The 57,671-nt window shown below is 61.2% G+C and carries 48 protein-coding genes and 1 tRNA gene (2 of these 49 cut by a window edge); 23 read left to right on the forward strand and 26 right to left on the reverse strand.

Features of this window, described 5'->3' with window-relative positions:
* The 7 genes from Q7T36_RS17395 to Q7T36_RS17425 all read right to left on the reverse strand — a co-directional run.
* A protein-coding gene (locus Q7T36_RS17395; protein ID WP_304851790.1) for a phosphoethanolamine transferase crosses the window boundary here: on the reverse strand, positions 1-66 show its beginning. Its footprint begins 1,593 nt before the window's first position; the window shows 66 of its 1,659 coding nt (coding positions 1-66); the start codon lies at positions 64-66; its stop codon lies off the left edge, out of view.
* Between the two features lie 91 nt (positions 67-157).
* The gene (locus tag Q7T36_RS17400; RefSeq protein ID WP_304851792.1) at positions 158-385 is read right to left on the reverse strand and encodes a thioredoxin family protein; all 228 of its coding nucleotides are present in this window, start codon (positions 383-385) and stop codon (positions 158-160) included.
* A gap of 26 nt (positions 386-411) precedes the next feature.
* Entirely contained in the window at positions 412-1,407 is a 996-nt protein-coding gene (locus tag Q7T36_RS17405) for a permease (protein WP_304851795.1), read from the reverse strand.
* Complete coding sequence (gene arsJ, locus Q7T36_RS17410) at positions 1,400-2,605, reverse strand: organoarsenical effux MFS transporter ArsJ (protein WP_304851798.1); 1,206 nt, start codon at positions 2,603-2,605, stop codon at positions 1,400-1,402. The genes Q7T36_RS17405 and arsJ overlap by 8 nt, the downstream gene beginning before the upstream one ends.
* The gene (locus Q7T36_RS17415; RefSeq protein ID WP_304851801.1) at positions 2,602-3,603 is read right to left on the reverse strand and encodes an ArsJ-associated glyceraldehyde-3-phosphate dehydrogenase; all 1,002 of its coding nucleotides are present in this window, start codon (positions 3,601-3,603) and stop codon (positions 2,602-2,604) included. Before Q7T36_RS17415 ends, arsJ begins: the two co-directional genes overlap by 4 nt.
* Before the next feature lie 24 nt (positions 3,604-3,627).
* On the reverse strand, positions 3,628-3,951 hold the full coding sequence (locus Q7T36_RS17420; protein ID WP_304852048.1) for a helix-turn-helix transcriptional regulator: 324 nt from the start codon (positions 3,949-3,951) through the stop codon (positions 3,628-3,630).
* Positions 3,952-4,032: 81 nt separating this feature from the next.
* The gene (locus tag Q7T36_RS17425; RefSeq protein ID WP_304851804.1) at positions 4,033-4,728 is read right to left on the reverse strand and encodes a hypothetical protein; all 696 of its coding nucleotides are present in this window, start codon (positions 4,726-4,728) and stop codon (positions 4,033-4,035) included.
* Positions 4,729-4,897: 169 nt separating this feature from the next.
* On the opposite strand from Q7T36_RS17425, the gene Q7T36_RS17430 reads away from it, so the two are divergent.
* The 4 genes from Q7T36_RS17430 to Q7T36_RS17445 all read left to right on the forward strand — a co-directional run bounded on the left by Q7T36_RS17430 (position 4,898) and on the right by Q7T36_RS17445 (position 10,292).
* A complete protein-coding gene (locus Q7T36_RS17430; protein ID WP_304851807.1) occupies positions 4,898-6,307 on the forward strand; it encodes a carotenoid oxygenase family protein in 1,410 nt (469 codons plus the stop codon).
* A gap of 63 nt (positions 6,308-6,370) precedes the next feature.
* Positions 6,371-6,444: transfer RNA gene (locus Q7T36_RS17435), tRNA-Gly, on the forward strand.
* 140 nt (positions 6,445-6,584) lie between these two features.
* Positions 6,585-9,746 (forward strand): DUF1566 domain-containing protein, encoded by a 3,162-nt coding sequence (locus Q7T36_RS17440; protein WP_304851811.1) that lies wholly within the window; start codon positions 6,585-6,587, stop codon positions 9,744-9,746.
* Between the two features lie 42 nt (positions 9,747-9,788).
* A complete protein-coding gene (locus Q7T36_RS17445) occupies positions 9,789-10,292 on the forward strand; it encodes a DUF1566 domain-containing protein (protein WP_304851814.1) in 504 nt (167 codons plus the stop codon).
* 90 nt (positions 10,293-10,382) lie between these two features.
* On the opposite strand, the gene katG is transcribed toward Q7T36_RS17445, so the two are convergent.
* Both katG and Q7T36_RS17455 read right to left on the reverse strand, forming a co-directional pair.
* Positions 10,383-12,593 carry a catalase/peroxidase HPI gene (gene katG / locus Q7T36_RS17450; protein WP_304851817.1) on the reverse strand — a complete coding sequence of 737 codons (2,211 nt, stop codon included), beginning with the start codon at positions 12,591-12,593 and terminating at the stop codon, positions 10,383-10,385.
* A gap of 224 nt (positions 12,594-12,817) precedes the next feature.
* Positions 12,818-13,546 carry an START domain-containing protein gene (locus Q7T36_RS17455; protein ID WP_304851820.1) on the reverse strand — a complete coding sequence of 243 codons (729 nt, stop codon included), beginning with the start codon at positions 13,544-13,546 and terminating at the stop codon, positions 12,818-12,820.
* A 276-nt stretch (positions 13,547-13,822) separates the two neighbouring features.
* On the opposite strand from Q7T36_RS17455, the gene Q7T36_RS17460 reads away from it, so the two are divergent.
* Both Q7T36_RS17460 and feoB read left to right on the forward strand, forming a co-directional pair.
* Positions 13,823-14,068: a FeoA family protein gene (locus Q7T36_RS17460; protein WP_304851825.1), complete on the forward strand. Its 246-nt coding sequence runs from the start codon at positions 13,823-13,825 to the stop codon at positions 14,066-14,068.
* Complete coding sequence (gene feoB, locus Q7T36_RS17465) at positions 14,016-16,067, forward strand: ferrous iron transport protein B (RefSeq protein WP_304851828.1); 2,052 nt, start codon at positions 14,016-14,018, stop codon at positions 16,065-16,067. The genes Q7T36_RS17460 and feoB overlap by 53 nt, the downstream gene beginning before the upstream one ends.
* Here the strand turns inward: feoB and Q7T36_RS17470 are convergent.
* Positions 15,992-17,338 (reverse strand): cytochrome P450, encoded by a 1,347-nt coding sequence (locus Q7T36_RS17470; RefSeq protein ID WP_304851831.1) that lies wholly within the window; start codon positions 17,336-17,338, stop codon positions 15,992-15,994. The genes feoB and Q7T36_RS17470 overlap by 76 nt on opposite strands.
* Before the next feature lie 215 nt (positions 17,339-17,553).
* Between Q7T36_RS17470 and Q7T36_RS17475 the strand changes: the two genes are divergently transcribed.
* Positions 17,554-18,321, forward strand: coding sequence for a 3-hydroxyacyl-CoA dehydrogenase (locus Q7T36_RS17475; RefSeq protein ID WP_304851834.1), 768 nt, complete (start codon positions 17,554-17,556; stop codon positions 18,319-18,321).
* Positions 18,322-18,329: 8 nt separating this feature from the next.
* Here the strand turns inward: Q7T36_RS17475 and Q7T36_RS17480 are convergent, their stop codons facing one another.
* Positions 18,330-19,355, reverse strand: coding sequence for an AraC family transcriptional regulator (locus Q7T36_RS17480; protein WP_304851837.1), 1,026 nt, complete (start codon positions 19,353-19,355; stop codon positions 18,330-18,332).
* A 110-nt stretch (positions 19,356-19,465) separates the two neighbouring features.
* On the opposite strand from Q7T36_RS17480, the gene Q7T36_RS17485 reads away from it, so the two are divergent.
* From Q7T36_RS17485 to Q7T36_RS17505, 5 genes are all read left to right on the forward strand, one after another.
* Complete coding sequence (locus tag Q7T36_RS17485; protein ID WP_304851840.1) at positions 19,466-20,101, forward strand: hypothetical protein; 636 nt, start codon at positions 19,466-19,468, stop codon at positions 20,099-20,101.
* Positions 20,102-20,318: 217 nt separating this feature from the next.
* Positions 20,319-20,750 (forward strand): hypothetical protein, encoded by a 432-nt coding sequence (locus Q7T36_RS17490; protein ID WP_304851843.1) that lies wholly within the window; start codon positions 20,319-20,321, stop codon positions 20,748-20,750.
* A 169-nt stretch (positions 20,751-20,919) separates the two neighbouring features.
* Positions 20,920-21,192: a hypothetical protein gene (locus Q7T36_RS17495; RefSeq protein WP_304851846.1), complete on the forward strand. Its 273-nt coding sequence runs from the start codon at positions 20,920-20,922 to the stop codon at positions 21,190-21,192.
* Between the two features lie 15 nt (positions 21,193-21,207).
* The gene (locus tag Q7T36_RS17500; RefSeq protein ID WP_304851849.1) at positions 21,208-22,074 is read left to right on the forward strand and encodes an alpha/beta fold hydrolase; all 867 of its coding nucleotides are present in this window, start codon (positions 21,208-21,210) and stop codon (positions 22,072-22,074) included.
* Between the two features lie 100 nt (positions 22,075-22,174).
* Positions 22,175-22,579 (forward strand): hypothetical protein, encoded by a 405-nt coding sequence (locus Q7T36_RS17505; RefSeq protein ID WP_304851852.1) that lies wholly within the window; start codon positions 22,175-22,177, stop codon positions 22,577-22,579.
* Here the strand turns inward: Q7T36_RS17505 and Q7T36_RS17510 are convergent.
* The 3 genes from Q7T36_RS17510 to Q7T36_RS17520 all read right to left on the reverse strand — a co-directional run bounded on the left by Q7T36_RS17510 (position 22,576) and on the right by Q7T36_RS17520 (position 26,692).
* Entirely contained in the window at positions 22,576-23,391 is an 816-nt protein-coding gene (locus Q7T36_RS17510) for a DUF4349 domain-containing protein (protein ID WP_304851855.1), read from the reverse strand. The genes Q7T36_RS17505 and Q7T36_RS17510 overlap by 4 nt on opposite strands.
* A 114-nt stretch (positions 23,392-23,505) precedes the next feature.
* Positions 23,506-24,024 carry a hypothetical protein gene (locus Q7T36_RS17515; protein ID WP_304851858.1) on the reverse strand — a complete coding sequence of 173 codons (519 nt, stop codon included), beginning with the start codon at positions 24,022-24,024 and terminating at the stop codon, positions 23,506-23,508.
* Between the two features lie 4 nt (positions 24,025-24,028).
* Positions 24,029-26,692: a LuxR C-terminal-related transcriptional regulator gene (locus Q7T36_RS17520; RefSeq protein WP_304851861.1), complete on the reverse strand. Its 2,664-nt coding sequence runs from the start codon at positions 26,690-26,692 to the stop codon at positions 24,029-24,031.
* Positions 26,693-26,894: 202 nt separating this feature from the next.
* Between Q7T36_RS17520 and Q7T36_RS17525 the strand changes: the two genes are divergently transcribed.
* Positions 26,895-29,207, forward strand: coding sequence for a hypothetical protein (locus Q7T36_RS17525; RefSeq protein ID WP_304851863.1), 2,313 nt, complete (start codon positions 26,895-26,897; stop codon positions 29,205-29,207).
* A gap of 702 nt (positions 29,208-29,909) precedes the next feature.
* Positions 29,910-32,687 (forward strand): AsmA family protein, encoded by a 2,778-nt coding sequence (locus tag Q7T36_RS17530; RefSeq protein WP_304851865.1) that lies wholly within the window; start codon positions 29,910-29,912, stop codon positions 32,685-32,687.
* Between the two features lie 23 nt (positions 32,688-32,710).
* Here the strand turns inward: Q7T36_RS17530 and rtcA are convergent, their stop codons facing one another.
* From rtcA to Q7T36_RS17545, 3 genes are all read right to left on the reverse strand, one after another.
* Complete coding sequence (rtcA, locus tag Q7T36_RS17535) at positions 32,711-33,727, reverse strand: RNA 3'-terminal phosphate cyclase (protein ID WP_304851868.1); 1,017 nt, start codon at positions 33,725-33,727, stop codon at positions 32,711-32,713.
* An 8-nt stretch (positions 33,728-33,735) separates the two neighbouring features.
* Positions 33,736-34,959, reverse strand: coding sequence for an RtcB family protein (locus tag Q7T36_RS17540; protein ID WP_304851871.1), 1,224 nt, complete (start codon positions 34,957-34,959; stop codon positions 33,736-33,738).
* 574 nt (positions 34,960-35,533) lie between these two features.
* Positions 35,534-37,084, reverse strand: a complete 1,551-nt coding sequence (locus Q7T36_RS17545) for an RNA-binding protein (RefSeq protein WP_304851873.1) — start codon at positions 37,082-37,084, stop codon at positions 35,534-35,536.
* Positions 37,085-37,320: 236 nt separating this feature from the next.
* Here Q7T36_RS17545 and rtcR point away from each other — a divergent pair, with 236 nt between their 5' ends.
* Positions 37,321-38,907, forward strand: coding sequence for an RNA repair transcriptional activator RtcR (gene rtcR / locus Q7T36_RS17550; RefSeq protein ID WP_304851876.1), 1,587 nt, complete (start codon positions 37,321-37,323; stop codon positions 38,905-38,907).
* Positions 38,908-38,929: 22 nt separating this feature from the next.
* Here rtcR and Q7T36_RS17555 read toward each other — a convergent pair whose 3' ends face one another.
* The gene (locus Q7T36_RS17555; RefSeq protein WP_304851879.1) at positions 38,930-39,520 is read right to left on the reverse strand and encodes a TetR/AcrR family transcriptional regulator; all 591 of its coding nucleotides are present in this window, start codon (positions 39,518-39,520) and stop codon (positions 38,930-38,932) included.
* Between the two features lie 99 nt (positions 39,521-39,619).
* Here Q7T36_RS17555 and Q7T36_RS17560 point away from each other — a divergent pair, with 99 nt between their 5' ends.
* On the forward strand, positions 39,620-40,465 hold the full coding sequence (locus tag Q7T36_RS17560; RefSeq protein ID WP_304851882.1) for an oxygenase MpaB family protein: 846 nt from the start codon (positions 39,620-39,622) through the stop codon (positions 40,463-40,465).
* A 165-nt stretch (positions 40,466-40,630) separates the two neighbouring features.
* Positions 40,631-41,674 (forward strand): A/G-specific adenine glycosylase, encoded by a 1,044-nt coding sequence (mutY, locus tag Q7T36_RS17565; RefSeq protein WP_304851885.1) that lies wholly within the window; start codon positions 40,631-40,633, stop codon positions 41,672-41,674.
* Here the strand turns inward: mutY and Q7T36_RS17570 are convergent.
* The 3 genes from Q7T36_RS17570 to Q7T36_RS17580 form a co-directional block, all read right to left on the reverse strand.
* On the reverse strand, positions 41,654-42,910 hold the full coding sequence (locus Q7T36_RS17570; RefSeq protein WP_304851888.1) for a diguanylate cyclase: 1,257 nt from the start codon (positions 42,908-42,910) through the stop codon (positions 41,654-41,656). The two genes, mutY and Q7T36_RS17570, sit on opposite strands and share 21 nt — an antisense overlap.
* A 64-nt stretch (positions 42,911-42,974) precedes the next feature.
* The gene (locus Q7T36_RS17575) at positions 42,975-44,315 is read right to left on the reverse strand and encodes a diguanylate cyclase (RefSeq protein ID WP_304851891.1); all 1,341 of its coding nucleotides are present in this window, start codon (positions 44,313-44,315) and stop codon (positions 42,975-42,977) included.
* Positions 44,316-44,330: 15 nt separating this feature from the next.
* Positions 44,331-45,590: a diguanylate cyclase gene (locus tag Q7T36_RS17580; RefSeq protein ID WP_304851894.1), complete on the reverse strand. Its 1,260-nt coding sequence runs from the start codon at positions 45,588-45,590 to the stop codon at positions 44,331-44,333.
* Between the two features lie 218 nt (positions 45,591-45,808).
* Between Q7T36_RS17580 and Q7T36_RS17585 the strand changes: the two genes are divergently transcribed.
* Positions 45,809-48,091 (forward strand): YgiQ family radical SAM protein, encoded by a 2,283-nt coding sequence (locus Q7T36_RS17585; RefSeq protein ID WP_304851897.1) that lies wholly within the window; start codon positions 45,809-45,811, stop codon positions 48,089-48,091.
* Between the two features lie 53 nt (positions 48,092-48,144).
* Here the strand turns inward: Q7T36_RS17585 and Q7T36_RS17590 are convergent, their stop codons facing one another.
* Entirely contained in the window at positions 48,145-48,345 is a 201-nt protein-coding gene (locus tag Q7T36_RS17590) for a hypothetical protein (protein ID WP_304851900.1), read from the reverse strand.
* 54 nt (positions 48,346-48,399) lie between these two features.
* Here Q7T36_RS17590 and Q7T36_RS17595 point away from each other — a divergent pair, with 54 nt between their 5' ends.
* A complete protein-coding gene (locus Q7T36_RS17595) occupies positions 48,400-49,356 on the forward strand; it encodes a TerC family protein (protein WP_304851903.1) in 957 nt (318 codons plus the stop codon).
* A gap of 128 nt (positions 49,357-49,484) precedes the next feature.
* Here Q7T36_RS17595 and Q7T36_RS17600 read toward each other — a convergent pair whose 3' ends face one another.
* A complete protein-coding gene (locus Q7T36_RS17600) occupies positions 49,485-50,354 on the reverse strand; it encodes an NAD(P)-dependent oxidoreductase (protein ID WP_304851906.1) in 870 nt (289 codons plus the stop codon).
* A gap of 107 nt (positions 50,355-50,461) precedes the next feature.
* Between Q7T36_RS17600 and Q7T36_RS17605 the strand changes: the two genes are divergently transcribed.
* Positions 50,462-51,334 carry an MBL fold metallo-hydrolase gene (locus Q7T36_RS17605; protein ID WP_304852051.1) on the forward strand — a complete coding sequence of 291 codons (873 nt, stop codon included), beginning with the start codon at positions 50,462-50,464 and terminating at the stop codon, positions 51,332-51,334.
* A gap of 345 nt (positions 51,335-51,679) precedes the next feature.
* Here the strand turns inward: Q7T36_RS17605 and Q7T36_RS17610 are convergent, their stop codons facing one another.
* Both Q7T36_RS17610 and ettA read right to left on the reverse strand, forming a co-directional pair.
* Positions 51,680-52,477, reverse strand: a complete 798-nt coding sequence (locus tag Q7T36_RS17610; protein ID WP_304851909.1) for a crotonase/enoyl-CoA hydratase family protein — start codon at positions 52,475-52,477, stop codon at positions 51,680-51,682.
* A 158-nt stretch (positions 52,478-52,635) separates the two neighbouring features.
* Positions 52,636-54,297 (reverse strand): energy-dependent translational throttle protein EttA, encoded by a 1,662-nt coding sequence (gene ettA / locus Q7T36_RS17615; protein WP_304851911.1) that lies wholly within the window; start codon positions 54,295-54,297, stop codon positions 52,636-52,638.
* 211 nt (positions 54,298-54,508) lie between these two features.
* Here ettA and Q7T36_RS17620 point away from each other — a divergent pair, with 211 nt between their 5' ends.
* A complete protein-coding gene (locus tag Q7T36_RS17620; RefSeq protein ID WP_304851914.1) occupies positions 54,509-54,994 on the forward strand; it encodes a C40 family peptidase in 486 nt (161 codons plus the stop codon).
* Between the two features lie 3 nt (positions 54,995-54,997).
* Here Q7T36_RS17620 and Q7T36_RS17625 read toward each other — a convergent pair whose 3' ends face one another.
* Positions 54,998-55,813, reverse strand: coding sequence for an ABC transporter substrate-binding protein (locus Q7T36_RS17625; protein ID WP_304851917.1), 816 nt, complete (start codon positions 55,811-55,813; stop codon positions 54,998-55,000).
* A gap of 185 nt (positions 55,814-55,998) precedes the next feature.
* Between Q7T36_RS17625 and glyA the strand changes: the two genes are divergently transcribed.
* Together glyA and Q7T36_RS17635 are read left to right on the forward strand one after the other, a co-directional pair.
* Positions 55,999-57,252, forward strand: coding sequence for a serine hydroxymethyltransferase (gene glyA, locus Q7T36_RS17630; protein WP_304851920.1), 1,254 nt, complete (start codon positions 55,999-56,001; stop codon positions 57,250-57,252).
* 85 nt (positions 57,253-57,337) lie between these two features.
* A protein-coding gene (locus tag Q7T36_RS17635; protein ID WP_304851923.1) for a hypothetical protein crosses the window boundary here: on the forward strand, positions 57,338-57,671 show its 5' portion. It continues 224 nt past the right edge of the window; 334 of the gene's 558 nt are visible here — the first part of the coding sequence; the start codon lies at positions 57,338-57,340; the stop codon falls past the right edge of the window.

The raw sequence follows: 57,671 nt of genomic DNA on the forward strand, positions 1-57,671 counted from the left end.
AATCTCGGGCCTGCGGGTGAGCAGGGCTCGGAGCCGGGTGCGGACGGTGGAATTCGGCTGGTCCATTCAGTGTCATCGGGGGCTGGCGGCGGACCGGTGATTATAGGGTATTGCCGCCCGTCTTGCTTAACGAGGGCTTAAGCCCCGCCTGTCCGGGTTACAGGAACTTTCCGATTTCGCCCGGCATCAGCACTTTTCCCACTGACACCACCTTACCGTCCACCACCAGCGCCGGGGTCGACATGACGCCGTGCGCCGCGATTTCAGCAAAGTCTGTCACCTTGACGATTTCCGCCTCGCGTCCGTTGTCTGCCAGCGCCTTGCGCGTGTTTTCGGTCAGGGCCTGACACTTGCTGCAACCCGAACCCAGTATCTTGATGATCATGTTGATATCTCCCCGGAGTGTGTTTTTCAGAGTAAATAGCCGCTGAAGGCGTTGAAGGCATAGCCGATGATGAGGATGCCGCTAATGACGATGCCGAGGAAAGTGGCCAGCAGCCGCGTCTTCACCACTTTCTTCAGCATGATCAGCGACGGCAGCGACAGCGCCGTCACCGCCATCATGAAGGCCAGCGCCGTGCCCAGCCCCACGCCCTTGGCCACCAGCGCCTCCGCAATCGGCAGCGTGCCGAAGATGTCGGCATACATCGGCGCGCCCACCAGCACCGCCAGCGGCACCGACCACGGCTTGTCGTGTCCCAGCACCGCCAGTATCCAGTCGCGGGGAATCACATTGTGGATCAGCGAACCGATGCCGACGCCGATCAGGATGTAGGGCCACACCCGGTGCACAATGTCCCGCACCTGGTCAGTGCTGAAGCGCAGGCGGTCGCGGCGGGTCAGCTCGTCCTGCGGAATGTCCACCACCGGGCTGTGGAAGACAAAGCCCTCCACCTGGCTTTCCAGTTTCAGGCGGCCGATGATCGTGCCGCCGATCACCGCCAGCACCACGCCGGTGGCGACATACGCAATGGCAATCGGCCAGTTGAAGATGCTGGCCAGTAGGATCACCGACGCCAGGTCCACCAGAGGTGAGGAAATCAGGAAGGAAAAGGTGACGCCCAGTGGCAGCCCGGCGCTGGTGAAGCCGATGAACAGCGGGATCGACGAACAGGAGCAGAAGGGCGTCAGCGTGCCCAGCAGCGCCCCGGCGATGTTGGCCGGCAGGCCGGTGAGGCCGCCAAGGATGCGGCGGGTGCGTTCCGGCGGGAAGTAGCTCTGGATCCATGAGACGCTGAAGATCAGCACCCCCAGCAGGATGAAGATCTTGATTACGTCGTAGATGAAGAAATGCAGGCTGCCGCCCAGCCGGGTCGTGGTGTCGAGGCCGCCGCTTTCCAGCAGGAAGCGCACCAGTGCGGCCAGCCAGTCCATGCGCAGCAGTTGGTTGTTCAGCCATTCAAACATGGGCAGGCTCCTGCCTGGGCAATCCGGCCGAAATGGCGGCCGCCAACAGCACGAACAGGCTCGACACCCACAGACAGGCCTCCAGCCCCCACTGCTGAAACACCCAGCCCGACAGGATAGTCCCGATCAGCCGCCCCAGCGCGTTCGACATGTAATAAAAGCCGACGTCCAGCGAGACCCCGTCGGCCTTGGCCCAGGACACGATCAGGAAACTGTGCAGCGAGGAATTCACCGCAAACAGCGCCCCGAACACCAGCAGACCGCCCGGCACCATCAGCCACGGCGACAGGCCCGACGTCAGCCCCAGCGCGATCAGCGCCGGAATGCCCGCCAGCGCCGCCGCCCAGCCGAAGGCGGTTTTTCCGTCCGGCACCCGGCCCTGACGCTTGCCGGTCAGGTAAGGCGCGAAGGACTGCACCACGCCGTAACCGATCACCCAAGCCGCCAGAAACGCCCCCACCTGCTGCACATTCCAGCCGAATACCGTGCTCAGGTACACCGGCAGCGCCACCACGAACCAGACATCGCGTGCCCCGAACAGGAACAACCGTGCGCCGGACAGCCGGTTGATGGCCGGACTTTTCGACAGCAGCTCGCGGAATTTCGGCTTGGCCGCCTTCTTGCCCAGATCCTGCTTCAGCCCGATCAGGCTGCCCATCCACACCAGCGCCAGCACCGCCGCCATCGCCAGCACGGAACCGCTGAAGCCCAGCCCGGCCAGCAGCAGGCCGCCCAGAAAGAAACCCGCGCCCTTCAGCGCGTTCTTCGAGCCGGTCAGCACCGCCACCCAGTAATAGAGTTTGCCTTGCTCACCGGCCGGCACCAGCAGCTTGATGGCGCTTTTCGCGCTCATCTTGTTCAGGTCCTTGGCGATGCCGGACAAGGCCTGCGCCGCCATCACCCACGGCACCGTCAGCAGTGCGGCGGGCACGGTCAGCATCAGCAGCGCGCCGACCTGCAATCCCAGCCCGATATTCATGGTCCGGTTCAGTCCCAGCCGTGCCCCCAGATATCCTCCCAGCAGGTTGGTGACCACGCCGAAGAATTCGTAGAACAGGAACAGTGCCGCAATCTGCAACGGCGAGTAACCCAGCGCATGAAAGTGCAGCACCACCAGCATGCGCAACGCGCCGTCGGTAAGGGTGAAGGCCCAGTAATTGCCGGTAACCAGCAGGTACTGGCGAACCGCCGGTGTCATGCCGCGCCCACCAGCTTCACCAGTTCGACAGTGCGGTTGGCGTAGCCCCATTCATTGTCGTACCAGGCGTAGATCTTCACCTGCGAGCCGTTCACCACCATCGTTGACAGGGCGTCAATGATCGATGAGCGCGGGTCGGTGCGGTAATCAATTGACACCAGCGGCCGTTCTTCATAGCCGAGGATGTCCTTCAATTCGTTTTCCGAGGCGGCTTTCAGCAGGGCGTTCACTTCCGCCGCCGTGGTCGGGCGTTCTACTTCAAACACGCAGTCGGTCAGCGAGGCGTTGGCCAGCGGCACGCGCACGGCGTGGCCGTTCAACCGACCTTTCAGTTCCGGAAAGATTTCCGCGATGGCCGTGGCCGAGCCGGTGGTGGTGGGAATCAGGCTCATGCCGCTGGCGCGGGCGCGGCGCAGATCCTTGTGCGGCTGGTCCAGCAGGCTCTGGGTGTTGGTCAGGTCATGGATGGTGGTGATGGAGCCGTGGCGGATGCCCAGATGCTCGTGGATCACCTTCACCACCGGCGCCAGGCAGTTGGTGGTGCAGGAGGCGGCGGTGACAATGCGGTGCAGGGCCGGGTTGAACAGATGCTGGTTGACGCCCATCACCACGTTCAGAGCACCCGCTTCCTTAACCGGCGCGGAGACAACGACGCGCTTCACGCCCTGTTTCAGGTAGTCCTGCAACACGGCGACGGTCTTCATTTTGCCGCTGGCCTCGATCACCACATCGCAGCCGGACCAGTCGGTGTCGGTAATGGCTTTGTTAGCCGTCACCGCCAGCCGGCGGCCGTTGACGACGAGATCGTTGTCCTCGGCGTGCGCCTCATGGCGCCAGCGCCCGTGTATCGAGTCGAAATTCAGCAGGTGGGCGTAAGTGGCGGCGTCAGCGGCTGGGTCGTTGATCTGCACGAATTCCAGTTCCGGCCAGTCCCAGGCGGCGCGCAGCGCCAGGCGTCCGATGCGGCCGAAACCGTTGATGCCGACTTTGATGGTCATGGTGATTCTCCTTGAAGGGGTGGCTTAGCAGCAGGCGGCTGCGGGGTTGAGTTCACAGGCTTCGCCATTGCAGCAGTTGGCGGTCAGGAAGCCGATCAGTTCGTTCATGGCCGGATAATGAGCAGTGTAGATCACAAAGCGGCCTTCCTGCCGCGATTGCACCAGTCCGGCGTACTGCAATTCCTTGAGGTGGAAGGACAAGGTCGATCCCGGCAGTCCGTCCAGCCCTTCACTGATGCGGCTGACCGGCAGTCCTTCCGGACCCTGTTGTACCAGCAGGCGGAAAATGGCGAGACGGGTTTCCTGGGCCAGTGCGGCCAGCCGGGTCACGGCGTCGGGTGAAGTCAGCGGCATGTTGGCAACCTTCGTTTTGATATTTCCGGAATTATAGAAATATAGCATGACAGGCCGATGACAGTTGGCCCGCCTCTAGAATTTCCAGCCCAGGCCGACCACGGTCTGCTTGCCCGCCAGTTTCAGGTCGCCGCTGTCGCCCAGATAGTTGAATTTCAAGCGTGACGAGAGGTTCCGTATTTCCGCCATGATGACCAGTTGACCATAACTGAGCGATACACCAGACATAACCCCCGAGCTGCTGCCTTCCGCCGGACCACCGGCCGTGCCGCCGAATTCCGGGAATTTCACCCGTACTTCGCCGTCACGTACGGTGCCCAGCAGCAGGCCGCCGTAGCCATGCACCCGCAGGTCGGGCAACCGTTCAGAATGCAGCAACAGCGCCCGCAGCATCGGCGTGATGTTGAATGCGGTGTAGTTGGCCTCGGCCAGATCACCTTCCGCTTTGCCGCGCATCAGCTCGAAGCCTATGCCGCCCTGCACCCTCTTTTCACCCAGCCACAGGCCGGTGCGCAAGCCTTCCGTTTTGCCGCTGTCGTAGCTGACGGTGTGGGTGGCGGTGACTGGTGCACAGAAAAAGCACTGGCTGGTGGCGGTGACTGCATTGCTGTCCGCCGGGGCGTTGCCGGCAAACAGGCCGATATAGCCTTCAACAATCACCGTCCGCCAAGGCCGGGGGGCTGCCGGAACGGACCCGCCGTCTTCCTCGTCGGCATGGAGGGTCAAGGGTGACAAGGCCGTCAAAACCAGCAGCAGGGGGGCGAGGCGCATGGACATCTCCCGGTAGGATATTCCTTGAATTCTAGCTAAATTCCCGGGATTTGGCCTGGTTATTTAGAAGATGAATCCCACACATCCGGTCGTCCCCTTTTGAACTTGACGTTGTCAATATCAGGCCGCATGATGCATAAACAATAGTCAGAAAATCCGAGGGAATCCCATGTCCACAGCCGAAGCCCTGGCCGAACGCGGCACCGCCTGGTTGATCAAACGCTTGCAGCAGCGCGTGCCCTACGACGCCGAAAATCCCTTCCTGCGCGGTGCGCTGGCCCCGGTCAACGTGGAAAGCACCGTCACCGACCTCAAGGTCACCGGCAAGATTCCCAAGGAGCTGAACGGTCTGCTGGCGCGCATCGGACCCAATCCGCTGAACGTGCCCAACCCCGCCTCCTACCACTGGTTCCTGGGCGACGGCATGGTGCACGGCCTGCGCCTGCGCGACGGCAAGGCGCAGTGGTACCGCAACCGCTGGGTGGGCGTGGACGGCGTCAACAAGGCGCTGGGACGGCCGAAAGCTCCCGGTTCGCGTCGCGGGGCCATTGAGGTGGTCAACACCAACATCGTCGGCCATGCCGGTCGGTTGTGGGCGCTGGTGGAGGCGGGCGCACTTCCGGTGGAAATGGATGGCGAGCTGAACACCGTCAAGCACGGCCTGTTCGACAGCAGCATCCGCGCCGCCTTTTCCGCCCACCCGCATCTGGATCCGGACACCGGCCATCTGCATGCCGTCTGCTATGACCCGCTGTACCAGAACCGGGTGCAGCACGTTGTCATTGACCCGGCCGGGCAGGTGGCGCGGCAGGTCAACGTGCCGGTCAGCCACGGCCCCATGATCCACGACTGCGCTATCACCCAGAGTCAGGTGGTGATTCTTGACCTGCCGGTCACATTCTCGGTGAGGTCGATGCTGCAGGGCTCCGGCCTGCCTTATGCTTGGAATCCGAAGCACGAGGCGCGCGTCGGCTTGCTGCCGAAGCAGGGCGGGGCGGAGGAAGTGCGCTGGTTCAGCGTTGATCCCTGTTATGTCTTCCACCCCTGCAACGCCTACGATCTGCCGGACGGCAGCGCCATTCTCGATGTGGTGGTGCATGAGCGCATGTTCGACCGTTCGCTGCACGGCCCGGAAAGCCAGAAAGTCACCTTCGAGCGCTGGAAACTGGACAACGCCACGCGGCGGGTGCAGCGCACGGTGTTGTCGGAGCGGGGACAGGAATTCCCGCGTTTTGACGAGCGCCTGACTGGCAAGCCTTACCGCTATGCCTATTCGGCAGGTATTGATATCGACAACCAGCAGCCGCAGCCGCTGATCCGTCATGACCTGCAGACCGGCGCGGTCGATTTTCACCATTACGGTCCCAGCCATGCCACTGGCGAGGTGGTGTTTGTGCCGCGCTCCGCTGGCAGCGCCGAGAATGACGGCTGGCTGTTGTCCTATGTCTATGACCTGGCGCGGGCGCGCAGCCAGGTGGTGATTGTCAACGCCGGGGATCTGGGCGGGGAGCCGCAGGCGGTGATCGAGTTGGGGGTGCGGGTGCCGATGGGCTTTCACGGCAACTGGATTCCCGACTGAGCCGTGGAAGGGGAAGGCAGTGCTTGCCTTCCCCCGTGCCGCCTTCTACAATCGTCGCTCGTTGCGGGCGTCGTATAGTGGTAATACCCTAGCTTCCCAAGCTAGAGCTGAGGGTTCGATTCCCTTCGCCCGCTCCATATTTTACCGTTCCGGTGTGCCGGAACGGGGGAAAGCCTCAGGCCGGACCGGTTTGGGGCTTTTTGGTTTTTGGGGAAAGGGCCGCTTTGGATGCCCTGCGCCGCCATAAGATATTCATAATAAAATCCCGAGGAAAACCATGCATCCGGACAACATGGTCAAGCTGATAATGGCTTTATTGACGGCTTGGATGCTGCAAGCCTGCGGCGGAGGCGGCGGTGACAGCAGCGGCAGCACTGCCCCAACGCCGCTGGCCAACAGCGCGGCAGCCAGCCTGAACGCCAATACCGTGGTCATCACCGCTCAGGATGCCGGCAAATTGTCTGCCGTCACCCGCCAGGCAGCCGGTAAAAAGACCCTGACCCTGGCCGCCGATGCACCGCTGCTCAAGGATCTGGCGGTTGGAAAAGTGGTCTACCTGCCGGGCGGCCGCGACAGCCGTTACCCCTTCGGCCTGTCCGGCAAGGTGACAGCCCTGACGCCCCGTGGCGGACAGGTTGATGTGGTCCTGACCCCGGTGCTGCTGACGGAAGTCTTCGATAAAATCAATGAGCACACGGTTGAAACGGTATCGCCCGCCAATGTGCTGGGCGTGATCGCCGCCCCCGGCGCCGAAGTCAGCATGAGCTTTGCCCCGGCCGCTCCCGTTGCGGCCGTCCAGTCCACCGGTTTCTGGCCGGAGGACCCGGACGCCAATCCCCGTATTACCGGAACAGACGGAGCCAACGGCGCTTCCTTCAAGTTGAATTATGACCGTGTCATCTATGACCGCGATGACAACCTGGCCACCAAGGGTGATCAGGTGGTGCTGAGCGTGACGTATGAAGCCCGGAACCTGGTGGTGGAAAAGGATCTGGACTATGACGTTAAGCGCAGCGGCGAGCCGTTGAAGTCCTTCAAGATGCGCACGCGCGGCATCACCTCGTTTTCGGCGACCCTCAAGGGCAACATGAAATTACCGGCCTCAGACGGTTCGGCTGCCCTGGCCAACGCCAAGGCCTGGGATGCGCTGGAAAAGGCGGCCTTCAATCAGTTGGGCATAGACTTTACCGCCGCCGGGCTGGATGGCGTCGACAAGCAAGGGCGTTTGCCGCTGGTCGGCATTCCCATCAATGCCCGGACACCTGTTGCCCCTGGTGCCGGTGCCAATGACAGCAAGCTGGCGGAAACCCGGCCGGGCGGATTCATTCTCTGGGTCAGCCTGGCTTCGGACGGGACGGTGGAGCTGGGCGGTGAAGACCCGGCTGACAGCGCTGAGCTGGCTGTGCGGCAGAATCCGGGAAACCTGGATTTTGGCGTGGAAAGCATGTTCAACACGGCCGTCAAACGCTTCGAACTCAGCGGATTCAACCGCCTGGAAGGGCTTAATCCTCAGGAAAACCTGCTGGAGGCCCCGATTCTCAAAGGCAAGGTGCGGCTGGAGCAGCGCTTCGGGGTGACGACGGAGGTGGATGCGTTCCTGGGCGGCGCACGCTTTGCCAATACGGCAGCTTTTGTCGGGGAGAGTTCCCGGCTGAGCGGATTGGTGGAGGGAGGAATGGCCTGGAAAAGCCTGGACAGCCCGCTGGTCACCGGCAAAGGCTGCTGGAATGCCGAGATCGGCGCCGGCTTGATTGCCACGGCGCAGCTCAGGATGGGTGACGGCGATACGCACGGGTTCCGGCAGCAATTCCCGGCGGAAACCGGCCGGGAGGGCTTGAATGGTTCGACGTGGTATAGAACCCAGACACCGCTGTCGGAGGAGCCGGTCTGTTTCAATGTGCCGGTGTTGAGTCCGGGTTTTGACTACGCCGTGACGGCGCTGGACAACAATCAGGTGACGGTGGTGTTCAATATTCAGCCGACGTTCAGCTTGACGGCTCCCGAGGACATCCGCCGCTGGGAGTTCCTGGTGGACGGCGTCAGCTATACCCCTGCCCTTGACCGGGACCATGTCCAGTTTGTGCATGATTTTCCGGTCAGCAGTCCTGCCGCACATGTGGTGGTGCTCCGGGTGACCGACAAGCACGGACAGATCCGAAGCATCAAGAAAACACTGGCCCTGGCGGATATTCCGCCCCTGGTTGATTTCAGTTGGGATGCCGTCAAATGCCGCACGGTGACGTTCAGGGCGACGGCCCAGGTCATGTCGTACCCGGACGTCAATTCAGTCCGGATGCATCAATGGGACTTTGGTGACGGTACTCCGCCGGTATCTGCGGGCGGGACGGTCAGCCACACCTATGCGGGCTGCGGCAGTTATCAGGTTTCCTTGCAGGTGACGGATGCGCTGCAGTTGCAGTCCTCACGCAGCAAAACCATCGATACGTCGAATATCGGGGTGGTGGTGAACCGTATTTCCCTGCAACCGGCTTCCCCCCGGTTTGGCCAGCCGGTCAGGGTGGAGCTGGAAGGCAAGGATCTGCCCCCGGATCTGAAACTGGCTTGCCAAAGCTGCCTGGACGGTGTTTCGCAATTGTTGTCTGAAAGTACCGCCTCGCGGCGTATCTATGTGTTTACGCCCCGAACCCTGTCCATGGATATGTCTTTGAATGACATGCTGTCCATTGCGGAAAGTGATGACAATCTGCTGGCCCGGCAGGCTTTTGTCGTTTATGCAGCGGGTATTGATCCGGTGGAGGGCGGCCTGCTCAATGACACCGGTATCACCGATTGTTATGACAGCAGTTCCCTGCTGGGCGATTGCGCCACGGCCGGACTTGGCTTGTGGGGCGGCCTGAATCAGGACGGGGAAGCCGGTCGGGATGCGCTGGCGGCCCAGGGCCGGTTGGCCAAGACCGGAGGCGGCCGCGGCGGCTTTGACTTCACCAAGGTGGGAGTAAACGGCGAAATATTGCCGGAATCCGCCGCCAGCTGGCATTGCGTGCGCGACAACCACACCGGTCTGATGTGGGAAGTTAAAACAGACGATGGCGGCTACCGTGACAAGGATAACGTCTATACATGGTTTAACGCCGACTCCGACACCAACGGCGGCTTCTCCGGGGTGGAAAACGGAGGGGGAAATACGCAGGCGTTCGTGGAGAAGATCAACCTTCAGGGGCTTTGCGGCTTTCAGGACTGGCGTTTGCCCAGCCGAAGCGAACTGGTCGGTCTGGTCGATTACGGCAAGCCGGTAACGACAGCGGCCGCGATAGAGGCGTTTTATTTTCCGAACACGATGGCCGGCGCATATGCGAGTTCATCACCGGTGGCGGGTAATGGCCAAGAGGCGTGGATAGTCTCCTTTGATTTCGGCTATGCCGGCAATTTCAGTAAAAGAGGGCTGTTCCATGTCCGGGTAGTGCGTTCGCTTCGCTAACCGGTTCTGGCTGCGCTGTATGGCATTGAGAGGAGTAAGATCATGATTTACCGGCTAATGGCGGTGGCATCCGCCTGGCTCTTGCTGGCGGTGACCGCCAGGGCGCAAACCTGTAATCCCCATATTCCGGTTGTGGCGGCCGACAGTCGCTATGAGGTGTTGGCCAGTGAAGCCGAAGTCAGGGACAGCCGAACGGGTCTGGTCTGGCAGCGCTGCAGTCTGGGCCAGAACTGGAGTGCAGGCCGTTGCAACGGCACGGCCTCCGCTCTGAACTGGCAGGGCGCGCTGCAAGCCGCGCGGGTGGCCGGGAATGATTGGCGTCTGCCGGACATCAAGGAGCTGCAAAGTCTGGTGGAGGATGCTTGTCAGTCGCCGGCCATTAACACCGCACTGTTTCCTGGAACGGTCAATGACTGGTATTGGAGCTCTTCGCCCGTGGTGACGTACCCCGCCTTTGCCTGGTATGTGCATTTCGGATCGGGGAATTCCTATGGTGACGCCAAGTCCGGTGAGCGATTGGTGCGGATGGTGCGTTCCGGCCTGTAGCTTCGGGCGCAAGGCCCATTGACCTGGGTTTGATATGCCTGAAAAAGCCTCATGCCTTCGCTGGCATGAGGCTTTTTTGTCGGCCCGCTGTTACTTTTGCTCAAACCGGTCCAGTTCCATCACCTTCCCCCACGCAGCCGCAAAGTCGCTCACGAATTTCGCTTCTGCATCCCGCTGCGCATAAACCTCTGCCAGCGCCCGCAGTTGCGAGTTCGATCCGAACACCAGGTCCACCCGCGTGCCGGTCCACTTTAGCTCCCCGGTCTGGCGGTCGCGGCCCTCGAACACCTCTGCCGTGTCGGACACCGGCTTCCACACCGTGCCCATGTCCAGCAAGTTGACGAAGAAGTCGTTGCTCAGCTGTCCCGGACGCGCTGTGAAAACGCCGTGTTGCGTGTCATCTGCATTCGCCCCCAGCACCCGCAAGCCGCCCACCAGCACCGTCATCTCCGGAGCGCTCAGTGTCAGCAGTTGCGCCTTGTCCACCAGCAGCGTTTCCGCCGGAACCCGGTAGGCTTGTTGCTGGTAGTTGCGGAAGCCGTCGGCCTGCGGTTCCAGCACTGCAAAGGATTCGGCATCGGTCTGCTCCGCCGTGGCGTCGGTGCAGCCGGGGGTGAAGGACACCTCCACCGCCTGTCCGGCTGCCTTGGCTGCCGCTTCGACCGCCGCATTGCCGCCCAGTACGATCAAGTCGGCCAGCGACACGCGCTTGCCGTCGCTCTGTGCGGCGTTGAAGTCGCGTTGAATGCCTTCCAGCACCGCCAGCACCTTCGCCAGTTGCGCAGGCTGGTTCACTTCCCAATCCTTCTGCGGGGCAAGGCGGATACGCGCACCGTTGGCGCCGCCGCGCTTGTCCGATCCCCGGAAAGTCGATGCCGAGGCCCAGGCTGTCGATACCAGTTCGGCAATGCTCAGTCCGGATGCCAGAATTCTCACTTTCAAGGCGGCGATGTCGGCGGCATCCACGACCGGATGGTCAATGGCAGGCACCGGGTCCTGCCAGATCAATTCTTCCGCCGGGACTTCCGGGCCCAGATAGCGCGCTTTCGGCCCCAGATCGCGGTGGGTCAGCTTGAACCAGGCGCGGGCGAAGGCGTCAGCGAAAGCCTGCGGGTCCTGGTGGAAACGCCGCGAAATCTTCTCGTAAGCCGGGTCGAAGCGCAGCGACAGGTCGGCGGTGGTCATCATTGGCGGATGTTTCTGCGACGGGTCGTGCGCATCCGGGATCAGATGTTCCGGCTTGCAATGCTTTGCCACCCACTGATGCGCGCCCGCCGGGCTCTTGGTCAGTTCCCATTCATAACTGAACAGCATGTCGAAATAGCCGTTGTCCCACGTGGTGGGGTTGGGCTTCCATGCGCCTTCAATGCCGCTGGTGGTGGTATGCACACCCTTGCCGCTGCCGAGTCTGTTGATCCAGCCCAGACCCTGTGCCTCGATCGGGGCGGCTTCCGGTTCCGGCCCCACCAGCGCCGGGTCGCCAGCGCCGTGCGCCTTGCCGAAGGTATGGCCGCCAGCGACCAGCGCCACGGTTTCCTCGTCGTTCATCGCCATGCGGGCAAAAGTCTCGCGCACATCGCGGCCGGAGGCGACGGGGTCGGGGTTACCGTCGGGGCCTTCCGGGTTGACATAGATCAGGCCCATCTGCACGGCGGCCAGGGGGTTGTCGAGTTGGCGGTCGCCGGAATAACGGCTGTCGGCCTTGTCGCTGGTGGCCAGCCATTGCTTTTCGTTGCCCCAATAGATGTCTTCTTCCGGCTGCCAGATGTCGGCGCGGCCGCCGCCAAAGCCGAAGGTCTTGAAGCCCATACTTTCCAGCGCCACGTTACCGGCCAGAATCATCAGGTCGGCCCAGGAGATGCGGTTGCCGTATTTCTGCTTGAGCGGCCACAGCAGGCGGCGGGCCTTGTCGAGGTTGCCGTTGTCCGGCCAGCTGTTGAGCGGGGCGAAGCGCTGGTTGCCCGCGCCGGCACCGCCGCGCCCGTCAGCCGTGCGGTAGGTGCCGGCGCTGTGCCAGGCCATGCGGATGAACAGGCCGCCGTAGTGGCCCCAGTCGGCGGGCCACCAGTCCTGCGAGTCGGTCATCAGGGTGGCGAGATCCTTCTTCAGGGCGGCGTAATCCAGCTTCCGGAATTCGTCAGCGTAATCAAAGCCGTAACCCAGGGGGCTGGAGGCGGGGGCATGTTGGTGCAGGATGGCCAGATTCAGTTGATTGGGCCACCAGTTGCGGTTACCGCGCGAGCCTGCGGTGGCGTTCTTGCCCTGCACGGCGGCAAAGGGGCATTTCGATTCGGTGCTCATGATACTTTGACCTTCCATTGGGAGAAGCGCGGGGATGTAGCAAGCGTAGACAGGAGGCTGGTTTCTTACCAATGAATAAAAATCAAGATTTTGATAGTGGCAGGCTATTGATCGTGGTGTGAGGCAGAGACTTCAGTGGGGCTGACAGCACATACGGCCGGGGTTTGAGGGAGATGTGACAGGACCGGCGCGGCCTCATGGCTGCGCCGGTAGCGCGGGGAGCCTCAGTTTTCCTGTATCAGGTTGAACGGTAACGGCCCCTTGGCGTCTTTGTACTTGGGCAACTGCACCATGCGCTGCAGGCCCAGCACGGTGTAATAGGGGGCCTGCCGCTGCACCGCGTTGATCGCCCAGGACGGCGCCAGTCCGCCCGGATCAATGAAGCCTTCCACTTCCACCCGCACCTGGTCGTCGCTGATCGGCGTGAATTTAACCACCATATCCTCGGCGTCCATGCGCACCAGCGGCGGCTTGGGCGGCAGGAAGTTGGGCTCGGCCTTCAGGCGCAAGGCGCCATAACCCTTGCGTTCCGTATATGGCTCCACCGTGACCCGGATAATGGCGTCACGGTCCGGCAGGGTGACAGGGGCGTCATGCTGCACGTAATAATAGAATTCGGTGGGGGAAACCTTCTTTAGCACTCGGGCTTCACGCACGGTCCAGAACCAGCGGGTATAACTTTCAATATCCAGATAGACCCGCGCCAGCGTCATGAACGGCGCATCCACCAGATAGTCCAGCTTGAAGGACCGAACGCCCTTGCCGTCTTCGCGCTTGGTGTAGGCCTTGATGTTTCGGCGGGTGTCGTGTTTCACCAACTGCCAGTCGCTGAAGGAGTTGGTGCCGCGCAATTCATCCAGGTCGTCATCGACATCGGCGTGGGAGATGGCGGGCAGGCCGACGGCCAGGGCCATCACGGTCAGCGCCATGCGCAGGGATTTTCTTCTAATCATGAAACCCTCTTCTTGTGGCCAGTTTCGGGGCTCCGGCAGGTGTTGTTATGCTGCTCCGGAGTTGATTCGATCAAAACAGATGAGGCCTCTTGCAAGCAAGCGTCCAAGTCACAATTTTTCTGTTACAGATTGAAATAACCTTTAAATTTGTGCGGACAATGGGTATTATTGTTTCTAAGTGAGCATCATTGCCAAAAAGCAATCGTTCTCACTTGCAATCCATTATTGTTTTCATGATAATGCAATTGTTTCTCATTCAGAGATTGTGTGAGCGCCATGACCGTGAACGTCGCACTGAATCCGCTGCATCGCCTGGCCACCGGCCGCAAAGCCACCATCGCCGGCATTTCTGTCTCCCCGGAATTTTCCCACCGGCTGAGCGCCCTCGGCCTGCGCGTGGGTGAAATGATTGAAGTCGTCCGCCGCGCCCCCTTTGCCGGGCCCCTCCATCTGAGAATTGGAACGACCGATGTCATCATGCGCCGCCAGGATGCCGCAGGCATCACCGTCGTCTTCGCCTGAACCGGGAACACGCCGCCGGGTAGCCATCATTGGCATGCCCAACACCGGAAAATCCACTTTCTTCAACCGTCTCACCGGGGCTTCAGCCCGAATCGGCAATTGGCCGGGGGTCACGGTTGACCTGCTTTCCGCCCGCCTGATTGTCGGCGACAGTGTCGTCGAGGTGGTTGACCTCCCCGGCATCTATGACATGCGCGGCTTCTCCGATGACGAAGCCGTGGTGCGTGAATTCCTGACCCAAAACCCTGTCGACCTGGTGGCGCTGGTGGTGAATGCCGTCCAGATCGAGCGGCAATTGCACATCGCCCTGCAAATCAAGGCGCTGGGCCTGCCTGCCGTGCTGTTCGTCAACATGAAGGACGAAGCCGACCAGATGGGCATCCGCATCCAGACCGACGTGCTGTCGCAGAAGCTGGGCATGCCGGTGGTGGCCATCAGCGCCAAGCTGGGGCAGGGCATGAACCAGGTCATCCCCGTTTTCCAGCAGGGGCTGGCCAAGTCCGGCCCGGTGCAGGTGCCGGACTCTGCTTTCGGCGCACTGCCCGAAGACAGCCTGCTTCGCGCGCAGACCGCCGCGTTGGCACAGGCCGCCGTGGACGTCCCGGCGCTGGCGTCCGACAAATTATCCAACCGCATTGATCACTGGCTGCTGCATCCTTGGCTGGGGCTGCCGCTGTTCTTCGGCATTCTCTTCCTGTTGTTCGAAGCGGTTTACCTGCTGGGCGCACCCTTGCAGGACGGCGTCGACTTCGTGCAAGGATGGCTGAAGTCCGATGTACTGACGCCGCTGCTGTCCTGGGCGCCGCCGCTGCTGTCCGGCTTCCTGCTTGATGGTTTATGGGACGGCTTGGCCACTGTCGCCACCTTTGTGCCGATCATCATCATCTTCTTCCTGTTCATGGCGGTGGTGGAAGACACCGGTTACTTCTCCCGCGCTGCCTATTTGATGGATGCCTTCATGGCGCGCATGGGTCTGGACGGGCGCAGTTTCGTGATGATCCTGATGGGCTTCGGCTGCAACGTGCCGGCGCTGATGGGCACGCGGGTGATGCGCTCGCGCAAGCTGCGGCTGCTGACGATGCTGATTATCCCGTTTTCGTTGTGCTCGGCGCGTTTGCAGGTATTCCTGTTTCTCACCACCATCCTGTTTACCGGCAAACAAGCGCCACTGGTGCTGTTCAGCCTGTATTTCCTCAGTGTTTTCACGGCGGTGGTGACAGCCTTCATCTTCAAGAGCCAGTTCAAGGACCGTGAGCCGTTTGTGCTGGAGTTGCCGCCTTATCGCCTGCCCACCTTCCGCATGCTGTGGCTGCGGGCCTGGCAGGAAGCCCGGCATTTTCTGGTGCGCGCCACCAAGTTCATTACCTTGGGCGTGGCGCTGGTGTGGGCGATGACGCACCTGCCGCCGGGCGTCACGGTGGCCGGGGCGGAGAGCCTGGCGGGCATGGTGGGCAATTTCTTCGAACCGGTGCTGTCGCCAATCGGCATTGACGGCCAGATGGCCATTGCGCTGATCTTCGGTTTTGTGGCGAAGGAAATCGTGGTCGGGTCGCTGGCGGTGATCTACGGGATGGAGGGCGACGCCCTCAACCAGCAGATCGCGCAGAGCATGGACTGGGTGCAGTGCTACAGCTTCATGATCTTTACGCTGGTGTACACGCCGTGCCTTTCCACCGTGGCGACGCTGTTGGCCGAGTCGAAGAGCCGGGCCTATACCGCGTTTGCGGTGGCCTGGCCGCTGCTGCTGGCGTGGGTGGCGTCGTTTGTGTTTTATAAGGGGGCGAGGGCGCTGGGGTTCAGATCTTTTCTACCAACCCACCAGTGGGGGTGGGCCGGGGTGGGGGGTACGGCGGTGGCTTCAGAGTTGCCGGTGTGTTTGGGCCTCTTTCCGCACCCCCCACAGGTGGGGAGGGGACAATATCTTCAAATCCTCTCCAGCTTCACCGGCAACTTGTCCTTCGGCGTCGGCAGCGACGTAAAGTTCACCGGCATGGTATAGCCCTTCGGCACGCCCCAGCGGTACTTCAACACCACCTGATGCAAAATCGCCTTCACCTGCATTTCCGCAAAATGCAGGCCGATGCACATGTGCGCGCCGCCGCCAAAGGGCAGGTACTGGTACATGTGCTTCTTGTGCTCGTTGCGCTCCTTGCTGAAACGTTCCGGGTCGAATTTCTCCGGGTCTTTCCACCAGTCGGCCAGATGATGGGTCACGATCGGGCTGATGATGACGTAGGTGTCGGCGGGAATGGTGTAGCCCTTGAACTGCACTTCCTTCACCGTCTTGCGCGGAATGCCGTGCACCGGCGCAATCAGCCGCATCGATTCCTTCATTACCATGTCGGCGGCGTTCAGCTTCGGCAGGTCCTCATGCTCAATGAATTCCTTGCCCAGGGCCAGGCTTTCGGCGCGGATCTTTTCCTGCCATTCCGGGTGCTTGGCCAGAAAGTAGAACATGGCGGTGAGGGTGATGGTGGAGGTGTCGTGTGCGGCCATCATCACGAAAATCATGTGGTTGACGACGTCATCGTCGGTGAATTTCTGCCCGTTTTCATCTTCAGCCAGACACAGGCGGCTGAACAGGTCGTCGCCGGGATTGGCGCGCTTGGCGGCAACCCGCGAGCGGAAGAACTCCTCCAGTACCGCCCGCGCTTTCAGCCCGCGATACCAGCGCCCGCCCGGCACCGGGTAGCGCACCAGCGCCGTGCCCGCCAGCACGCAGTCGATAAAGGCGCGGGTGACGCGGTCGGCTTCCGGCCCCAGCTTCTCGCCCATGAAGATTTCGGTGGCGATATCCAGCGTCAGTTTCTTCAACTGCACCAGCACCTTGAAATCGGGGCCGGGCTGCCAGCGGGCGATACCCTGGCGGATGGCCGGATTCATGCCCTCGAGGTAGCGCACCAGCGCGTTCTTCTTGAAGGCGGCCTGCATGATGCCGCGATGGAAACGGTGTTCCTCGAAGTCGAGCAGCATGATGCCGCGCTTGAAGAACTTGCCGATGAAGAAGTCCCAGCCCAGATGGTTGGAGAAGGCGTTGTCCTCGTTTCTCAGCACCAGCTGGTTGGCTTCGGGGCTGATCATGAACACGCCGTAGATGCCCAGCGACTGCGTCCAGAAAACATCGCCGTATTGTTCGCGCATTGCCAGCATGGCGCCAATGGGGTCATAGAGGAAGTCCAGGCTGCGTCCGAAAAAGGGGAGGATGCCGGTATCTCCGGGCATGTTCTGCTGCATCTGGCGAACGGCGGTGGTGGGGGCAAAGGGCAGCATGAGGAACTCCGGTCTGGCGAAAAATTGTTCTTGTCGTGATGGTTTCGACCATAAAGTGAAATCAAGTTCGCATTCAATTCGCATCGGCTTCTTGTTTGGCTCATGACCGGCGCGGGTGAATTTATTGGATATTCGTCCGGTAAAGCTCTTGAAATCGAGCGGTTTCGGGCGGAATATCGATGCCCATCTTAACCCTGTGAAGGAGCATCCTTTTCATGCAAATCGCAAACAGCGTCTTTCTGGTGACCGGCGGCGCGTCCGGTCTGGGTGAAGCCACCGTCCGCCGCATCGTGGCCGATGGCGGCAAGGCCGTGATCATGGATGTGAACGAAGCATCGGGTGCCGCGCTGGTAGCCGAACTGGGTGCGGCCGTGCGTTTCGTGAAGACGGATGTATGCTCGGAAGCGGATGTGCAGAAGGCGGTGGATGTGGCCCTGAACGAGCTGGGCGGGCTGCACGGCGCCATCAACTGCGCCGGTATCGGCACCCCCGAGAAGGCGCTGGGCCGTGAAGGTCCGCTGGCGTTGGACCGTTTCAACCGTGTAATCCAGGTCAATCTGGTCGGCACCTTCAACGTGATCCGTCTGGCCGCCGCCGCCATGGCCAAGCTGGCCCCGAACGAGGAAGGCGAGCGCGGCGTGATCATCAACACCGCCTCTGTCGCCGCCTTTGACGGCCAGATCGGCCAGCCTGCCTATGCCGCCTCCAAGGCCGGCGTGGTGGGCATGACTCTGCCGCTGGCCCGCGAATTCTCGCGCTACGGCATCCGTGTCGTCACCATTGCCCCCGGCCTGTTCGAAACCCCGATGCTGATGGCGCTGCCGCAAGAAGCCCGCGATTCGCTGGGCGCATCCGTGCCGTTCCCGGCGCGTCTGGGCCGTCCGGTGGAATTTGCCAGCCTGGCCGCGTCCATCATCGGCAATCCGATGCTGAACGGCGAAACGATCCGGTTGGACGGGTCGCTGCGGATGGCGCCCAAGTAAGTTGTTTTTCAGGTCGGGCTTCGCCCGACCTGATTCCCGCCCCGAAACTGCGCCGGCGTCACGCCATACCACTGCCGGAACGCTGTCGAAAACGCGCTGTGCTCCGCGTAGCCCAGCAGCAACGCAATATCCAGCAACCCCAGCCGTTCATTGCGCAGATAGTGGCAGGCCAGTTGCCGCCGCTGTTCCTGCAACAAGTCCTGAAAACTTTCGCCTTCTTCCGCCAGCCGCCGCCGCAGGCTGCGTTCGCTGACGTTCAGCCGCGCAGCCACTTCCGGCATGGTGGCCTGTTGCCGGGGCAGCAAATCAGGCAGCACCGCCAGCACCTGACGGCTCCACACGCCGGTCACGGGTTGCGCGGCCTGTAGCGCCCGGGCGCGGTCCAGCATCAGCGCGTGCAGGTCGGGGTCGGCGTGCAGCACCGGCAGCGCCAGCCAGTCGGCGGGGAAGCGCATGCCCGCCTGCAATTGCCCGAATTCCAGTGCGCAGCCGAAATAGCGGCGATAGGCTTCCGGGTCGGCGGGTTTGCCGTGGGTGAAGCGGATGCTGTCCGGCGTCAGGGACTTGCCCACCAGCCATCGCCCCAGGCTGAGCCAGGCTGCCAGAATGAAATCTTCCAGCACCGGATGCGGCCGCCGGTCGCGCAGGCCCCACGCCAGTTGCACGGCGTCTCCGTCGCGGGTCAGCGTCGTCAGGCCCACGTCCATCACTACGCTTTCATAGGAGGGCATCAGGCTGACGGCATCACCCAGCGTGCGGCTGCTCATGGCGAGGTAGCCCAGTGCGCTGAAGGTGGCGGGCCGCGCCTGTGCGCCCAGTTGCAGGCCGCAGGTCGGACCGGCCAATTCACCGAAGGCGTCGAGCAGTTGTTCCAGTTGTTCCAGCGGAATGACGGCGGCGGGGTCGGCCAGCAAGTGCTTCAGGGCGTCGGCCTGCGGCAGCGGCGTGTCCCGCACGGCGTCCAGCACGGTTTGCACCAGCGCCCGGCTGACGTTGCCATGGCCGTTTTGCGCAAGCGAGTGTCCGGGATTCATAAGCAGGCCGTGATTCGTTTTTCCATACTGCAGTCTAGCGGATTGTGCCGCCGGGGAAACCGGGCGTTGTCGGTCCGGCAATCGACTTTTTTGGCTGAAGGAGCCCGATCATGGTCAGTGAAGCCTCCGCCCGTTCGCTGGCGGTGTTGCGCGATACCTCCCACATGTCGTGGATGGTGATCCCGATGTTGCTGGTGGTGCTGTATGTCTATTTTCAGGAAGTGGAGCGCGGCAATTTCAGCCGGGTACTGGCGGGGCTGGCGTTCTGGGGCATGGACTGGTTCAACGAGATCTGGAACGGGCTGGTGTTCCATTTTTCCGGCCACGCGCCGGTGTGGGGCATTGCCGGGGATACTTCGCTGCTGATCCTGATGGGGCTGAACATCGAGATTACCTTCATGTTTGCCATTACCGGGGTGCTGGCGACGCTGGGTCTGCCGAAGGACAAGAATCTGCAATGGCTGGGTATCAATAACCGCTGGTGGTTTGCGGTGATTTTCTCGGCGATGAGCGTGTGTGTGGAGATGATGCTGAACGCGGCGGGGATGCTGGTGTGGGATTGGCCGTGGTGGGGGCGGAGTGCGCCGTGGGGGATATTCTTGCTGGGGTATCTGCCGTTTTATGTGGTTTGCTACTGGGTTTATGACATGGATTCCATGCGCAAGCAGATTGTGACGGTGGGCAGTCTGTTTGCGGGGTTGGGGGCGGCGTTGCTGGTGTTTGGGGTGGGGTTGGGGTGGCTTTAGGGCTGCCCTTGGTTTGGGTGGGGAGCGGGGTTGGAATTTGGGCGGGGTGGGGGTAGGATCGGGCAGGAATTAAGGAGCGAATTTGGTGGAACTTCTTGGGAATTCATCGAAAAGGCTTTGGTTAACAATGTGTTGTGGGGGTGTGCCGGGATTGAACACCAAGGGTGGGAGTTATGGCGTCAATTTTGGTTGTTGAATTCAAAGTAGGCTGCACAAAATGCCGCTACCGTTCTTCGTAGAGTGCGAGCAATCCGCGCCACGGCTGTACGAGCTTGCTGATGGCAGGCTACAGCTAGTTGAAAAAGGAGCGCTTGCTCCATTCATGCCTGGTCATCGCTATCTCCTGGTAGAGAGGGAACTTGCTGAGTTCCTGAAGGAAGTCGGGCTGGAAAGAGTTCAGTACCAACAGGCTGTCATCTACGACCCGCTGTCGAAGGAAGAGATCACCACTCATGTTCGTCTTCGAGTCGGCCAGCTATTCAATAGTGAGCAAATCAAAGATATCAACTTGAACGGCCCGCGTCTGTTAACCATGGACGATGAGTACTACTTCGTCAGTCCAGAGTTAAAGGTTTTGCTGGAGAAGAGTTCGTTCTCTTATCTTCGCTTCAGTGAAGGGCTCAGTGGGTTCGCCGGGAGTGCAGCCTAACCCTTCCATCAAGAGGGACGTTGCTGCTGTAGAAAAACCCCTTTTTCAAACAGTCGTAGGGCGCATTAAAATGCCCCGGATTCACATAGAGCACGCCACGCAGCACCGAAACCCATGCGCGGCAAATCATGCACAAGGTTGATCAATGCAAGGGTGAGGAGTCGGACGAATGAACACCTACCATTTCACGATTGTCATCCGCGATGCGCGGACCGATATGACCGGCCTGGAAGACAGCCTCTTCACCGCCGGTTGCGACGATGCGCTGGTGTGCAGTCACAACCAGACGGTGTATCTGGAATTCGACCGTGAAGCCGACAGCGCCGAAATCGCCATCCGGTCGGCGCTGGACAACATCCGCGCCGCCGGTTTCAACGATCCGGTGATTCAAGAGGCCGTGGTTTCCACGCTGGCGGAAGTGGCGCGCGCGGCGCGCATATGATTGATGGGTCATCATATGGCAACCCTAACCGAATTAGTCCGCGCCGGAAGTGATCAATTCGCCATACGTGATTTTGGCGGCAGCGGCCCCGACATGCTTTTGGTTCACGGAACCGGTCACAACCTCGAAGTATGGCATCCGCTGGCAGAAAAGCTGCGCGGTAAATTCCGGATGGTTGCCTTTGATCTGCGCGGTCACGGACAAACGCCTGCACAATCCACCAACGCGGAACAATACTGGCGGGATATCGGCGCATTGGTTTCCGCACTGGGACTCAAGAGCCCTTTGCTGGTCGGCCACTCAACTGGCGGTTATGCCATTTCCGCGTACGCGGCGGCCGGTGGGGAATGCTCGGCGCTAGTGGTGCTGGACGGGTTCACCCTCGACGGAAGAAAGACGCCGGAAGAGGCCAAAGGGTGGTACTTGCCGAGCGAACAACTCTGGAATCTCTTCCGGTACGGGTGGGAGGCAGGTGTCGATGAAATGGAGCAGTACATCGCGGAGGTGTGCCGCAACTCGCCGGGAGACTGGTTAAACGCGGGTGTGGACCAAACTCTGGTTGCCGCATTTACCCGGCGGTCGTTCATGCAGCACGGCGCGGGTTTCATTCGTCGGCCCGGCATGGAAGAAATCGCGGTTGTCTCGGTTCCGGACCCTGAACAGCCGATCTATCCGGCCATAGATCTCTACGACCATATCAAGGTTCCCATCGGCTTTGTTTTGGCTTCAGCCGGGCTCTACGGCAATCGAGAGGCGGATTTGCAGCGGGTTGTCGGCCGCGAAAGCAATCGTTATTTGCTCAAATGTGATTGTGGACATAACGTGCACATGCTGAAGTCAGGGGAAATTGCGGAGTTCATCCTGAGCCATTTTGGCAAGTAGCGGGGCGAGCAATCCCGGACTACACCCCCCCATCCGGCCAGCTCCCGCCACCCGTCCCGGCCATTATACTGAGCCAGACCGCCCCCGCCCGAGCCCCGCCATGAACATCACCAGCTTTAACGACCTGCTGACCGCCGCCCGTCAACAACCCGAACCGCAGCGCCTGCTGCTGGTCTTCGCCCGCGCCGAAATGCCGGAGACAGCCTCCGCCGAACAACGTCAACGCTTTGAAACCCGCTCCGGCGGCTACCTGCTGCCAACGGTCTGCGTCGACAAGCTGCCGGAGGAGCTGAGCACCTTTGCCGCGCTGGTTGAGGAGTCGAAGGCGACCGGCCAGGATTGGGACATGGTGTTCCTTGCGGGCATGTCCGGCAAGGCCGGTTTCACCCCCGGTAGCGACGAGGCGGTGCAGCCGCTGAAAATGATGGTGGAAGCCATTGAGCAGGGGCGGGTCAGCCAGTTCCTGACCTTCAACAAGGCCGGGGAACCGGTACGCTTCCTTTAACGACGGCCCCGGACGCGCCGCGACACCTTGCGGATTACCAGTAACAGCACCATCAACAGCAATCCCCACGGCACAATATAGGCCATGGCAATAATGATGCCGGAAATGGCCCAGGACAGGTGCCAGCCAAATTTCTGCAGCGACTCGCTGACCGGCTTCATCAGGTTCTGGTTCATCGTGGAGGCAATCTGCATCTCCACGATCTCGGTATCCACCCGCTGCAGCAATTGCGCCTGCTCGCCGCTCAGTGCTTCTATGTTCCCCTGAACCGCCGCCAGCTCCTGGTTGATCTTGATCAGCGAGTCGATGTCATGCCCCGGCTTGGCCTGCAAGGCGCGCAGGCTGTCGCGGTAAGCCTGCTGCATGGCCAGCTTCTTGCCGGTGTCGGCAATCGGTCCGGCCAGGTCTTCCGCCGTGGTGGAGGAACGGGTGATCTCTCCGGACTTGCCCAGCGCCTTGACCAGCGGCGTGCGGGCAGCCGGGCTGACCCGGAATTTCAGATCGGCGCGGACGATGTCGCCGGTGGTCAGGCCGGATTCCAGCACCGTGCAGTCTGCTGGCAGGGCGGCGCAGGCCTTGAGCACGGCGTCATAGGCGGGTTTGACGCCGCTTTCGGCCACGTTGAAGTCGTAATGGTGGACATAAGCCAGGGTGCGTTGCGGAGTCGGGACACTTCCTCCGCTCTTGGAAGAGCTGGCCTCGGCCACAGGCGCACTGGCGGCCTCCGGGTTGTAGGACTCTTCCTTTTTGGCGCATCCGGCCAGCAACAGCAAGGTCAGGCAGCACATCAGGGGGTAATGGAAATGACGCATGGGGGCAATCCAGTGCATGAGGGGGCGTGCCGTGATTGTGCTGCCTCGCTGATGGCGGAGACAAGGCTTTTTACCGGGGCGGCGTTCAGGCTCCCTGCTGATTCCTCCCGCCCGTCACAGGCGGCGGATGGCGACCTTGACGGTTTGCGGTTTCAGCCCCGCCGCATCCATGGGAGCATAGACCGCCTGCTCTTGGGTAAATTGCCGGATGGCCGCATCCAGCGCCGCCATCACGGCATCCCGGTCGGTGGCGTCAATACCGGCCAGTTCCACCGCCCCCCGTTGCGGATTCATCAGGTAAAAGCGCTGCTCGGACTCGTTCAGGCGGGGAGCGCCGGTGACGGTCACCAATCCGGATACCGGCATGTCCAGACCCGGCAGCTGCACCGTCACCGCCATTTGCGCCTGCAACAGCCCTTGTTCCGCATCCAGGGTCACCACCGGGTTGCCCAGACGCAATTCCCCCAACGCCTGGTTCCCGGCGTTCGCCGGTTCGGGCGGCAGTTGCGGGGCGGGGCGGCCGGCCGGCATGAACGGGGGCGGGGCAGCGGTTTCAGTTCCGCCCGAATACAGCAAGCCTCCGCCTGCTGCCAGCAACAGAAATGCGAGGATGGTGGCGTGTCGGGGACTCATCGGGCTACCCCGCCAGCCGTTGGCCGCTTTCGGCACGGCTCAACGCCGCCATGGCTGACGTGCGGTTGCCCACTTGCAGCTTGGCGAAAATATTTTTCAGGTGCCACTTGGTGGTGGACAGGGAAATATCCAGTTCACGGCTGATTTCCTTGTTGGCCAAGCCGCGCCGCACCAGTCCAAGCACTTCCAGCTCCTTGGTGGTCAATGGCTCCGGTCCGCCGGAGGCGGGGGCAGCCACGGTGGGCTCGGGGGGGTAGAGCACATCGTTATATAGTTGCAGGTAGACATCCGGCAGGGTGATCAGGCCTTGCTCATGCGCGCGCCGGACCAGGTCGCCAAAGCCCGGAGCTTCATCGAAAATGGTGCGTATGGCGCACTGCAGGCCCACACGGGCAAACAACTCGCCCAGCGCCTGCATGGCGGGTTCGGTATGGCCCTGCAGGTACAGGATCACGATCCGGTTGGCTTCCACCACCACCAGCCGGGTGCGCATGTCGGTGGCCGCCAGTGTCTGGCTGATGTTCTGCAGGATCTGCAGCGCCCGGTCAAACTGCTTGCGGGTACGCAGGTACAGCGCGGCGGCAATGCCGCCGTAGACCCAGCCTTCGCGGTAATCTGGCGCGGGTGCGGACCAGGTTTTGGCGGTCAGGGCGTCGGCCAGGGCGTATTCCTCGGCGATGCCCTTGACGGCGGTGGTGTTGCCGGTTCGTATTGCCTGGGCCAGCTCTTCCGCCAGCAGTTGGTTCAGCAGCCGCCGGTACTGGCCGTGGCGCAGGATTCGCCGCAACTCCAGCAGCAGCAGGTTGCCGCGCGGCGAATGCCCGCTGATGTAATGCAGGCGCGCCAGCGTGACGTAGACATTGAAGACGATTTCCGTGGCGCAGGCGAAGTCCACATGCTGGATCAGCGCCTCGCACAATTCGCGGGCTTCGGCGGTGCGGTTCTGTTCGTAGAGGCTGACCCCCATGCAGGTGCCCGCCGTGACCCAGCCCGGCGTGTACGGACGGTCGGCCAGGCGGGTATAGAATTCCTGCGTCATTTGCCGCGCGGCCAGGATATGCCCCTGTTCGCGCTCCGCCAGAATGCAGATCACATCGGCAAAACTTTCCAGATAGTCATGCCCCAGGTTGCCGAGCAGGATCTTGGCTTCCCCGGCAACCCGCACGGCGGTGGCGCACTCTCCCTTCAACAGGTGATGGCGCGCCGCCATCGCGGTCAGGGAGTCACGCAGGTCGTAATAGGGAATGCCGGCATCCTGGAACTGGTTGGGGTCGTACCACAGTCCGTCATCGTCCTGAAACAAAGCCAGCAACTTTTCCATATAGCGCAGCTTGCCGGGAATGCGGTCGGAGCATTCCACGGAGCTGATGCACAACCTGATTTCTTCCAGGCAATAACGGGCCTGTCCGAACTGGCGGGTGAAAAGCAGTGCGGCGATTTGCGGAATGAAGAGGCCGGGGTCATGGCGTATCCGCGAAGCATCCACCTCTTTCAGGCTGTCCAGAATGGCAACCAGACGGCCCTGGTGCAGGCGCTGTTCACAGACCGTGCGCAGCATGTCCTGGTAGGGCTCGTCTAGGCCGGTGCGGCGGACGTGGAACAGGGCCATGCTTCCGTCGCCATTGGCCAGCGCGTGGCGGGCGGCGGCCAAATGCAGCGCCTGCAGGCGTTCCGGCGCCTCCTGCTGCAACCGGCTTTGCAGGAAGCGCCGGAACAGCGGGTGATAGCGGTACCAGCCCGGCAGTTCCTCGACCGGTTGCAGGAACAGGCCTTTATGGAGAATCTGTTCCAGCCGCGCACCGGTGTCTGCAGCGCCAAGCAGGCTTTCACACAGCGCCAGGTCAAACTGGTCCAGAACCGCCGTGGCCAGCAGGAATTCCCGTTCCGACGCTGGAAGGCCTTCCAGCACCACCTCTGCAAAGTAATCGACCAATTCAGGCTGTCCGCCGTGCAGGACGGAGGCCGGGGTAGGGCGGCCGGGGCGCGTGCGCGCCAGCAGCGCAAGCTTCAGTCCCGCCATCCAGCCTTCCGTCAGGCGGAGCAGGTTCCCCGATTCCTGTTCGCCGGGCAAGGGCACGCCCAACGCTGCGCACAGCGCGGGCAGTTGTTCGGCGGGCAGGCGCAGGTCATGGCTGTCAATCAGCAGCAGGCGGTCGTCCAGTTTCAGGCGGCTGAGCGAGAAGCCGGGGTGGTTGCGGCTGGAGATGATCAGGTGCACCTGCGGCGGCAGGTTTTCGAGCAGGCGGGCAAAAATGCACTGCACCAGCGGCGCGGCGGCGTAATGAAAGTCATCAATCAACAGATAGATGTCGTCCGGGCAGGCGGCCAACCCGTCGGCCAGCGCCTCCGCCAGCAAGTCGGCTTGGTTGGCGTCGGTGCTCAGGGCGTTGCAGGACAGCATGGCGAAGTCCGGCAAGGCGCGGCGCAGGGCTTGGTTGAGATGCTGCAGGAAGACCAGCGGGTCGCTATCGCGGCGGCCCAGGCTGAGCCGGGCGGTGAGGCGGTCGGCATTCTCCCGCTCCCAGTGGTTCATCAGGGTGGTTTTGCCCGACCCGGCCGGCGCCAGCACCAGCGTCAGGGCGAATTCCCGGCTGCGGGCCATCAGGTGGAGCAATTCCGGACGCACCAGACGGTCTGAGCGCGGCAGGGAGGCGGAGGAGGAACCCATATGCGAGGCTCTTTTTGTTGTTTTGTTTGTCAAGTTTTTTCCGATCAGGGCCAGCTGAGTGCGGATAAGCGGATTATAGCGGGGGATGGGGAGGGTGACCCCCTCCCTAAGTAGGGGTTTTTTGTTAACTCAAGGGGGTAGCATTGCCATCCTGATAGCCTGTTTTTTGGGCGGGTGTGCGGTTGATCAAGGGAGTACCACCATGAAAACAATAATCACGGGCTGGACGGGCCTGCTGGCCTTGGCGGTGAGTGGCGTTGCCGCCGCCGCGCCGGCCTTCCCCGACCAGGAAAAGCTTTGCACGCTGGACACCGCGCGTGAGGCGCAGCGGGCCGCCTCGGCCGCCAACTTCCCCCAGCCGGTGGTCAGCCGTCTGCTGGTCAACGGCGTCAGCGTCTGGACCACCGGTTCCACCGCCGCGCCGGTGCTGAAGCCGGGTGATGTCGTCACCCTGCAGGGCACGGGATTCGGCGCCGGGACGGACATCGACTTCAGCAAGATCATGATCGGCAACAGCCGTGTGCTGGAAACCGACCTGGTCATGTTCAAGCAGAACCTGGATCTCATCGCCCAGGTCAACTATGAAACCACCACCACCCGCAGCCAGTGGCCGAAGGATGTGGTGGCGTGGACCGACACCCAGGTCCAGTTCAAGGTGCCGGTCCATGCCAGCAAGGGGCCGCTGGTGCTGCAGGTGCAAAAGCGCACCGGAGCCATGCCGTCACTGACCAGGCCGGGCAAGGCGCATAACGTCATTGACGCCCAGACCAAGCGAGTCACGGACACCGCCTACAAGCACAAGTGCGATGTCGTCTCCACGCTCAGCACCCAGACCAAGGCCACCCAGCCCATTCCGGTAACCATCAGCAACACCGGCTTTGACAGCCTGGTGACGCTGGGCCGCAAGATCTTCTGGTCCTATGACTTCAATATCGGCCTGGCGCACAAGATGCGTTCCCTCGACTGGGCCAAGATCTTCAGCTACAAGACCACCGACCCGATCACCCGCCAGCCCGCCGATCCGGCCAAGTTGTTCGGGGCCATCAAGACCGTGGCGGGTGAAGTCCCGGCCGAAGCCATCAACGATGTCTTCTTCGATCCATACCCGATGCAGAACCCCATCCCCGGCTTTTTGCTGGTAACGCCGCAAAAGACCAAGGGCAATACCAAAAACACCGGCTGGGTGGGGTACCGTACCGCCGAATCCAGCCATCCCTACAACGGCAACGGCGCGTGGGCGGGTTTCAACTGCGCCTCCTGCCACGGTTACCGCATCAGCTATGAAAAGACGCCGGGCGCCAAGGTGACCAAGGTCATCCCCGGCCTGCCAAACCCGGAATGGAGCATGAAGTGGACGGTGCTGGGCGACAAGACCGGCGCCACCACCGCCAACTTCGACACCATTGCCGCCAGTGAAGAGGGGCCGTCCTGGGCCCCCGGCAAGGCCGACATCGACAAGACCACGTTGCTTTACTACATGCCGGCGGGCGCGGGCGAGCACAACATGGTGCGCGCCACGGGCGAAGGCAGTGAAACCGATAACGATTACCAGTTCTCGCCGGTTGCCATCCCCAATGTCACCAACCACATGCCGATCCGCCGCTCCTTGTCGCACACCGAGTCTTATGTCGGCTTTGAGGGTTCCTACATTCACTCCGAAGAACCTGACGGCGCCATGGGCGCCATGGACGCCGCCAGCCTGAAGGCGCTGACCGCCTACATGACCACGCTCGATGCCAACGACAAGGACTTGATCAACGTCGGTCTGTATCGCTGGTTGAAGGCGGGCAACAAGCTGGCCGCGCAGACCGGCAACGCCGCGCTGACCGAAGGCCAGTTCGTGCAGGCCGGCTGGCAGGCTTATCCGGGCGTGGCATCGGTTGTCAACACGGGCAAGGCCGCCTATGACCGCGATTGCGGCAGCTGCCACACCGACAACGTCGGCGCCAACACCAACGAACGCATGTTCCGCCTGGACGAAGTGGGCCGTTTCTTCGCCCCCACCATCTATCAGAAAGAGCAGCAGTCAATCCGCGCCACCTACCTGCGCGACATCTACTGGGTGCAATCGCGAGGCCTGCTCTCCGACGGCCACGTCCGCAATGTGGAAGACCTGGTGAACCCCGATCGCTGCACCGAAGGTTCGGCCCTGTACAACCAGTACTACACCCTGCATGCGCCGGTGCGCCCGGCTCTCGGTTCGCCCGATCAGCCCGCAGCCTGGCCGGACCTCAACCGCAAGGGTGATGTGTTCCGGGTTTACCGCAATACCGAGTACAGCGCCACCGACCCCTCGACCCAGCGCAACCGCTTCATTGAGCGTCACAAGTACTTCACCAAGGTCAGTTGGGATACCGGGAACTATTACTGGGACTTCCAGAAGATGCGTCGTGAATACGGTCCGGCGGAAATGGGCACGGCCGCACCGATCGGCCTGCCCGCCACGCCGCACCCCTGGTGTGCCGGTAACAGTGGTGACGTGATGGCGCTGGTGCAGTACGTATTGACCAAATAAGGAGCAGGCCTGGTTCTGTGCGCCACCCGCCCCGGTTCGTCCGGGGCTTTTTTTTGACCGGTTGCGGTAACACCCGCCTGTAACCGAACTGTTACCGCGTTGTTTCACGATGTTACCCGTGCGCTCACAAGTGTTACCTTGACGGTGTAAAGATGTTACCGGTAACACGGTTTTGCCTTGAATGAATTTCGATCATGATTGTTAAGTTTTTGTTTTTAAATAGTAAAAAACTAATTTTGAAAGTTGGCACGGCATCTGCATTGTTATAGGGGCGCAACAACAAAAACAAACAGCGCAAACAACAACAATGACGAAAACGTCAAAACAACAATAACGTGCAAATGCATGTGCTTCGCCGGACAAGGATTGCGGGCAGGCCAAGCGGACGATAAAAAAGATAAACGTCTGCACGCAAAGATGGCAACCAAAAATACAATGGCCATCCCTGGTTAGCGATACGACGAACAACAAAAAGCAAGGCGTCGGGATACGTTGACATCGACAACAACAAAAACGACAGCGAACAACAACAATAAGAGGTAATACTCAGCGCACGCGGGGACTCCGGTCCCCGCGCCCTCTGTCCAAAGTCACTCCCTTCCCCCGATAACGCGTTGATCCCCCCGTATTTCCTAAAAAAGCCTTGCCCGCTCCGGCCTCAGGCGCTAGCTTTGTCACACAACTTTATGGACGAATCCTGATATGTCCCGCGCGCTCAAAATCCTTGGCATCACCGTCGCCGCCCTGATCGGGCTGGTGTTGCTGCTGGCTGCCTATATCCTGTTCTTCATCAATCCCAACGACTACAAGGCGGAGATCGCCAAGGTCGTCAAGGACAAGACCGACATGGATCTGGTGATGAAGGATACCCTGAGCTGGCAATTGTGGCCGCGCATCAGCCTGCATCTGGGCCAGACCACCCTTACCGACACCCAGGCCGGCAAGACGCTGGTGGCCATCAACCAGGCCGATGTCAGCGTGCAGGTGATGCCGCTGCTGGCGAAGAAAATCGCCATTGACCAGGTGCTGCTGGACGGCGCCAAAGTTGACTTCGTCGTCTACGCCAACGGAACCACCAGCTGGGACCGCATGCTGGCCAAGTTGAAAAGTGCGCCCGAGGAAAAGTCTGACAAGATCGATTTCAATGTCAGTGTGCTCAACATCAGCAACAGCGCGCTGCATTTCCATGATGAAAAGAACAAGCTGGACGGCAACCTCGACAAGCTGCTGGTGCAGGCCACCAACATCGACCTGAAGAAGGCTTTTCCGGTGCGGCTGAAGTTCGTCTGGTCGCAGACCGACGCCCAGGGCAAGACCCTGATGGCCGACAATGACCTCAACACTGTGGTGCAGCTGGATCAGGATGCCGAAAAATACCTGCTGAAAAACCTGACGGCCCGCAGCCATCTCAGCGGCACCTTGCTGCCAGCCCCGGTGGTGGTGGATCTGGAGGCTGGCATCAGCGCCGACCTGAAGCAGCAACTGCACCAGGTCGACGGCCTGAAGCTGGCGGTCGATTATAAGGATCCCAAGCTGACCAAGCCCGCACACGTGGACCTGACCGGCAAGATCAACGCCGACATGAAGCAGCAGAAGGTCTCCGTCACCGGCCTGACGCTGGCGGCCATTTACCCGGAGGCCGGGCTGAAGTCCCCGGCCACGCTGAAGCTGAGCGGCGATGTGCAGGCCGACCTGGCCGCGCAAACCGTCAACATGCCCGGTTTGACCGTGGATGCCGCCTATCCGGCCGCCAACCTGTCCGCGCCCGCGACGGTGAAATTGAAAGCAGCCATTGTCGCCGACCTCAAGCAGCAACTGGTCAACCTCAGCGGTATCGTGGCTTCAGCCAGTTATCCGGATGCCGGTCGCCCGGCACCGATTACCGCCGACATGAGCGGTGCTTTGTCCGCCAACCTCGCTACCGGTGCGGTGAATTTCGCCCCGCTGGACGTCAAGGCCAACATCAGTGACAAGGCCTTCCCGAAAGTGATGCCGGTGCACCTGACCGCGCCCATCACCGCCAACTGGAAGGAAGGCAAGGTTGCCCTCAACGGCTTCACGCTGGACGCCCTGAGCATCCAGACCAAGGGCCAGTTGTCGGCCAGCCTGCCCGCCATGGCCGCCACCGCCAAACCCGGCACCCCGGTGATGCAGGGCATGACCCTCAGCGGCAATATCGCCACCAGCCCCTTCAACCTGCGCCAGCTGATGCAAACGCTGGGCATGGCCGCGCCGGTCATGGCCGACAGCTCCACCCTGCAACGGGTCAGCGTCAGCACCCAGGTCAGCGGCAACGAAAACAGTATTTTGCTCAAGGGCCTGAATGCGAAGCTGGATGACAGCACCCTCACCGGCGAAGCGGGCCTCACCGACCTCAAGACCGGCAAGATTTTCGCCCGGCTGAACGTGGACAAGATCAACCTGGACCGCTACCTGCCGCCGGTGGACCCCAACGCCAAGCCTGCGCCTGCCGCCAAGACCGCCGGCGGCCTGTTGCCGGTGGAGCTGCTGAAGAAGCAGAACCTGGATGTGGCGCTGACCGTGGGTTCGCTGACGGCCATGAAGTATCCGGTGCAGAAGCTGCAAGTCACCGCCACCGCCAAGGACGGGGTGGTCAATGTCAGCCAGCTGGGCGGAACCGTTTTGGGCGGACGATTCAGCTTCCCCACCATCATTGACGTGCGCGGCGCCAAGCCGGTGCTGTCGGTCACCCCCAGTGTCGAGCAGATGCAGGTGGAGAACGTGGTGCGGCAGTTCACCAAGAAGGACCTGCTGGCCGGGATTGCCGCTTTCAACGGCACGCTGAAGATGAGCGGCAACTCGGTGGATGAGTGGCTGGGTTCGGTGAACGGCGCCAGCAAACTGAGCTTCAATAACGGCCTGCTGAAGGGCGTGAACATGATGCAGCTGGTCACCACCGAGATGGGCAAGTATCAGGCTCTGCTGCCGTTCATTACCGGTAAGGACGCCGCGACGCTGGTCAGCAAGCAGAACAACACTGACATCGCCAGTTTTCTGGGCGAGGCGACCATCAGCAACGGTACGGTGCAGAACAAGCAGCTGAACGCCGACCTGAAGAAGGCGAAGCTGAGCGGGAACGGCACTTTCAGTCTGGTGACGCAGCAGGTGGATTACAGCTTCAACCTGTTGCTGGACAAGTCAATTGTCGGCGATAACCTGGCGGGATATGCCTTCCCGATCCGCTGCAAGGGCAAGGTCACTGAGATGGCCTCGCTGTGTTCGGTGGATGGCCGGGCGGTGAAGGACATGGCGGCCAAGGCGCTGCTGAACAGCAAGGAAGTGCAGAAGCTGAAGACGGATCTGGCGGCCAAGGAAACCGAAGTCAGGGCAGAGGTCGCCAAGAAGCAGGCGGAAGCTGAAGCCGCAGCAAAGGCGAAGATTGACGAAGAGAAGAAGAAGGCGCAGGAAAAGGTGAACCAGAAGCTGAATGAAGGGTTGCAGAAGTTGTTTAACCGGTGATGACAGGGGTTGGGTGCAGGGTGCTACACCTGCACCCCAACCCTGTGACGCCCGCCTTCATCAGCGACTTCAAACCTCACCGGCAAAAACCGCTCAATCACCGCCATGTTCGTCCGGCAATGGCTGCTCACCACCGGTGTCGTAAAGCTGCCGCCCCCGGCCAGCGCCATCGGTAGCAGCAGCTGATCCGCCAGATGCTCGCCCACCGCCGCTCCCGAGGCCAGATAAGCGTTCACCTCCCGGCAAACCCCATGGGCTACACGCTCCGCTGATACGCCATGTTCGCCGAAACCGGCAAAAACCTCGCATACCGTTTCGGAAGGCACAAAAACCAGCAGCACATTCCCCGGTCCCTGGAGTCGTTCCGGAGTCCGCACGGTGCATAGCGCTTCGTTCAAGCCCAGTCTCTGCCGCACAGTTGCCAGCTCCCGTTCCGCCACATGCCCCGGCACTCCGCTGATCCAGCTTTCGGCACGGGTTTCCCCGGCTCCGCCGCGTTCACACAGGTGCAAGGCCCGCAGGGCAGGGGTGGGTGTCACGCACAGCCGCACCTCACCCCCTCCCGCCGGGTAAAAGCCGTGCGCCAGCAACTCCAGCGACGCTTCAACGCCCATGCGCGCCAGCAACGGCAGGAAGGCATGCTGCAGGAAATCGGCGGGTGGTGCGGACGGGTTGTGCGTGCCACCGCTGACGGTCACCGTGCTGGGGGCGTCGGCGCAAAGCAGGGCGGGCAGTACGGTTTGCAACACCAGCGTGCAACTACCCGCCGTGCCGATGGCAAAGCGGTAATCGCCGCCACGTACCGCGCCGGGCCGGAAGAGCAGCCGCTGTGAACCCAGCGCCGCGCCTTCCGTGTCCGCTGTGCCAATGGCCTGGGCTGCCTGTACGGCGGTCAGGTGCTGACGCAGCAGTCCCGGTTTCTGGCGGCCGGCGCGGATGCGGTCAATCACAAAGGGCTGCCCCGTGCACAAGCTCAGCGAAAGGGCGGTGCGCAGGATCTGCCCGCCGCCTTCACCGAAGGATCCATCCAGTTCAATCATGGTTCACCTCACCCCTTCACACAGACAACCTGCTTCAATGTATGCACAATCTCCACCAGATCGCGTTGAGCATGCATCACCGCCTCAATCGGTTTATAGGCCGAGGGCGTTTCATCCAGCACTTCCGCGTCCTTGCGGCACTCCACCCTGGCCGTGGCCTGGATGTGCTCCGCCACGGACACCAGCTTCTTTGCCGCCGTCCGTGACATCACCCGTCCCGCCCCGTGCGAGCAGCTGTGGAAACTTTCCTCATTGCCCAGACCTCGAACAATGAAGGACTTGGCCCCCATGCTGCCGGGAATGATCCCCAGCTCGTCCTTGCGCGCGCTGACCGCACCCTTGCGGGTCACCAGCACGTTGTTGATGCCATAATGCTTTTCACGCGCTACGTAGTTGTGGTGGCAGTTCACCGCCAGGCTTTCGGTGGTGAAGGGCTTGGCAATGACACCGCTTACGGCGCGGATCACGTTGGCCATCATCAATTCACGGTTGGCGCGGGCAAAGCGCTGCGCCCATTCCACCGCGTGGAAGTAGTCGTTGAAATGCTCGGTGCCTTCCGGGAAGTAGGCCAAATCCTTGTCCGGCACGTGGATGAACCATTTCTCCATGTCCTTCTTCGCCAGTTCGATGAAGAAGTTGCCGATGGCGTTGCCCACCCCGCGTGACCCGCTGTGCAGCATGAACCACACCCCCTGGGACTCATCCAGGCAAACCTCAATGAAGTGGTTGCCGGTTCCCAGTGTGCCCAGATGGTTCAAGTGGTTGGTGTTCTTGAACCGGGGGTACTTGTCGGTCAGCGCCTTGAAGTCATCGGCCAGATGCGACCAAGCGGCTTCGGCCTCGGCCGGGGCGTTGGTCCAGGCGCCCTCGTCGCGCTTGCCGGGCGTGCGGCCGTGCGGCACGGCGCGCTCAATGGCCGAGCGCAGCGGCGCCAGATTATCGGGCAGGTCCGAAGCCATCAGCGACGTTTTCACTGCCATCATGCCGCAGCCGATATCCACGCCCACGGCGGCGGGAATGATGGCGCCCTTGGTGGGAATCACGCTGCCGATAGTCGCGCCTTTGCCGACATGCACGTCCGGCATGGCCGCCATCCAGCGGAAGATGAAGGGCATGTGGGCGGCGTTCAGCAATTGCTTTTTCGCGTCCTCTTCCACCGGAACGCCTTGGGTCCACATTTTCACAGGTGCGCTGTTGCCTGTTTGCAGTACATCATAGTTGCCGGTTTTCATGGCATTTTCCTTGTTTACACGGTCTTCAATAAGGTCCGGTGACCAGAGTGGTGAAACGTTTTCCTGCTCTACCGCTGAGCTACAGCCCCATAACGGATTGGCGGGGCTGACGGGACTCGAACCCGCGACCTGGAGCTTAGAAGGCTGTAGTTCCACCGGCATTCACCGGATTAACGGAGGCAGGCAACCAGATTGGTGAAACTTCTGCTCTACCGACTGAGCTACCGCGCCGTTCCCGAAGGGTGACGGCCCGGGCGGGATTCGAACCCGCGACACGATGTAGTTCCACCGGCATTTGCCTGCCAATTCTTTGAGCTTCGGTGTTTGCCAAAGCTCCGGTTTATCCTGGGAGAACGCGACCAGGGTGACGGGATCCGCCGGGCGTCAGCTTCCGGCGTAAGGGGGACTGTAATCCGCATCGGCATTCGCGTTCAAAGCAAGAGGCGTGACCAGGGAGGCGAGAGTTCACCGCCCCCGAAAGGGCGGGGCCGGGTTTGAACCGGCTTGACCAAATGTACTCCCGCCGGCATTCACGCCAATTCGGTTCTCCGCTCCCCGGTTGCCCGGGGGAGGGTTAAAGTTCCACCTGACGGATCACGGTTTCCCAGTGACCCGCCGCCATTTCATTGCGGGCAAACAGGCCCAGCAGCCTGAACACCTCATCGCTGAAGCCGCCGATGTTGAGGATATCCTCAACATCGGCTGCCTGCGTGGTTTCATGCGGTTGCACATCAATGCAGACCAGCCTGGCTTGCGGGTTCCGTTTCCGGATTTCCGCCCACTCATGCATCATCTGCGTGGCGCCGTGCCGCCGGTTGTCCACCCACGATTCGTTGTCGGAAACAAACACCACCAGGTCAACCGCCGCCTTTTCCCGGTTCAGCCGCGCCAGCGGTGCGCTGCAGTTGGTGCCGCCGCCGCCAATCCCGGCCAGTTTCTGCGCATTGGTCATCACCGTGTCCCGGGCGTTCAGTCCCAGCGCCACCACATCCACCTCAAACGGCATCACCCGGGTTTGCGGGTTGCGGCGCAACAAGGCGGCCGAAACCAGCGCCGCCACATCAATGCATCGCACCGACGAAGTGGCACCCGGCCGGAAGCCCGTGGCCGGTGATTGCATGGAACCAGACACATCCGGGCAAACCACCACCCGGCCGGTCAGTTCCGGCACGTTGCGCAGAGAGGCTTCCAGTGCATCCTGGAGCGCGTCTGCCAGAGGACGCGGCAAATCCTTTGCTGCTGTCCAGGACGTCATCAACTGATACGGAAAGGCCTTCGCCTTATGCACCGTCGCGGCGTCGCCCAGACGGGCGGCCAGCCGGGCCACTACAGCCGGGTCGGCAAAGACGCCGTGCCGTGACAGCGTATTCAGGTTCATCCGCAGCGACTGCCAGCTCATCCCCTGAGCCAACCGAGTCCATTCTTCCGTTTGCAGCGGCAGCGAGGTCAGCATCAGGAACGGCACATCCGGCAGTTCCTGACTGACGCCGCGCTTGTAAAATTCAAAGGCGCGAATGTTTTCCGGCAGCGCATCCAGTTCAAAGGGCTTGCCCAGCAACCAGCCGAAGAAGGCGGCGCGCCACGGCTCGGCCGGTTGCGGATGCACCATCTTCACCACGTCGGCCAGCGACGGGTCATTGCCGATGGCGGCATTCAGCAGTTGCTGGGGCGTTGCGGTATTCAGCCATTGCTGCACCAGCTTCTTCGGCCGTGTTCCCAGCGACTTGCGGCCGGTGGCTCCGGAACGCACGATCTGCACGAAGTTGCGCAGCATGCGGCCGTTATCCACCACGGCGGCAAAGGCCGGCGCCAGCAGGGCGCTTTGACGCTGCGCCAGCAAGGCCAGCAGCAGCGCTGGCATGTCCTTCATGAAACCCTGACGGCGGCTGTACACGGCCAGCTTGGCCAGGAATTCGTCATCCACGTCCTGCGCCATGTCCAGCACCTTGGCCAGTTGCATGTCGGCGGTGCTGTAAAAGGTATGGTTCAGGCAACCGGTCATGGCGTATTGGGCCAGGGCCGCTTGCGGGGTCAGGGCGTAGGCCGCCGCGCCTTCATGATTGCGGGCGCCAGCCTTCGCTAACAGCTTCCCGCTCAGGGATTTGAACAAGCCGGCGTTGGCCATGATGCACCTCACTGTGTCGTCAGTATTTATTTCGATGCCGGTATCAATGCCAGAGCTGTGCCAGCATCGTCACTACAAGTTAATTATTTTTCAAGCTTATGTTTTTTATAAAAAAATTTATTGGTTGTAGCTCATGAGGGCTGTGTTTTTCTGGCGGGTATTCGGAAAGTACAATATTAAATTATCGTCATATATAAATTATGATAGGCGCGGTCCCTGACGAGAATCCATACGCCATGAAAACAACCCTGTTCAGCTTCCTTGGTTCCCAGCTGGATGCCGCCAGGGGGCGCGGCCGTTGGGATAAATGGCGGCCCAACGTGGCGCTGTGCCAGCATGAGGACTTCCTGGTTGACCGGCTGGTGCTGTTCTACAACGCCGACTACACCGCGCTAATGCAGCAGGTGGTGGCGGACATCGGCTTCATTTCGCCGGAAACGGTGGTGGAGCCGGTGCTGATGCCCTTGCGGAATCCCTGGGACTTCGAGGAAGTCTATGGAGCCTTGTATGAATTCGCGCGCGGCTATGACTTCCATCCCGAGGAAAACCGCTATCTGGTGCATATCACCACTGGTACGCACGTGGCGCAAATCTGCCTGTTCCTGCTGACGGAGACACGTTACTTCCCGGCGCAGTTGCTGCAAAGCTCGCCGCCGCGCAAGCAGCAGAACGGCAGCGCCGGGCATCTGGACATCATTGACCTGGACCTTTCGCGCTATAACCTGCTGGCGGGCCGCTTCGCCGCCGAGCGTGAGGAAACCCAGTTGCGTCTGAAGTCCGGTATTGCTACCAGAAATGCCGATTTTAACCGCATGATCGGCGAAATTGAGCAGGTGGCATTGCGCTCGCGCAGTCCGGTGCTGCTGCTGGGTCCCACCGGGGCCGGTAAATCCTTTCTGGCGCGCCGCGTGTATGAATTGAAGAAACAGCGTTACCAGTTGCAGGGCGGTTTCGTGGAAGTGAACTGCGCCACGTTGCGCGGCGACGGGGCGATGTCGGCCCTGTTCGGTCATGCCAAAGGCGCGTTCACCGGGGCGGTCAGCGCCCGATCCGGCTTGCTGCGCAGTGCGGACGGCGGCTTGCTGTTCCTGGATGAAATCGGCGAACTGGGGCCGGATGAGCAGGCCATGCTGTTGAAGGCGGTGGAGGAAAAACGATTCTATCCGGTGGGGTCGGACCGGGAAGTCGGCAGTGATTTCCAGCTGATTGCCGGCACTTGCCGTGACTTGGCGGTGGAGGTGGCGGAAGGGCGGTTCCGTGAGGATTTGTATGCCCGCCTGAATATGTGGACCTTCCATTTGCCGCCCTTGCGCGAGCGCCGCGAGGACATTGAGCCGAATCTGGATTTCGAGCTGGCGCGGTTTGGGCAGGAATATGGCCGCGATGTGCGTTTCAACAGCGAGGCCCGGCGGCAGTACCTGCAGTTCGCCTTGCGGGACGAGGCGAAATGGCAGGGAAACTTCCGTGATTTGTCGGCCTCGGTGACCCGTCTGGCGACACTGGCGGAAGGCGGCCGCATTCGTGAGGACGATGTGCAGCGGGAAACAGGACGCTTGCAGCGACTGTGGCGGGGGGCCGGGGAAGTGGATTTCCCGCTCTGCCGGAGGGCGTTGGGGGAGGCCTTTGCCGGGACGGACGAATTCGATCTGTGGCAACTGGAGGGCGTGTTAAGGGTTTGCCGGTCCTGCGGGTCATTGTCGGATGCCGGGCGCAAGTTGTATGCACAATCCCGGCTCCAGAAGGCTTCCAGCAATGACTCCGACCGCCTGCGCAAGTATCTGGCGAAATTCGGGCTGGACTGGCAGGGCGTGCAGGGGGGTTAAGTGAGGGGTTTGTCTGATCTCACTATCCCAGCTCCCTTTCCACCATCTCCCCAAACGCTGCAATCAACGCCTCCCGGCTCACCAGCGGCGACGGCTGGCTGATGTAACGCACCAGTGTAAACAGCACGCTGTTGATCAGAATATAGATGCGCGCCGGCAAATCAGCCTGGCTCACCACCGGCGCCCGCTGCAGCGCATACAGGCTCAACACCCCCAGCAGTTTCTGCTCCAGCGCATCAATACCCCGCATGAAATCCAGCTGCGACCAGTTCCGCAGCACCTTCAGGTACAGCCCGTTTTCCGCCTCCAGATAATCCCAGACATCGTTCAGCAGGTCCTTCACCCACGTCCGCAACGGCTGCTGCGCCAACGTCGCGCTGCGGGTATCCACCAGCGCCAGCAATTGCGCCACGATGCGGTCCAGCAACGCTGCATATAGTGCCTCCTTGCCATCAAAATACTGGTACAGCGAACCGATGCTGATCCCTGCCGTCTCGGCAATGCGAGCGGTAGTGGCGTCGCCCAGCCCGTGTTCGGCAATGGTCAGTGCGGTGGCGTCAATCAGGCTGTCCACCATCAGGCGTGAGCGGGCCTGCCGGGGTTGCTTGCGCATCAGGGATACTCCAGATATGCGAGAAAAAGACGATTTGTATGCGACTAAATAATCGCATTATAGTGGCCGTGTCAAATGAATTAGTACGTGAGTGCCACTATGCGAAATCTGTTCTGGGCCAGAAAAGAACTGGCTAACCTTGACCCGGTGCAGGATGCCCGTCGTTACGCTCAACTGACCTTCGAAACCCGCTACGGGTTGCCGATCTTCATTCACGCCCTGTTTTCGGTGGCTTTTGCCTACAACATGGGCGACCCGCGCATTGCCAGCGTGCTCTACCGTGAAGGCACCGGCTCCATCATCAAGAACACCCGGCAGCGCAATTTCGAGACGCTGGTGTTTTTCGGGTTGATCTACGAACACGGCGACGGTCCGGAAGGGCAGCGCATCATTCAGCGCATGCAGAACATCCACCGTCATTTCCGCATTCCCAACGAACTGTACCTGTACACGCTGGCTACGCTGGCCTGCCTGCCGCGCCGGTTGTCGGAACGTTTTGCCGGTCAGGACGGCCTCAGCAAGGACGAACTGGAGTCCCAGTTCCAGTTGTGGCTGCGCGTGGGCAAGATGATGGGCATCCAGGACATCCCGCAAACCCAGGATGCCTATCTGGCGTGGATGCTGGACTACGAAAAGACGAATTTCAGCCATACCCCGGGCGGGGAGGCGGTGGTGCAGGCGCTGGCGGTGGAGTGGGCGGAGTACTGGTTCCCCAAGCCCCTGCAAGGCATCGCGGAAAGCCTGTTCTATGCGCTGATCGACCCGGAGTTGTATGAAGTGCTGGGTGTGCCGAAGCCGTCGCGCTGGGAGGCGATGATCGCCGGGCAATTGGTGAAGGGCTTCATCAAGGCGGTGCGGGTGCTGCCGGATGTGCCGGAGCGCAGCCTGATCAAGACCTTCAGCCGCAATATCGATGAGTTGAAGTTGAAGGCGAAACTGGCCTGACAACACTGTGATGTTATTTGTAGGTCGGGTTTGAACCCGACAGCCGCCCTCTGAGCGAAGAGTGTTGTTGGGCTGAAGCCCGACCTACAGACATGCGGTGTGCAGTGGATTTGACGAGGCAATCCCGTCAGAATCCGGGGTTTGCAGTTCAGGCAGACCCCGTTCATGTCCCAATCTCCCGAATTCGCGCAGGATGTGCTCGACTGGTTCGACCAGCACGGCCGCCATGACCTGCCCTGGCAACAGGCGGTCACCCCTTACCGGGTCTGGGTCTCGGAAATCATGTTACAGCAGACGCAGGTTTCCACGGTCATGCCGTATTACGAACGGTTCATGGCCCGTTTCCCCACCGTCGCCGATCTGGCCGCCGCCTCGCAGGGTGAGGTGCTGCAGCACTGGGCAGGGCTGGGCTATTACGCCCGCGGCCGCAACCTGCACAAGGCCGCACAGGCAGTGATGGCGCAGGGCGGGCAATTCCCGGATACGCTGGAAGGGTTGGAGGCCTTGCCCGGCATCGGCCGTTCCACGGCAGGTGCCATCCTGGCGCTGGGCTTTGCCCAACGCGGCGTCATTCTCGACGGCAACGTCAAGCGGGTGCTGGCCCGGTGTTTTGCCGTAGACGGCGACCCGTCCGGCACGGCAGCGCTGAGCCGCCTGTGGCATCTGGCGGATGCCCTGACCCCTCACCAGCGCACCGGCCCCTACGTGCAGGCGATGATGGATCTGGGGGCGACACTCTGCACCCGCAGCAGGCCATTGTGCCTCTATTGCCCCTTGCAGGGCCGCTGCCAAGCCTTTGCGCTGGGCACTCCCACGGCTTTTCCGGGCAAGAAGGCGGCCAAGATCCAGCCCGTCAAAGCCGCGTTTTTCCTGTTGATCGGCAATGAGCGTGGAGAGCTCCTCTGGGTGCGGCGTCCGCCCTCCGGGATCTGGGGCGGAATGTGGTGCCTGCCGGAAGTGGCGGTCGCCGGCGAAGCCGAATTACGGACCGTCCTGGACGAACGCTTTGGTATTCAGGATGCGGTTCTGGAGCAACTGCCTCCGTTCCGGCATACCTTCAGCCACTATCACCTGCAGATACAACCGGTGCGGGTCAAGGCGGCTATGCCACGGGTGGAGGAAGGGGAAAGCAGCTGGCTGACACCGGAGCAGGCGGAAGGGCGCGGCTTGCCCGCGCCCTTGCTGAAATTATGCCGGGACATCCGCTGAGGACTGCGGGTGCATCCGGAAACAATGCCGCCCGCTGCCCTTGGCTTCATACAGGGCTTCATCCGCCTGTTTCATGGCTTCCTTGAGGGTGTTCTGGCCCAGCGGCGCCAGCGTATTGACGCCAATGCTGACCGTGACATGTTCCGCCACCGCGGATGACTCGTGCGGAATCTGCAGGTTGTCCACCCAGCGCAGGATGCGTTCCGCTACCTGGACGGCCCCGCGTGCAGGGGTGTTTGGCAGCAACACCACGAACTCTTCGCCGCCATAACGTGCGCCCATGTCGGCAGGCCGCATCAGCGCTTCCTGCAAGGCGCGGGCAATGGCCTGCAGGCACTTGTCCCCGGCGGCATGGCCATAGGTGTCGTTGTAACGCTTGAAATAGTCCACATCCATCAGCAGCACTGAAAACGGTTGCCGGTCACGCATGGCGCGGTCAAATTCCTTTTCGGCGACTTCGTCAAAACTGCGGCGGTTGGGCATGCCGGTCAGCGCGTCTTCATGGGCAATCTTGTCCAGCTTGCGGTTCAGCCGCACCAGCTCCTCTCCCTGGATCTTGGCCAGCAACTCCTGAAGGAAAGCAAAGCGCTCCTGCCGCTCGGTGATGGCGGCCAGCGCGATGATGACCGTTCCGTACAAGACGTAGTAATACGTAAAAGCCAGCAGATTGACCGGGAAGCCCAGGGTGACGGCGGTCAGCAGCCCGGCCCCTGCCGCCGTCAGGTAAAACAAGAGCAGCACCGGTGTTGAAAAACGCAGTCCCAGCGCGATCAGCAGCATCGTGATCATCTCGTTGTAGACGGCGTAGTCGTAATACGCATTTCCTTCTGACATAAAGATGTGCTGCTGGATCAGCACCATCTGCATCAGGCTGACCGGGAACATGACTTTATGGAAGTTCCGGCGCACCCAGGGCAATCGACTGCCGTACAGTATGAACAGGATGGCCGCGCCCACCGGGAAATAGACGGACTTGAAAAGAAGGAAATGATTGGCGCTCAGGAGGTCCCGAAAATACACCCAGGCCATGCCGAGGATCACGGAAAACATCAACAGCAGCAGCCATTGCCCGGAATGGATATAGAACAGGCTGGATTCCACCCGTTTTTCCAGGAACTGAGCCTCCATGCGCTCGGGAAATTTAAAGAATATCGGGCGTCGGGAGAGAATCAGGCGGATATAGGCCAGGGTATGCCTGCGCTCGGCGAGTTCTTCGACGGAGTGGTCTTTGCGCATGGTCAGGGCACAACCTTGTTGTGATATGAAAAAATAACACCGCCGTCACGACTGCGGTCAAGGCTCACGGCTTGCCGGGCAGGTGGTCCTTGACGATGTCCATCAGAATGATGTCATCCACGTTGTAGGTGGGAGACACCATGGGCTGCAGGCAGGCCATGCGATGGCGGCCGCGGCTTTTGGCTTCGTACAACGCCCGATCCGCTTCTTCCAGCAGCAGGTTGGCGCCGCTGCGCTCCGTCGGCACCATGCAGGCCAAGCCGATGCTGATGGTGACATGGAAGGCGGCATCCGAGGTGTGGTGCGGAATGGCCAGGGCATCCACGGCCGCCAGCAGGCGGTCACCCACTTCCATGGCGCCCTGGACATCGGTATTGGGCAGCAGCACGACAAATTCCTCGCCACCGTAGCGCGCCACGATATCCCCCGGGCGCAGCAAGGCCTGACGCATGGCTCTTGCTACCTGTTTCAGGCATTCGTCACCCGCAGCGTGGCCATAAGTGTCGTTATAACGCTTGAAGAAGTCCACGTCCATGAACAGGATCGACAGCGGCTGTTCTTCGCGGCGGCCGCGTTCCCATTCCCGGGCCAGGAACTCATCGAAGGCGCGGCGGTTGGCGAGGCCGCTCAAACCGTCCTTGCTGGCCATGGCTGACAGGTGGTCATTGACCTGGGCCAGTTCTTCCGTCTTGATGGCCACCAGCACTTCCTGCAGAAAACCCAGCCGCTCGCGCCGTTCCACAAAGAAAGCGATGACGCACAGGACAATGCCGATCAGCAGATAGGCATGACCGGCTTGCAGCCAGGGTGTCTGCCAGCCTGCCGCCAGCGCTGCAACCAGCGCCGCCAAGCCGGAGCCCAGCAGGATGCCGCTGCTGACCTGCCAGCGCAAGCGCATGCTGTAGCAGACCAGGATCATGGTCATGATGACGTTGTAGGAGGCATGGATATTCGAGGTGTCATCCGGATAGGCCAGCCCGGACGCCAGCAACAGGAACAGGATCAGGGATGAGACCGGCGCCACCACATAGCCATAAATGAAACGGTGGGACGACGGCAGGTAGGCGGTCAGGTTGGCGGCGAGGATGACTCCTCCAATCAGCCAAACCGTGCCTTGCCACAGCGGAAAGCGGTTGTCCAGCAACAGCGCCGGGTAAACCGCCTGCGTTCCGCCGATCAGCACCAAGAACAATAACGCCCAGAGGATGGCCGCCACCTTGAAGATGGCGCTGAATTCAAACAGCCGCTTCATGCGGAAGCAGCTCTCCAGTCCCGGGCTGAAACTGATGAACAGGGGGTTGTCGCGAATCAGCCCGTGTACCGTCAGTGGCAGGGAGGGGGTGTCGCGGATCAGCTTGCCCAGTGCTTCTTCAAGGGCCACGGTGGCGGTCAGGTTCTGGGACAAGGTCTGGATTCCTGCTCAGCGGGTTGACAGGAAATATTGGTGGCGGCCGCGCTCTTTGGCCTGATAGAGGGCATCATCCGCCCGCTTGATGAATTCCTTGAGAGTCAGCAGATTGTCGGGAATCAGGTGCGAAATGCCGATGCTGAGCGTGACAAAACTGGCCGCCTTTGAACGGCTGTGGGGCAGGGCGAGGGCGTCCACGTGCTTGAGGATGCGCAGGGCGACATCAATGGCGCCGTCCCGGTCAGTATTGGGCAGCAAGACCACGAACTCCTCGCCGCCATAACGACCGGCCAGATCAGCCGGGCGGCGCAAGGCTGCCTTGATGGTCTGGGCGACCCGGCGCAGGCAGACATCGCCGATATTGTGGCCGTAGGTGTCGTTATAGAGCTTGAAAAAGTCGATATCCATATAGAGGATGGCCATGGATTGCTGGTCGCGCTTGGCGCGATCCCATTCAATCTGCATGGTCTCATCAAAGCCCCGGCGGTTGACCAGGCCGGTCAGCGGGTCTTCGCGGGCCATCCGGTCCAGCGCCCGGTTCAGGCGGTCCAGTTCCACCGTCTGGTGCGAGACCATCAGCTCCTGTAGAAAGGCCAGGCGTTCCTGACGCTCCATCAGTCCCACAATCACCAGTGTCGCCAGCGAACCCAGTCCGAAGTAATGCGACAACTTCAGGAGGTCAAAGCTCCAGTTCAGTGTCATGGCCGCCAGCATGGTAATGGAGGCGGAAATAATGACGATCATCACGCAGACCGGGAACAGCACCCGGATGCCGAAACAGATGATGGTGGTGATGATGATGACGTCATAAGCAGCATGCTGGGAAAAATTCTTGTCATAGGAGCTGATGCTGGCCAGCAGGATGCAACTGAGGATGACGGTGCTGGTCGGCGCCGCCATCCACTGGAAGTTCCTGACAAAAAAGGGCTTTTCCGCAAACAGCATGACGCACGCCAAGGCGATGGCGATGGGAAGGAAGCAGTATTTCACCAGGAACATGTCATTGGCAAAGACGGCGTTCGGGAACTGGCTGATCGCAAAGTAGGTGATCAGGCCGAACATCAGCAACAGCAGGGGCTTGCCGGCCATCAGGATGCGCAGGTATTCATCCGCCCGCTTTGAATAGAACATCGTTTCGATGTCGTTTTCAAAATAGAGGAAGAACGGACGATGCTTCAGCGTGTCCTGTATGTATTCCAGCTTCTTGGCGCTGAATAATTGGGGCTGGTTTCCGGCCGAAGCTTCGGCCTTGTTCGTCTCTGCACTATCCACGTTTATACCTTGTTGCCCTGGTTCGTGATGGGGTTGCGAGATCATTTGTTGTTATTCGGCCACAAGCCGGGCCTCAGGCAGCAATCCTATCCGACGAACGGCATGCTTTTCGCGACTGGTTTTAGGGTTGCTTAAATATCACGCAGCATCCGGACGGTCAATCCTTTTCATCCCGGACTGAGGTACAATGCGCTGCTGAATTTTTGAGTAGTTCCTGCATGTCCGCCGTACGTCCCGCCACCCAGGCATCCGCCTCGTCCCCTGTTCCCCTCTTCGGCCACGACAAATACTGGGCCGAATGTTTCGGCAGCGCGCCATTTTTGCCCATGAGCCGGGCCGAGATGGACCAGCTGGGCTGGGATGCCTGCGACATCATTATCGTCACTGGCGATGCCTATGTCGACCATCCCAGCTTCGGCATGGCAATCATCGGCCGTTTGCTGGAAGCACAGGGCTTCCGTGTCGGCATCATCGCGCAGCCGGACTGGAATTCCGCCGAGCCGTTCAAGGCGCTGGGAGAACCGACGCTGTTCTTCGGTGTGGCGGCGGGGAACATGGACTCCATGATCAACCGTTACACGGCCGATCGCAAGATCCGCTCTGACGACGCCTATTCGCCGGGCGGCGAGGGCGGACGCCGTCCCGATCGCTGTTCCATCGTTTACGCCCAGCGCACCCGCGAGGCCTATCCGCATGTGCCGATTGTCATGGGCGGTATCGAGGCCAGCCTGCGCCGCATCGCCCACTATGACTACTGGCAGGACAAGGTGCGCCGCTCGCTGCTGCTGGACGCCAAGGCCGACATCCTCGTTTACGGCAACGCCGAGCGCGCCATTGTCGAGGTGGCGCACCGGCTGGCCAAGGGCGAGAACATCCGCGACATCACCGACCTGCGCGGCACCGCCTTCCTGCGTCGCGACACGCCGGAGGGCTGGTTTGAGCTGGAATCGACCGATGTCGACCATCCCGGCCGCGTCGATCCGATCATCAATCCGTATGTGAATACGCAGGACACCGAGTCTTGTGAAGTCGAAAAGCAGAAGTCCGACGCCTCGCCGGTCAATATCGACAGTGAAGTGCAGGTAGTGACGCTGCGCCCCGGCAATGCGCTCAAGCATCGGATGCCGCCGCGCGACAAGACCGTGATCCGCCTGCCGTCCTACGAGCAGGTCAAGGGTGACCCGGTGTATTACGCCCACGCCAACCGCGTGCTGCACCTGGAAACCAATCCCGGCAACGCCCGTGCGCTGGTGCAGCGTCATGGCGACCGCGAAGTGTGGATCAACCCGCCGCCCATTCCGCTCAGCACCGAGGAAATGGACTACGTCTTCGACCTGCCGTACGCGCGGGTGCCGCACCCGGCGTATGGGGATGCGCGCATTCCCGCCTACGAGATGATCCGTTTCTCGGTGAACATCATGCGCGGCTGCTTCGGCGGCTGCACCTTCTGTTCCATCACCGAGCACGAAGGCCGCATTATCCAGAACCGTTCCGAAGACTCCATCATCCGCGAAATCGAGCAGATGCGCACCGTGCCGGGGTTCACCGGCATTGTCTCTGATCTGGGCGGTCCCACCGCCAACATGTACCGGCTGGCCTGCAAGTCGCCGAAGATCGAGGCTGCCTGTCGCAAGCCGTCCTGCGTCTACCCGGACATCTGCGACAACCTCGGCACCGACCACTCGCATCTGATCGAACTCTACCGCCGCGCCCGCAAGCTGCCGGGGGTGAAGAAGATCCTGATCGGTTCCGGCCTGCGCTACGATCTGGCGGTGCGTTCGCCCGAATATGTGCGTGAACTGGTGACGCACCATGTCGGCGGCTACCTGAAGATTGCGCCCGAGCACACCGAGGGCGGTCCGTTGTCGAAGATGATGAAACCCGGCATCGGCGCCTTTGACCGCTTCAAGCAGATGTTCGACCGTTTCTCCAAGGAAGCGGGCAAGGAACAGTACCTGATTCCGTACTTCATCGCGGCGCACCCCGGCACCACCGATGCCGACATGATGAATCTGGCGGTCTGGCTGAAGAAGAACGGTTTCCGCGCCGACCAGGTGCAGACCTTCTACCCCTCGCCGATGGCCACCGCCACGGCCATGTACCATTCCGGCAAGAACCCGCTGCGCAAGGTGACGCGCGACAGCGAGACGGTGGATATCGTCAAGGGCGACCGCCGCCGCCGTCTGCACAAGGCCTTCCTGCGCTACCACGACCCCAACAACTGGCCGCTGCTGCGCGATGCCTTGAAAGCCATGGGCCGTGCCGACCTGATCGGCAACGGCAAGCACCATCTGATCCCCACCTACCAGCCGGTGATGGACGGGACTTACCAGACGGCGCGCAAGAAGAACTCGTCGGTGGAGCAGGGCAAGTCGCAAAAGGTGACGGCGAAGAAGGGACGCATCCTGACCCAGCATACCGGCCTGCCGCCGCGTGAAACCGGCGCGGGCAAAGCGCCCATGGTCCCGAAACGGCCGGTGAAGAAACGTACCAGTCGTTAAGGAAAACCAAAGGGCGCGGAATTCGCGCCCTTTTTGTACGTGTAATCGCCCGGTTAAAAGCGTTGCGCTTTTGTTTTGTCCAGCTTGCAAGCCGGCTCATTTTCCATATAGTCAAAGCTCATCTCCATGGGGAGTAGCTTCCCTGGCGCGACATCGTCAATACGTTGCCTTTCGGCAGCCGGTGTCGCCGCAGCCTGTTGTTTCCGCTGCAAGCAAGACCGTGGATGGCGTTTGCCATCGGTCGTGCCTGTCATTCCTGACTTTTCCGGTGGCAATCCTTTTAAACCTTGAACAAGGGGGATTTCCCGATGGAAACCATTGCTACACCTTTACTTTGGGGCGCCTTCGCGCTCAGTGTCGTAGTTGCACTGTGGGTGGACTTTGCCGGGCTGAAAAGCCGTGGCAAGGAAGGTGTCACTTTCCGCAGCGCATTGAACTGGTCGCTGGTCTGGTTCACGCTGGCGCTGGCCTTCGGCGGCCTGCTGTGGTGGGAGCTGAGCGGCACGCTGGGCAGTGAACTCGCCAATGAGCGCACGCTGGAGTACTTCACCGGCTATCTGGTTGAAAAGTCGCTGGCGGTAGACAACGTCTTCATTTTCCTGCTGATATTCAGTTATTTTGCGCTGCCGGTGCATTTACAGCGCCGGGTGCTGCTGTACGGGGTGCTGGGCGCCATCATCCTCCGCGCCATCATGATCTTCATTGGCGGCTGGCTGATTGCCGAATTCCACTGGATTCTCTATGTGTTCGGCGCGTTCCTGGTGCTGACCGGTGTTAAGATGTGGCAGGCCGCGCATGAAGAGCCCTCGCTGGAAGACAACGCCCTGCTGAAGTGGCTGAAGAACCATATCCCGATGTCGAAGGACTATGACGGTGAGAAGTTCTTTATCTGGGAAAACGGCAAGCGCGTGGCGACGCCGTTGTTCCTGGTGCTGATCTTTGTGGAGTTGAGCGATGTGATGTTTGCCGTAGACAGCATCCCGGCCATCTTCGCCATCACCAGCGACCCCTTCATCGTACTGACCTCCAACATCTACGCCATCATGGGCCTGCGCGCCATGTACTTCATGCTGGCCGGGGTGGCGGACCGTTTCAGCCTGCTGAATTACGGCCTGGCGGTGATCCTGGTGTTTATCGGCACCAAGATGCTGTTGCTGGACGTGGTGAAGGTGCCGGCGCTGGTGTCGCTGGCGGTGATTGTGACCATCCTGACGATCACTGTTTACCTGAGTCTGCGCAAGACTCAAAAAACCTTTGGGTCTTGATGGTTTCTTCTCTTCACCTCCCGTAGGGGCGCATCGCATGCGCCCTCGCGAACGAACACCCCCTGTAGGTCGGGCTTAAGCCCGACACCGCTCTCCGATCGAAGGGTGTTGTCGGGTTGAAACCCGACCTACAGGGTCTTGAACAACCGCACCACCGAGCTCAAATCCTCCAGTCCCGCCCCTTTACCCGCATGCTGCCTCAGCAACTGCGACGCCAGCGCCGACACCGGCACGCTGCTCAGATGTTCCTTGGCCAACGCCACCGCATTATCCAGATCCTTCAGCAAGGTATTCACCTTCCACTGCACCGGCTCGAAGCTGTCCGTCGCCATGCGTGGTGCAAGTATCTGGAAGGGCAGGGAGTCTGCAAACCCTCCGGCCAGAGCCGGGGCCAGTTTGGTGGCGTCCACGCCGGCCTTGGCGGCCAGCGCCACCGTTTCTGCGATCAGCAAGGCATTGCCGGCGACAATCATCTGGTTGCAGATCTTGGTGATCTGGCCGCTGCCCACCGGGCCCATGTGCGTCAACCGCTGCGACAGGTGCGCGGCAATCGGCCGCAGGCGCTCCACCGCTTCCGGTCGGCCACCCGCCATGATCACCAGCATGCCGCTTTCCGCACCGCCGACACCACCGGATACCGGCGCATCCACCCAATCCACGCCTTTGGCCGCCAGACGGGTGGCGAAGTCGCGGGTTGCCTCGGGGGTGATGCTGGAGAAGTCCACGATCAGTTGGCCGTGGCGTAAGAACCCGGCCAATCCGTGTTCTCCGAACAATACGGCTTCTACGGCGGCGGTATCCGCCAGACAGAGCAGGATGACGTTGCAGCGGTCAGACATCCCGGCGAGACTGGCCGCGATACGGGCACCCTGATCGGCGAGGGCGTCACATTTGCCGGGCGACCGGTTCCAGACCTCGACTGAATGGCCTGCGGCCAGCAGCCGGGCGGCCATGCGACTGCCCATCAGACCTATGCCGACAAAACCAAGATGTTCCATGACGCGCCTCCGGAGCAGGGGTAAACCGGGATTCTACCTGCCTTGCAGCGGTCATCACAAAGGGCGATGATGGAAAGATAGGTACTCAATTCCCGAGGATCGACATGCTGAAAAAATGGCTGGGCCTGACTGCGCCGGAGGCTTCCCTGTACAGCGCACCGCTGCCTGCGGGCGAGGGCTGGCTGGAGATGACCTATCTTGGCACGGCCGGTTTTGTGTTGAAGACGCCGCAGCGGACCGTGGTGCTGGATCCGTATCTGAGCCGCGCCAATATCCTGGATACGCTGACCAAGCCGCTGCATGTGCAGCCGGGACTGTTGAGCAAGCACATACCCCACGCCGATGACGTGCTGATCGGGCATGCCCACTACGACCATATTCTGGATGCGCCTGCGTTATGCAAGATGACCGGGGCGCGGTTGATCGGTTCGGTGGCGGCCTGCAATGTCGGTCGGGCGGCGGGCTTGCCAGAGTCACAACTGGTGGAGACGCACGGGCGGGAGGATATTGCCTGCGGAGCGTGGACGGTGCGCGGGCTGCCGTCGATTCACGGCAAGGCGATTTTCGGGCGGATTCCCTTGCCGGGCGACATGCTGACGCCGCCGCCGTGGCCGCCGCGCTTTCACCAGTTGAAGCACGGGCAGGTGCTGAACTGGCTGGTGGATACCGGGTCGCTGAAGGTGGTGCATATTGATTCGGCGGATTTCATTCCTTCCGAGTTGCAGGGGATTCAGGCGGATGTGGTCTGCCTGTGCGCCATCGGGCGGAAGTATCGGCCGGATTATGTGAAGGAGGTGGTGGCCTTGCTGAAGCCGAAGTGGATTGTGCCTTGCCATTGGGACACGATGTTTACGCCGTTTGAGGCGGAGCCGGAGATGATTCCGGGGGTGGATTTGGCGGGGATGGTGAGGGAGATTGAGGCGGAGGGGGTGACGGCGGTTGTTATGCCGATGCGGGGGAAACAGGTCTTTTCCCGCTGAATTTTCCCTGATCCGTAGGGGCGCAGTGCGTGCGCCCTTGCATTCGGACAAAACGGTGTAGGTCGGGCTTCAGCCCGACATGTTGCTCCCGTTGCAGAGGTTATCCGCCTGCCGCGGGCCCTACTTTTCTCTTGGGAAAAGTAGGCAAAACCGCGTCCTTCGCCAAAACTCGCGAGCCGCCGGTTCGCTGTTTGACGGTATCGCTTCAATCACTTCGTTATCCGACCCGCCGCTCAAACAGTTGGCTGCGGACCGCTTGTTTTGTGCTGCAGGTAGCCTGGTTCCGTAGAGAATCCCCCTCTCCCCTTGTGGGAGAGGGTCGGGGAGAGGGGTGCGGAAAGTTGATCAGTCAAACTGCCTCTCCACATACCCCAGTTCCGGCTGTTTCGCCCGTTTTCCGGCAATCTTGAAGTTCTTGCCCAGCAGTAGCCGCCGTTGCCACTTCTTTTCCAGCGCCAGTGTTTCGGCGTCGCCTTCGCTGACCATGGCGTTCAACACGCGTTTGGCGGCGAGGACGGCGTCGGGGGAGCGGGTGCAGATTTCGGCGGCGAGTTCGAGGGCTTTGCCCATCGGGTCGTCGCTGACGTGGCTGATCAGGCCGGCGGTCTTGGCGTCGGCGCCGTTGACGATGCGGGCGGTCATGGTCAGTTCCTTGGCCATGTCCAGGCCCACCAGGCCGCGCAGGGTGACGCTGACGGCCATGTCGGGAACCAGGCCCCAGCGGGCTTCCATAATGGCCAGTTGCGAGTCCGGGGTGGCGATGCGGAAGTCAGCGCCCAAGGCCAGTTGCATGCCCGCGCCGAAGCAGTGGCCGTGGATGACGGCGATGACCGGCACCGGCAGGTCGCGCCAGATCAGGAACACGCGCTGGAACAGGTTGGGGCCGGGGCGGCTCAGTTCCCACATCGCGGTGAGCGAGTTCTTGGGGCTGCGCAGGTCGTTGAGGTCAATACCGGCGCTGAAAGAGGTGCCTTCGCCGGTCAGCAATACGGCGCGGACAGAGCGCTGTTCCTTCAGTTCTTCGCCAATGCGCAGCAGTTCGCGCAGCAGGTCAAAGCTCATGGCGTTGCGCTTGTCAGGGCGGTTGAGGCGTACTTCCACCACGTTGTGCGGGTGGGTGATGATCTGGACGAGGTCGGTCATGGCTTTCTCGTAGAGCTTGCGGTGTGGGCGAGAGATTGCACGGATTCTGCCGGTCTGGCAATGCGTTTGAACCGGCAGTCATGGGCGGCAAGGTCAATACCACCTCAAAAAAAACCGGACGCCAAAGCGTCCGGTTCTTGAATCAGGGAGGCGAGCTTTTAGCCGCCAATCTTCTTGTACTTGATCCGGTGCGGCCCCGAATCCTTGCCCAGCTTGGCTTTACGCCACGCTTCGAATTCGGTGTAGTTGCCATCGAACCAGTCCACTTCATCGCCTTCAAAGGCCAGGATGTGGGTGGCGATCCGATCCAGGAACCAGCGATCGTGGGACACGCACATGACCACGCCGGGGAAGGTGAGGATGGCGTCTTCCAGGGCGCGAAGGGTTTCCACGTCCAGGTCGTTGGAAGGTTCATCGAGCAGGATGACGTTGGCGCCCGCCTGCAGGATCTTCGCCAGTTGCAACCGGTTGCGTTCACCGCCGGACAGCTCTCCAACGCGCTTCTGCTGGTCGGAGCCCTTGAAGTTGAAGCGGCCGATGTAGGCGCGCGACGGCATTTCAAAGTCACCGACCTTGAGGATGTCCAGCCCGCCGGAGACTTCTTCCCAGACGGTCTTGTTGTTGTCGAGGTTGTCGCGTATCTGGCCGATGTAGGCGATCTTGACGCTGTCGCCGACAATGACTTCGCCGGTGTCGGGCTTCTGTTCGCCGGTGATCATGCGGAACAGCGTGGTCTTGCCCGCGCCATTTGGGCCGATGATGCCGACAATGGCGCCCTTGGGCACGGTGAAGCTGACGTTTTCGTACAGCAGGCGGTCTTCAAAACCCTTGCTGATGCCGCGCACATCCACCACCACATCGCCCAGACGCGGTCCGGGCGGAATGTACAGCTCCTGGGTTTCGTTGCGCTTCTGGAATTCCTTGCTGGACAGCTCCTCGTAAGCGGCCAGACGCGCCTTGCTCTTGGCCTGGCGCGCCTTCGGGTTCTGTTGCACCCACTCGGTTTCCCGCTTCAGGGCCTTGTAGTGGGCTTCTTCCTGCTTGTCTTCCTGTTCCAGGCGGGCGGTCTTCTGCTTCAGCCAGGAGGAATAGTTGCCTTCATAGGGAATGCCGTAGCCACGGTCCAGTTCCAGGATCCAGTCCGCGACGTTGTCGAGGAAGTAGCGGTCGTGGGTGATGGCGACGATGGTGCCGGGGAAGTCCTTGAGGAAGCGTTCCAGCCAGGAGACGGATTCGGCGTCCAAATGGTTGGTCGGTTCGTCCAGCAGCAGCATGTCGGGTTTGGACAGCAGCAGGCGGCACAGCGCCACGCGGCGGCGTTCACCGCCGGACAGCTTGCTGACGTCGGTATCCCACTCCGGCAGGCGCAGTGCATCGGCAGCCTGTTCCAGCGTGTTGTCGAGGTTGTGGGCGTCCCAGGCCTGGATGATGCCTTCCAGCTTTTCCTGTTCCACGGCCAGCTTGTCGAAGTCGGCGTCTTCCATGGCGTATTCGGCAAACACTTCATCGAGGCGCTTCAGGGCGTCCAGCGCTTCACGCACGCCGTCTTCCACGTTACCGCGCACGTCCTTGGTCGGATCGAGTTGCGGTTCCTGTTCGAGGTAGCCGATCTTGATGCCGGTCTGGGCGCGGGCTTCGCCCTGAAAGTCCTTGTCCACGCCCGCCATGATCTTCAGCAGCGTCGACTTGCCGGAGCCGTTCAGACCCAGCACGCCGATCTTGGCTCCGGGGAAGAAGGACAGCGAGATGTCCTTGAGGATTTGACGTTTCGGCGGCACGAGCTTGGAAACGCGGTTCATCGTGTAGATGTATTGCGCCATGGGGAATACGACCTGTGGTGGTGCTGGAAAAATGGCGCACAGTATAACGCTAACCGCTGCAAAACCGCAGGTTTGCCGAGGGGGTAACCGGCCATCAGGACATGTTCTGTTACAGACTGGATGGCCGGACGGGTTACCGGTAACGCTGTCAATGGGGTAGTTTCGGGAAATATTCGAGCAAAATGATGATTTTCCGATGAATTGGCGCCGGATGACACCCCGATTTGCCGTACTGCTGCTGACCATGTTTGCGCTGTTCGGCTGCACAACCAGCCGCGCCAGCATGCCCCATGCCGCGCTGCCCTATGTGTCCGGCGAGGACATGCTGATCTCCGCCTACAGCCTGATGGGTACGCCTTACCTGCCCGGCGGCAATACCCCGGCAGAGGGCTTTGATTGCAGCGGTTTCGTGCGTTATGTGCTGCTGGAGAATGGAGTGTCGCTGCCGGAGCGGTCTTCCGAAGACATGTACCGGGCAGGCTGGCGGCCGGTCAGCCGCGATGCCCTGAAGCCGGGTGATCTGGTGTTCTTCCAGACCGGCCGCCAGTCGCGGGTCAACCATGTGGGTATCTATGTCGGTGACGGCCAGTTCATCCACGCCCCGGCGCGCGGCGGTGCGGTGCGGGTGGAAAGCCTGTCGCTGCCCTACTGGCAAAGCGCGTGGAGCGGCGCCCGCCGTGTTGCGGAAGGCGGTTAAACCTTATTCCAGCCGCTCCCGGCAATCGGGAGTGGCCACTTGGTACTGGCGGGCCAGTTCGGCCTGAGTGCCGCTGCGGCGCAACTGATCCAGGGTTTTCCGCAGGTTGGCGTAGAGCAGGGGGGCGTTTTCAGCCTGCCTGGAAACCGCCAGCCGGTAGGATTTGCTCATGCCGCCCAGCTCAATGCACCCCAGCGGGGCCGACGTGTATAGTCCCATGACCTTGCCCCGCGCCAGAACGGACGCCTCAATCAGCAGGAAATCGCAGGCTTGGCGTTGCAGTTTGTTCAGGGCGTCCTGGATGGAGTCCGCCCGCTGCAGGGTCAGCTGGGCAGGCAGGTTGCCGTAGTTGTAGTCCTTCACTCCGCAGGTCTTCCATCCCTTCAGGTCCGCCATCTGCCGGATCGGAACGCTGTGTGGAAATCGGGACTGGGTGTACATCAGGGTGTAGTGCAGTTTGTAGATGGGGTCGGTGAACAGCAGGTATTCCCGGCGTTCGGGCGTGGAACTGATGTCCCAGACCAGGTCGCAACGCTCGGCGGCGAGCGTGCTCCGGGCTTTCTGGTGGACCATGGCCCAGGGCAGGCGGTGTATCCGGAATTCCTCCCCCAGGGCATTCAGGGCCAATGACGCCAGTTCCACGGTGAAGCCTTTGAGTGCGGGCGGCGCGCCGGAGCCGGAGTCTTGAAGGAAGGAGTAGGGCGGCCACGGATTCTCGTCAATGCAGACGTTGAGCGGCGATGCCTTGGCTTGGCCGGTTACGGCCATCAGGGTCGCCAGAAATAGAAGCAGGCCTTGCAGGGCCCGGGGCATGCGCATGACAGTTTTCCTGTCCGGATTCTGATTAAAGTATAGGCATTTTCCGCCAATCCGGCGCTGACTTCTTGTGAATTGGCGGCGCGTTGCGGCGAACTGTCGGCATGGATGTTGAAAAGCGCTTTCCGCCGCCGCCTGTCATGGTAAAATATGTGCCTTCGTCCGCCAGTCCCCTCGTGAGAGCCTCCATGTTCAGTAACACCACCCTTTCGCAATTCGACCCCCAGCTGGCCCAGGCCATTGCCCAGGAAGACGCCCGCCAGGAGGCCCACATCGAGCTGATCGCCTCTGAAAACTACTGCTCGCCCATGGTCATGGCCGCTCAGGGTTCGAAGCTGACCAACAAGTATGCCGAAGGCTATCCCGGCAAGCGCTATTACGGCGGCTGCGAATTTGCGGATGTGGTGGAAACCCTGGCCATTGAACGCGCCAAGGAACTGTTCGGCGCCGACTACGCCAACGTGCAGCCGCACTCCGGTTCCCAGGCCAACGGCGCGGTGTTCCTGGCGCTGCTGAACGCCGGCGACACCGTGCTGGGCATGAGCCTGGCCCACGGCGGCCACCTCACCCACGGCGCCAAGGTCAACTTTTCAGGCAAGACCTACAACGCCATCCAGTACGGCCTGAACCCGATTACCGGTGAAGTGGACTACGACGAAGTCGAGCGTCTGGCCGTTGAGAACAAGCCGAAGATGATCATCGCCGGTTTCTCTGCCTATTCGCGCGTGCTGGACTGGAACCGTTTCCGTGAAATCGCCGACAAGGTGGGCGCGTACCTGATGGTGGACATGGCCCACGTGGCCGGTCTGGTCGCCGCCGGTGTGTACCCCAACCCGGTGCAGATCGCCGACGTCACCACCACCACCACCCACAAGACACTTCGCGGCCCCCGCGCCGGTCTTATCCTGGCCCGCAAGAACGAAGAAATCGAAAAGAAGCTGAACTCTGCCGTGTTCCCCGGCAACCAGGGCGGCCCGCTGATGCATGTCATCGCCGCCAAGGCCGTCTGCTTCCTCGAAGCCATGCAGCCCGGTTTCACCGAATACCAGAAGCAGGTCGTCAAGAACGCCCAGACCATGGCCGCCGTGTTCATGAACCGCAGCTATGACGTGGTGTCCGAAGGCACCGACAACCACCTGTTCCTGGTGTCGCTGATCGGCCGTGAAATCACAGGCAAGGACGCAGACGCCGCGCTTGGCAAGGCTGGCATCACCGTCAACAAGAACGCCGTGCCCAACGACCCGCGCTCGCCGTTTGTCACCTCCGGCATCCGCATCGGCACCCCGGCGGTCACCACCCGCGGTTTCGGTGAGGCGGAAGTGGCGCAACTGGCGCACTGGATGTGCGACATCCTCGACAACCACACCGATGAGGAAGTTATTGCGCGGGTTGCCAAGCAGGTGCACACCATTTGCCAGCAATTCCCGGTCTATCCTGCCTGATTGGCCGACGGATTGTGGTAAAAGAAAAAGGCGCACTCCGGTGCGCCTTTTTTGTTGGCTGATTATAAAAAGACGAGGAGCGAGCATGACCGGGCATCAGATGGCGGGCATCTACCGTATCGAGGGCGATTGGACACTGATTGAGATCAAGCTCAGCGAAACCAACCAGTTGTTCAATTCCATGGACCCGTCTCCATTCCGGGAACGCGACCTGGACCCGGACGCGGCGGCCTACATCATGGATGCCCTGCGGGAACTGCACGGACATGCCAAGGTCAAGCTGGTGGTCTATTTTCCGGGACCGCATGAGGCCGGGCTGGGGGTCATGATCCATGAGTCCATCCGCAATTATTTCAGCTATCGCGAGCGCGCCGCCCGGTTTGCCGTGCGTCAGAAATTGCGGTTGGGGCGCAGCAGTC

The sequence above is a fragment of the Fluviicoccus sp. genome, from assembly GCF_030646115.1.
Classification (GTDB): domain Bacteria; phylum Pseudomonadota; class Gammaproteobacteria; order Pseudomonadales; family Moraxellaceae; genus Fluviicoccus.

Bases quoted from the DNA above. Each gene is read 5' to 3' on its own strand.
- Q7T36_RS17400 (WP_304851792.1), bottom strand. From the start codon at position 385: ATGATCATCAAGATACTGGGTTCGGGTTGCAGCAAGTGTCAGGCCCTG.
- Q7T36_RS17405 (WP_304851795.1), bottom strand. From the start codon at position 1,407: ATGTTTGAATGGCTGAACAACCAACTGCTGCGCATGGACTGGCTGGCC.
- arsJ (WP_304851798.1), bottom strand. From the start codon at position 2,605: ATGACACCGGCGGTTCGCCAGTACCTGCTGGTTACCGGCAATTACTGG.
- Q7T36_RS17415 (WP_304851801.1), bottom strand. From the start codon at position 3,603: ATGACCATCAAAGTCGGCATCAACGGTTTCGGCCGCATCGGACGCCTG.
- Q7T36_RS17425 (WP_304851804.1), bottom strand. From the start codon at position 4,728: ATGCGCCTCGCCCCCCTGCTGCTGGTTTTGACGGCCTTGTCACCCTTG.
- Q7T36_RS17430 (WP_304851807.1), top strand. From the start codon at position 4,898: ATGTCCACAGCCGAAGCCCTGGCCGAACGCGGCACCGCCTGGTTGATC.
- Q7T36_RS17440 (WP_304851811.1), top strand. From the start codon at position 6,585: ATGCATCCGGACAACATGGTCAAGCTGATAATGGCTTTATTGACGGCT.
- Q7T36_RS17445 (WP_304851814.1), top strand. From the start codon at position 9,789: ATGATTTACCGGCTAATGGCGGTGGCATCCGCCTGGCTCTTGCTGGCG.
- katG (WP_304851817.1), bottom strand. From the start codon at position 12,593: ATGAGCACCGAATCGAAATGCCCCTTTGCCGCCGTGCAGGGCAAGAAC.
- Q7T36_RS17455 (WP_304851820.1), bottom strand. From the start codon at position 13,546: ATGATTAGAAGAAAATCCCTGCGCATGGCGCTGACCGTGATGGCCCTG.
- Q7T36_RS17460 (WP_304851825.1), top strand. From the start codon at position 13,823: ATGACCGTGAACGTCGCACTGAATCCGCTGCATCGCCTGGCCACCGGC.
- feoB (WP_304851828.1), top strand. From the start codon at position 14,016: ATGTCATCATGCGCCGCCAGGATGCCGCAGGCATCACCGTCGTCTTCG.
- Q7T36_RS17470 (WP_304851831.1), bottom strand. From the start codon at position 17,338: ATGCTGCCCTTTGCCCCCACCACCGCCGTTCGCCAGATGCAGCAGAAC.
- Q7T36_RS17475 (WP_304851834.1), top strand. From the start codon at position 17,554: ATGCAAATCGCAAACAGCGTCTTTCTGGTGACCGGCGGCGCGTCCGGT.
- Q7T36_RS17480 (WP_304851837.1), bottom strand. From the start codon at position 19,355: ATGAATCCCGGACACTCGCTTGCGCAAAACGGCCATGGCAACGTCAGC.
- Q7T36_RS17485 (WP_304851840.1), top strand. From the start codon at position 19,466: ATGGTCAGTGAAGCCTCCGCCCGTTCGCTGGCGGTGTTGCGCGATACC.
- Q7T36_RS17490 (WP_304851843.1), top strand. From the start codon at position 20,319: ATGCCGCTACCGTTCTTCGTAGAGTGCGAGCAATCCGCGCCACGGCTG.
- Q7T36_RS17495 (WP_304851846.1), top strand. From the start codon at position 20,920: ATGAACACCTACCATTTCACGATTGTCATCCGCGATGCGCGGACCGAT.
- Q7T36_RS17500 (WP_304851849.1), top strand. From the start codon at position 21,208: ATGGCAACCCTAACCGAATTAGTCCGCGCCGGAAGTGATCAATTCGCC.
- Q7T36_RS17505 (WP_304851852.1), top strand. From the start codon at position 22,175: ATGAACATCACCAGCTTTAACGACCTGCTGACCGCCGCCCGTCAACAA.
- Q7T36_RS17510 (WP_304851855.1), bottom strand. From the start codon at position 23,391: ATGCGTCATTTCCATTACCCCCTGATGTGCTGCCTGACCTTGCTGTTG.
- Q7T36_RS17515 (WP_304851858.1), bottom strand. From the start codon at position 24,024: ATGAGTCCCCGACACGCCACCATCCTCGCATTTCTGTTGCTGGCAGCA.
- Q7T36_RS17520 (WP_304851861.1), bottom strand. From the start codon at position 26,692: ATGGGTTCCTCCTCCGCCTCCCTGCCGCGCTCAGACCGTCTGGTGCGT.
- Q7T36_RS17525 (WP_304851863.1), top strand. From the start codon at position 26,895: ATGAAAACAATAATCACGGGCTGGACGGGCCTGCTGGCCTTGGCGGTG.
- Q7T36_RS17530 (WP_304851865.1), top strand. From the start codon at position 29,910: ATGTCCCGCGCGCTCAAAATCCTTGGCATCACCGTCGCCGCCCTGATC.
- rtcA (WP_304851868.1), bottom strand. From the start codon at position 33,727: ATGATTGAACTGGATGGATCCTTCGGTGAAGGCGGCGGGCAGATCCTG.
- Q7T36_RS17540 (WP_304851871.1), bottom strand. From the start codon at position 34,959: ATGAAAACCGGCAACTATGATGTACTGCAAACAGGCAACAGCGCACCT.
- Q7T36_RS17545 (WP_304851873.1), bottom strand. From the start codon at position 37,084: ATGGCCAACGCCGGCTTGTTCAAATCCCTGAGCGGGAAGCTGTTAGCG.
- rtcR (WP_304851876.1), top strand. From the start codon at position 37,321: ATGAAAACAACCCTGTTCAGCTTCCTTGGTTCCCAGCTGGATGCCGCC.
- Q7T36_RS17555 (WP_304851879.1), bottom strand. From the start codon at position 39,520: ATGCGCAAGCAACCCCGGCAGGCCCGCTCACGCCTGATGGTGGACAGC.
- Q7T36_RS17560 (WP_304851882.1), top strand. From the start codon at position 39,620: ATGCGAAATCTGTTCTGGGCCAGAAAAGAACTGGCTAACCTTGACCCG.
- mutY (WP_304851885.1), top strand. From the start codon at position 40,631: ATGTCCCAATCTCCCGAATTCGCGCAGGATGTGCTCGACTGGTTCGAC.
- Q7T36_RS17570 (WP_304851888.1), bottom strand. From the start codon at position 42,910: ATGCGCAAAGACCACTCCGTCGAAGAACTCGCCGAGCGCAGGCATACC.
- Q7T36_RS17585 (WP_304851897.1), top strand. From the start codon at position 45,809: ATGTCCGCCGTACGTCCCGCCACCCAGGCATCCGCCTCGTCCCCTGTT.
- Q7T36_RS17590 (WP_304851900.1), bottom strand. From the start codon at position 48,345: ATGACAGGCACGACCGATGGCAAACGCCATCCACGGTCTTGCTTGCAG.
- Q7T36_RS17595 (WP_304851903.1), top strand. From the start codon at position 48,400: ATGGAAACCATTGCTACACCTTTACTTTGGGGCGCCTTCGCGCTCAGT.
- Q7T36_RS17600 (WP_304851906.1), bottom strand. From the start codon at position 50,354: ATGGAACATCTTGGTTTTGTCGGCATAGGTCTGATGGGCAGTCGCATG.
- Q7T36_RS17610 (WP_304851909.1), bottom strand. From the start codon at position 52,477: ATGACCGACCTCGTCCAGATCATCACCCACCCGCACAACGTGGTGGAA.
- ettA (WP_304851911.1), bottom strand. From the start codon at position 54,297: ATGGCGCAATACATCTACACGATGAACCGCGTTTCCAAGCTCGTGCCG.
- Q7T36_RS17620 (WP_304851914.1), top strand. From the start codon at position 54,509: ATGACACCCCGATTTGCCGTACTGCTGCTGACCATGTTTGCGCTGTTC.
- Q7T36_RS17625 (WP_304851917.1), bottom strand. From the start codon at position 55,813: ATGCGCATGCCCCGGGCCCTGCAAGGCCTGCTTCTATTTCTGGCGACC.
- glyA (WP_304851920.1), top strand. From the start codon at position 55,999: ATGTTCAGTAACACCACCCTTTCGCAATTCGACCCCCAGCTGGCCCAG.